Here is a 56,450-nt window from a genome sequence, read left to right on the forward strand (position 1 = left end):
GGCGCCGCAGCGCTGCGCGATAGCGCGGCAGCCGATCCGATTGCCGCATCGCTGGCATCGGCCAGCGCAGTCCGAGCCAGTGCAGATCGTCATAGATATGCGCTTCCCATTCCGGTCGCGACCGGCTCTGGTCAATATCCTCGATCCTGAGCAAGAATTGCCCCTCCGCCGCCCGCGCCATGTCCCAGGCCAGCAGGGCGGAATAGGCATGCCCCAGATGCAGCGGCCCGGTGGGCGAGGGGGCGAAGCGGGTGGTCAAGCTCATCGTCGGCGGATCACCAGTACCCGCGCGGTGGACCCGAGCCCGGCAACATGCGGGCCGGTCTCATCGACCTCGACGATGGCCTCCGAGCTGTTCACCGTGCGGTCGAACCATTTCATATACTCTGCATCCTCCAGCGCCAGGTTGTTGTAGCTGAAGGCCAGGCGGCCATGGGACGGCAGCGCCATCAGGATCGCGGGCAGGCAGCTTGCCGGGGCAGCACCGGGAGAGATGGCCCCCACCGCCGTGACCAGGCGATAGCGCGAGACGAGGCCCGGATCGGGATTGCCCATCGGAAGGGGCAGGAGGCGGTCATAGACCTTCTTCGCCTCCGCCTGTTGCAGCATCCCGGTCGAGACATCGGCGCCGTGGATATGCTGGAAGCCGGCATCGGCCAGCGCCAGACCTGACAGCCCGGTGCCGCAGCCGAAATCCAGAACCGGCGTCGCCAGATCGCCTTCGGTCAGGGTGGATTTCAGGGCGGCCGCGACCCGGGCGGGGGTTTTGTACTTCCCTTCCGTCAGCTCCTTGTCGTAGCTGTCGGCCCATTGATCGTAGACGTCGCGTTGCGTTTCGGCGTTCTCGACGCCGTAGATCTTCTCCAGAAATGTATGTGACATGGAGACTATCTATACCCTCGGGGCGCAAGTTCCTAGTCCTCGGGCGGGCCGATCCCGAAGGCGGTGGGACGGATCGCGCGATCCGCTCGGGTCATGCCCCCCGGGTTGTGTTCCGCGGCGTGCTCCGTCTCAGTCGGTGGTTGCCAGCCAGGCCTGCCACTCTTCCTTGGCGCGGTCGGTATAGGCCTTGTAGCGGTCCTTGCGACCACGACGCCCGCCTCTCAGCCCGTCGACGGGGGGGAACAGACCGAAGTTCACATTCATCGGCTGGAAGGTTTTCGCCTCGGCTCCGCCGGTGATATGGGTGATCAATGCGCCCATGGCGGTGGTGCCTGGCGGTGGCGTCAGCGGTTGGCCCGCCAGTTCGGCCGCGGCCATCCGGCCGGCGAGCAGCCCCATGGCGGCGCTTTCAACATAGCCCTCGACCCCGGTGATCTGGCCGGCAAAGCGGATGTTCGGCCGCGATTTCAGCCGCATGTTGCCGTCGAGCAGCGTCGGAGAATTGATGAATGTGTTGCGGTGGATGCCGCCCAACCGCGCGAAACTGGCATTCTCCAGCCCCGGGATCATCCGGAACACATCGGTCTGGGCGCCGTATTTCATCTTGGTCTGGAAACCGACGATGTTGAAAAGCGTTCCCAGGGCGTTGTCGCGGCGCAGTTGCACCACCGCATAGGCCTTTTCCTCGGGCTTGTGGGCGTTGGTCAGTCCGACCGGTTTCATCGGCCCGTGGCGCAGCGTTTCGCGCCCACGCTCGGCCATCACCTCGATCGGCAGGCAGCCGTCGAAATAGCCGGCGGTTTCGCCCTCGTGAAACTCGGTCTTGTCGGCGGCGAGCAGCGCGTCGATGAAGGCCTCGTACTGCGGCTTGTCCATCGGGCAATTGAGATAGGCGGTGCGCTCTTCCTCGGTCTCGCCCTTGTCATAGCGCGACTGCATCCAGGCCACATCCATATTGACGCTTTCGGCATAGACGATAGGGGCGATGGCGTCGAAGAAGGCCAGCGCATCGGCGCCGGTTTCCGCCTGGATTGCCTGACCCAGCGCGGAAGAGGTCAAGGGGCCGGTGGCGATGATCCAATGCCCCTGATCGGGCAGTTCGGTCACCTCTTCATAAGAGACCGAGATATTGGGATGCGCCATCAGCCGCGCCGTCACGGCTTCGGAAAACGGATCGCGGTCGACCGCCAGGGCGCCGCCGGCGGGCAGGCGGTGGGCATCGGCGGTGGCCATGATCAGCCCGTTCGCCGCGCGCATTTCCCAATGCAGCAGCCCCACCGCGTTCTGTTCGCTGTCATCCGACCGGAAGGAGTTGGAACAGACCATCTCAGCCAGGTTGCCGGTGCGATGGGCAAAGGTTTCGACCTTGGGGCGCATTTCGTGGATCACCACGCGCACCCCGGCATTTGCCGCCTGCCAGGCGGCTTCGGACCCGGCCATGCCGCCGCCGACGATATGAAGTGTCTCGCTCATATCCTGCCAGATAGGCCAGGCCGGGGCGCGGCGCAACGGGGGATGATGCGACAGCATCGCCGCGACAGCCCGGAGGCGGCCCGCACCATGGCGCCGTCGGTGTCACGTGGTGTGGATGCGGCTACTGCTGCCAGCTTGGCGGCCGCTTGTCGAGAAAGGCGGCGATGCCTTCTTCGGTGTCGCGGTAGAGCATGTTTTCCACCATCACCTGACCGGCATAAGCATAGGCCTCTGTGACCGGCATCTCGATCTGGTCGTAAAAGGCGCGCTTGCCGATCCGCACCGCCGCGCTCAGCTTGGCGGCGATGGTCTGGGCCAATTCGGCGGTCTCGGCCTCCAGCGCTTCGGGGGCAACGACGCGATTGATCAGGCCGCGCGCGCGGGCCTCCTCCGCGTCGATGAAGGCACCGGTGGTCAGCATCTCGAACGCGTGCTTGCGCGCGATATTGCGGCTGAGCGCCACCATCGGCGTGGAGCAGAACAGACCGATGTTCACCCCGTTGACGCCGAACCGGGTGCCGGCGGCGGCCACGGCCAGATCGCAGCTTGCCACCAATTGGCAGCCGGCAGCAGTGGCGATGCCATGCACTTGGGCGATCACCGGCTGTGGCAGGTCGCGGATCGACAGCATCATCCGGGTGCAGCGGTCGAAGAGATCGGCGAAATAGGCCTTGCCGCCGTCTTCCGCCTGACGGCCGGCGGTCATCTGCTTCAGGTCGTGGCCGGCGCAGAACGCCTTGCCCGCGCCCGACAGGATGACGGCACGAATGGTCTGATCCTGTTTCAGCGCGTCGAATTCGAATTGCAGCGCCGCCAGCATCTCGTCCGACAGGGCATTCAACCGCTCGGGCGCGGTCATCCGCAGATGCGCCACCGCGCCGGTGTCGTGACGTTCCAGAATTGCCATCTTGTCTCTCCTCCCTCACTTCGCCTCTAGTCTAGGAGAGGAGAGACGGGAGGAAAAGCATGACATTGGCCCTGACGCGGGACGAATTGGCGGAATATCTGCACGAGGTGTTTCCGCAGATCCGCGACGATTTCGCCATCGACGATCTGAGCCCGGAACGGATCACCATGCGGCTGTTGACGGCCGAGCGGCACCTGCGGCCCGGCGGCACTGTGTCGGGGCCCTCGATGTTCGCCCTGGCGGATGTGGCGGTCTATGCCATGGTGTTGGCCCGGATCGGGAAAAAGGCGCTGGCGGTAACCACCAACTGTTCGCTCGATTTCATGCGCAAGCCCGAAGCCGGGCGCGACCTGATCGCGGAATGCCGCCTGCTCAAGCTGGGGCGGGTGCTGGCGGTGGCCGATGTGCTGATGTTCTCGGAAGGCGGAACCGATCCGGTGGCGCGCGCCAGCATGACCTATTCGATCCCGCCAGCATAGTCTGGCCCGTGCATGCGGCAGAATAGGCGGCGGGATACGGCGTGGCGTGATCATGCCAAAAAACCTGCTTATAAAATGCCGCTTTTGACTTGCATCAAAGTTGGCGGATCGGTGCTCGGGCAGGGTCGGGAAAACATATGAGGTTTTCTGAATGTCTTCCGTTGTCGATCCTGCCGCCCCTGTCGTTTCCGGGGCACAACGTCTGTCGCATTTTCCGGTCACCTTCTTTGCGGTGGCGATGGGGCTGATGGGGCTGGTGCTGGCGCTGCATGGCGCCGGTCGAACGCTCGCTTGGGCCGCTGTGCTGGGCCAGGGGGTGTTCTATGCCGCGGCGGTGGTCTTCGTGGCGATCGGGGCGGTCTATCTGCTGAAGCTCTTGCGCTATCCCGCCGCGGTGCGGGCCGAATGGAACCATCCGGTCAAGCTGGCGTTCTTTCCGGCGATGACCGTGGCGCTGTTGCTGACGGCGACCGCCTGCCTTGGCGAATACCCGTCTCTGGCGCGGGCGCTCTGGATTCTGGGGACGGTCGGGCAGGGGATTTTGACCATCGCCGTGATCTCTGGCTGGATCAGTCATCGGTCGTTCGAGGTTGCGCATCTGACCCCGGCCTGGTTCATTCCGGCGGTGGGGAATGTGATTGTACCGATCGCTGGGGCACAGATGGGGTACAATGAGATCTCGTGGTTGTTCTTCTCGGGCGGCATTGTGTTCTGGATCGTGTTGCTGACGCTGGTGATGAACCGGCTGGTGTTCCACAATCCGATCCCGGCACGGTTGTTTCCGACGCTGGCGATCCTGATCGCTCCGCCGGCAGTGGCCTTTGTCGCCTATTATCAGCTTGTCGGGCAGGTCGATCCGTTCGCCCGTATCCTGCTGAATACGGCCTATGTCTTTGCCGTTCTGATGTTGGTGCAGGTCCCGAAGCTGTTGGCGCTGCCCTTCGCCCTGAGCTGGTGGGCGCTGTCCTTCCCGGTCGCGGGGCTGACCATCGCTTCGTTGCTCTATGCCAGGGTGGCGCAGTCGTCGGCGCATCTGCTGGTGGGCTATGGGGCGCTGGCAGTGCTCTGCACGGTGATCGCAGGCCTGATCTGGCGTACCCTTGTGGCCATTGCGCGCAAGCAGATTTGCCAACCTGAATAGAGCAATGAACCTGTCGTCCGGGGCGGTGGACCGGCCCGGGCAGGCGCTGTGCACGAAAAAAACGCCGGGGCAAAGCCCCGGCGAGGAAGAGGTCCGATAAACCGGACGGGGATGGTTGCGAGCGGCTCAGCCTTTCCAGAAGGGACGAGAGGCTTCCTTATGAGCCTGCGCATGGGTGACGCCGATGTCATCCAGCATAAAATCGTCCAGCTCGCTCAGATGCTTGCGGGTGCGCCGTCGCATCGCCCACAGACCGAATACGGTGGTCAGACGCTTGAGAACCGAAACGGTCGGTCGCTGGCGCCGAGCTGCGCCATAGACAGAAGAGGACCCGGTTTGCGTCATGCGAGACATTGTAGCACCTATCTAAATTGTATTGACACGCTTTCATCTTGTTCGGTAGATATTTGGTACAATGACTTTTGCGATAAGGTCAAAAGAAAGATTGTTATGGATACAATTTGGTCTGATACCTTCGATGGCTCTTCCGGGCCGAAATATCGCGCCGTGGTCGAGCGGATCCGCCGTGCGGTACGCGGCAAGGAGTTGAAGGCAGGGGAAAAATTGCCGCCGGTGCGTGAGCTGGCCTATCAGCTTTCGATCACCCCGGGCACGGTGGCGCGGGCCTATAAGATCCTGACCGACGAAGGGGTGCTGCAGGCCGAGGTGGGGCGCGGCACCTTTGTTGCGCCGCCGGTAAGTGCCGGACAGGACGAACAGGGATTCGGGGAATCCGAACTCGTGCTGGACGTGGCGCCGCATAACCGTGAGGGCGGAGACGGGTATCACGTCAACCTGTTCTCGCCGCATTTGCCCAGTGTCGGGCAGGCGGGGCTGATCCGCGAGCTTCTGGGAGACATCGCCAAGGAGCCGCCCTCGGGTTTCATGCATTATCCTTCGCGTGAGGGGGCCCGTCCGGCCCGCGAGGCGGCGGCGCGATGGTTGTCTGAACGCGCGGTGGGGCGGGTGCGCGAAACCGAGGTGGTGTTCAGCAACGGCGGGCAGAACGCGCTGTGTCTGGTGTTGCAGGCCGTCCTGCGCGGCCGCCGCCCGGTGGTTCTGGTCGAGGAGCTGTCCTATCCCGGGTTCCGCCGTGCGGCAGAGCTGTTGCGCGCGGATGTGGTGCCGGTGGCGATGGATGCCGACGGGATCATTCCCGAGGCGCTGGAGATCGCGGCGCGCCAGCATGATGCGCAGATCCTCTGCACCTCGCCCGAGGCGCATAATCCGACGCTGACCCACACCCCGCTGGAGCGCCGCCGCGCCCTGGTCGAAATCGCCCGGCGGCACGATCTGCAGATCCTCGAGGACAATTGTTATCATGTGGCCGAGACCGCGGTGCCCAGTTATCGGCTGTTGGCACCGGAACGCAGTTGGTATGTCACCTCGATTTCGAAAAGCATTACCCCGGCTTTGCGGGTGGGCTTTGCGCTGGCGCCGAAGGACCGGACGGTGCATTTGCGCCGCGCCGCCGAACATGGCTTTTTCGGTCTGGCGACACCGCTGACCGATCTGATGGCGCGGCTTCTGGTCGATCCGCGGCTGGATGCGCTCAGCGTCAAGACGCATGAGGTGATCCGCGATTATGTTCAATGCGCGGTGAATGTTCTGGGCAGCTATCAATTGGTCTGGCGTCCCGACATCCCGTTTCTCTGGCTGCCCCTGCCGCTGGGCTGGCGGGCCGGGGCCTTCGTTCAGGCTGCAGAGGCCGAAGGGGTGCGGTTGCGTTCGGCCGAGGATTTCGTGATGCGCAGTTCACGGGCGCCCCATGCGGTGCGGTTGTCGATCAACGCTGGCGTCGAGGCCGATACCTTTGAAAGGGCGATGCTGCGGTTGCGTCTCCTCCTAGACAATCCTCCGGAGCTGATCGCCGTCTGAAATTTGGGGTATTATAATACCTATTTTTTATCCATTTGAAATTGCTTGATTATTTGGATTTCAACTGTGTTGACGTGACATCTGACCTTCCTTATACCCCGCCCATCGAATTGCCGCGGGCCGGACCTTGTCCCGCGCATCACGTCAAACGGGACTGATCCGATGAAAACCTTTTCTGCGACCCCTGCAGAGATCGACAAGAAATGGATCCTGATCGACGCCGAAGGCGTTGTTCTGGGTCGTCTTGCCTCGATCATCGCCATGCGCCTGCGTGGTAAACATAAAGCAACCTTCACCCCGCATATGGACATGGGCGACAACGTCATTGTCATCAATGCGGACAAGGTTCAAATGACCGGCCGGAAGCGCGAAGAGCACTTCTACTGGCACACCGGCCATCCGGGCGGCATCAAGTCGCGCACCAAACAGCAAATCCTGGAAGGCGCTCACCCCGAGCGCGTGGTCTTCCAAGCTGTCAAGCGCATGCTGCCGGGCAACCGTCTGTCGCGTCAGCAACTGACCAATCTGCGTATCTACGCCGGCGCCGCGCACCCGCATGAGGCGCAAAGCCCCGAAGTTCTGGACGTGAAGTCCATGAACAAGAAAAACACCCGGAGCTGATCATGGCCGAAGAAATCAAGACTCTCGCCGAACTGGATGTCGTCGCCGCCAATGGTGAGCTGGTGACCGCTGAAGTCGAACTCGACCTGCCGCGCGAACCCGTTCGCGACGAGCTGGGCCGCTCCTATGCAACCGGCAAGCGGAAGGACGCGGTCGCTCGCGTCTGGATCAAGCCGGGCTCGGGTAAAGTCGTCGTCAACGGCAAGGACATGGGTGTCTACTTCGCCCGTCCGGTGCTGCAGCTGATCCTGCGCCAGCCGTTTCAGGTGGCCGGTGTCGAAGGTGAATTCGATGTCATGGCAACCGTCAAGGGCGGAGGCCTGACCGGTCAGGCCGGTGCGGTCAAGCACGGCATTTCCAAAGCGCTGCAGCTTTACGATCCGTCGCTGCGCGGTGCTCTGAAAGCCGCAGGCTTCCTGACCCGCGACAGCCGCGTTGTCGAACGGAAGAAATACGGTAAGCGCAAAGCCCGCCGCTCCTTCCAGTTCTCCAAGCGTTAATCGCCGGAACGATCCAATTCGAAAGGCCGCGCAATTTGCGCGGCCTTTTTCGTTGTCTTGTGGTTCTTCTGCGTGGCGTGGGCGCTGGCCCCGGCGCCCGGAGGCGCGCGGGATCAAGGGCGATAGGGGGGCAGATCGCTGGCAAGGGGAACCGCAGCGAGACAGCCGCCCCGTGCCAGCAAAAGCCGGTCGGTGATCAGGCGCCGGGTCATTTTGCGGGTGCTGCGTCGCAACTCTTTCACCAACCGATAGGCAGCCGGCCCCTTGTCGGCCCGGGCGCGGGGGGCGGCACCGGTGCGTTCGCTGCCCGAGATGCTGGGCGGGATATCGGACCGGTCGGCCAGATCGGCGAACATGCCCTGAACCGCAACGGCGGGATCGAGCTGAAACGCGCGGTAGCCGGGGTAGCGACGGGTCAGGAAGTCGTCCAGATGATCGCAATAGCTCTGGCTCTGACGTAGCAGGAGTGCGGCCCCCGTCGGGGTCAGCAGATAGGCGGCGGCGCTGGCGATCACCCCGGTCAGCGGACGCAGAGATTGCCCGCCCATCCGGGTTGCCGGGCCGAGCCGTAGCGGGCCGCCAGGGCTGTCGAGCTTGACCATATCAAAGCGTTCGGCCGCGGTGGCGAGGGCGGCACAGACGGCGCCGGCCTGCTCTGACAGCAGAACGTCGTCCTCCATCAGCACCGCCGGCTGGCCGCTTTCTGCAACCTGCTGCCAGAGCGCGCGATGACTTTCGAAGACCGCGACCTCCGAGAGCAGCAGGCTCCAGTAGGCCCCCCACCGCCCGGGACGGTAGCGCGGGCTGAGCGGCGTCGTCGCGGCATCGACGGCTGAGAAGCGGTGCACCCTGTCAAAGCCGGCACGTGCGCATTGCTCTTGCATGAAGGCAGCGCGCTCGGGCACCCGGTCGAGGTTGATGAAATGAACCGGCAGGCTCACCCGAACAGCTTTCTCAGCTTGCGCCATTTGTACTTCGATCGTCCTTTGGCGTGATCGCTCATGAATTCTTCACCGATGTCCTCGGCCTCATGGGTGCGCAGCAAGACCGGGGCGTTCCACGGCTCGTAGGGGACCAGCCGCCGTTCGGTCAGGCAGGGTCGCACGAAGCTTTGCGCGGTTTTGTTCAGCAGGCTCGCCGCGAAGGAGAACGAGCTGTTCGAGATTGCCAGATGATCGCCAAGTGTCAGCGCTGCGAAGTCGGTGAAAAAGCCGTGCGGCAGATCGGTGGCAGGCAGGTCGGCCTCGGTCAGGACGTTGAAGTCCCTGAAGGCAGGCAGCACTGCCGCTGCATCGTCCGAGGCGATGTAAAGCGTCAGATCGGGCTGTGTCTGGCGCAGCGACTGCACCCAGTCCAGATACCAGTTTTCCGGCGCGATAAAGAAGATGCCGGTGCCGAAATCCCCCCGCCGCAGGTGCAGCGGCACCACCGGCCCGGGCTGTTTGGAGAACAGCGTGGCGATCTGGGCCGCGCGGTCTGCATAGGCGCCCTTGAAGGTGAAGTCGCGCAGGATATCGGCCTTGTAGGGTTTGAAATAGCGGCTGTGATACTGAAAGAAGCCGGTGAAATCGGTGTTCGGACGCAGCAGGGGATCGTTGGCGACATTGCTGGTTTCCAGATCGTATGTGGTTTCCTCGATCTGAAAGGGCATCTTTGGCAGCGGATCGACGCCGGGCTGAACCTCGAACATCTCATCACCGGCCCAGATCGGGGTGGCGGCGGTGAAGTCATGTTCCCGCGCATAGCTCTGGATGAACATATACTGATAGAACTGGTTGCCGAACCGGCCCATGTTGCCCACCGCCGAACAGGTCACCATCGGCCGCCGGATATAGAGCGCATCGCCCCATTCCTCGGAATAGGGGGTATTGGTCATCACCCGGATGAAACCGTGATCGCCAAGGAAAGCATCGAGGTCCGAGATCAGCGGGCAGCCCTCGTAGAGTTCCGAGTAGTTCACTTCAAGCTGCAAGGCCTTGATATGCTTGAGCGTCTCTGTGGCGCCGCGCAGCGCCATCAGTTCAGCCCCCTGGATGTCCATGGCGATGAAATCGAGCTTTGACACATCAACCCCGGCCTCGGCCAGAAGCTGATCGAGCGGCGCGGTGCGCACCTCGATCGTTTCGGTCACGCCGATCTTGGGATAGAGCTTTGCGTGATCCTTGAGCTCGAGCAGCGAGCTCGATTGATCCATCGAGGTGATCTTGAAGGTGGCTGTGCCTTCGCAGTCCGAGGCGGCGCATTCGATCACGGTAACGTCCGCGTCCTTGGCGAAGCGATCGCGCAGCCCCTGCGCCAGGCCGGGATTGGCCTCGACAAAGACCACGGGGGTGATGTCGCGAGCGCGATAGGTCTTGATTTCGTCCCCCTTGTGGGCCCCGACATGAAGCACGCCGGTGGGGCGGATGCCATAGCGGTCGAGCAGCGGGAAATCCAACTCGATCTCGCTTCCCTGCTTCAGGAAGGGACCCATCAACCGTTCGTGCAAGGCAAGGAAATTGCTGTACTTATAGGTCTCATCCTTGCCGGAGAACTGCTTGAGTTCATAGAACTTTCGGTTCTCCACCCGCAGGATACGATAGCCGTTGCGCCGCAGCAGTGACCAGATATTTCGCAGTGACACGCCGGCGTCGAAGAAGGTGCCGCCATATTCGAATTGCAGGAAATCCACCTGACCGCGCCGCAGCAACCCGTCGGCGCCGCGCAGCACATCGTATTCGGCGCCTTCGACGTCGACCTTCAGAAAGCGGATCTGGTCGCGGCGACCGGCCCAATAGCTGTCGAGAGTGGTGCCCGGCACGGTGATGGCATCGAATCCGGCCGCGAGAATCTGATCCTCGACGCTGAGCCGGCGGTGCAGCGAACTCAGCCGGGCATCGTCGCGATAGACATGAAAGGTCATGTCCTCGGTGCAGTTGGTCACTGCGTTCCAGTTCAACCTGACCTTGTCGGCGAGCGTGGCCTTCAGCACGTCATAGGCCGCGGGCGAGGCCTCGAAAGCGTGCAGTTCCACCGATTTGTCATGCAGTACCGCGTCTGACCATTTGCCGTGATGCGCGCCGACATCCAGGACGACATCGCCCTCGCGGATGCATTTTCCGATGATGAAACGTTCCTCATCGGTAATAGGGTCGGCTTGGTGGCGTTTGCGCTCCGCCCTGCGAGAAAACAATTTCATTCTATTGTCCGTATCCAGGTCACGCAGTGGCGCGAATGTCAGGTCGTGGATCGAAATAGCAAAATTTTTCGGTATATTCCGAACCATGTTTGGCAAAGTCAAATCGCCTTGTAAACCGCTGGCTTCGGCGATTGTTTTTCAAACGTAGCCTGTGACTTCGTCATCAAACCGCTTCAAGGGGGCGCAGGCCTGAACGTCACTGGTCAGCCGCGATCAGCCCCAGTCCGCGAAGATAGATGCCGATCCCTGCCTCGAGCAGATCTTCGGGCGAAAATGGCGATGTGGCAATGTTGTTGCGGGCGTAAAGCTCGACCACCCCATGGCTCAGCGCCCAGATATGGGCACTGAACATCGAGGCCGGCGGCCGACGATCGGCGGGAATATGTTCAGACAGGGTTTCGGCGGCCTGTTCCAACACGCTACGGGCCCGCGTTGTCGCCGCGGCAAGTTCGGGCGTGCGGTTGGGGGCGATGCCGCTTTCGAACATGGCAATGTAATGCCCAGGGTGCTTGCGCGCGAAGGCCAGATAGGCGCGGCCTGTCGCCTCGAAGGCGGCAAGCGCCGAGGGCAGGCCGCTGTCATAGGCATATTTCATGAGGTCGGCGAATATCTCGAAGCCCTGGCGCGCGGCTTCGGCGATCAGGTCCTCGCGGCCGGCGAAATGGCGATAGACCGCCGCCGGGGTTACCCCGGCCAGCTTGGCGGCCTCTGACAGCGTAAAGCCGGTGGGGCCTTTTTCCTCGATCAGCGTCAGCGCCGCCTCGACCAGCGCCTGCCGCAGATTGCCGTGATGATAGCCGCGTTTTCCCATCCTCGTAATGCGTCAGCTATCCCAAAGGCCGGGGCCACCGCAGACGCTTAGATCCGGTTTGCCGATGGCTTTGGTGTCTTTTTGGTCATAGTCGAGGCTCAGCAGAAGATGCCGTATCGCCTCCAGTCGGGTGCGTCGCTTGTCGTCCGACCTGATGACGGTCCAGGGGGCATAGGGGCTTTGGCTGCGGGTCAGGGTCTCGGCGATGGCCCGGGTATATTCGTCCCAGAGATTCAGCCCCTTCACGTCGATATCGCTCAGCTTCCACTGCTTCAGCGGGTCGCGTTCGCGGGCGAGAAAGCGGCGCAGCTGTTCAGCCTGACCGATGTTCAGCCAAAGTTTGAACAGATGGATGCCGTCGTCGACCAGGGACTGTTCGAAAGGGATGACCTGGTGAAAGAAGCGTTCGCGTTCTTCGTCCGAGCAGAAGTCGAACACCTTTTCGACCACGCCGCGGTTGTACCAGCTCCGGTCGTAGAAGACGATTTCACCGCAGGTCGGCAGGTGGTCGATGTAGCGCTGGAAGTACCACTGGCCGCATTCCGTGTCGGTCGGCTTGGGCAGGGCCACAAGGCGTGCGCCGCGCGGGTTCAGATATTCGCGGAACCGTTTGATCGTGCCGCCCTTGCCGGCGGCATCGCGGCCTTCGAAGACCACCACGACGCGGGCACCGCTTTTCTTGACCCAGGCCTGCATCTTGCCCAGCTCGATATGCAGCGCCAGCAACTGGCGTTCATAGACCTTGTTCTTCAGTCGCTCCGAATGCGGGTAACCCGGCGTCAGGATGTCATCCTTGTCGGCCCGCTTGATCGCCTTGCGAACATGCTCGGGGGCGTCTTTTTCGAAAAATCGGGTGATTGCGCCGTCGAAGGGAAGGTCGTCCATGGCCATGTCGTCCTGCATTGATCTCAAATCACTATATGGAATGTTAAAGTGGTTTACGCAAACCCGCACGGGCCGCGGCCCGGTCGATGGCGGCGGCGACTTCGGGGGCGGCGACATGCTGGGGCATATGGCCGATGCCGTCGAGCCAGGTGATTTCGGCGGTTTTGATCCGGTCCGCCAGGGCGCGGGAATGCAACCCGGGGTCGACGGTGATATCGGCGGTGCCGTGGATGATTTCGGTGGGCACCGCGATCTGGTCGTAAAGCGGGGCCAGTGCTTCGATTTCGGCCAGCAGGTTGGCGCGCTGGCGGGCGTTGGCCCGCAGGCTGGAGCGTCTGAGCGTCAGCCGGGGGCCGAAATGATCGCCATAGCCCTTGGGCACCGGTTGCGGCGCGAAGACCTCGCGCAGGGTGGTCTCGATCTTGCTCTGCGGCACCCATGCGGTGAGCAGAGGCACCGCCAGCCGGGCCCCCAGCCGCGAAGAGGTGATGCGATAGAACAGATCGAGCGGGACCTCCCAAGGATGAGAGGCCGCCGAGACCGGGACCAGCGCCGAGAGCGCTTCGGGGTGATGCACTGCCCAGGCCAGCGCCACCGCGCCGCCATAGCTCTGGCCGACGACGATGGGGCGATCTGCGCCCAGCCTCTGCGCGGCGCCGACCAGCAGATCGGCCTGTTCAGAAATGCCCTCGTGCCCCTTTGGCAGCGGGTCGGAATAGCCAAGGCCGGGCCGATCGAACAGGATTACCCGATAGCGGTCGGCCAGCAGCGGGGCGAGGGCAAAGCTCATGTCCCGGGTATTGCCGCTGGAGCCGTGGATCAGCACCACATCCGGGCCGCTTCCCATTACCTCGGCATGTATGCGGGTGCCGTCGACGGCGATCATCCGGCCATGGGGCGGGTGGCTGGCCTCGGCCCGTGCCTCGGCGCGTGCCGCCCGCCAGAGCGTCGCGGCCGAAATCGCCGCCACAAGGGCCATTCCAATCCCGATAGTCGGCAGGACGAGCATCGCCCGTATCATCCGGTCAGCCGCAGTTGCGCAGGTCCATGCGTTCCTGCCCGATCCTGGCCATGTCGAAAGGCGTGGTCTGATAGATCTCGCCAATCCAGTTGCCGTAGAGAAGATGCGCCTGGCTGCGCCAGCGGTTCGACGGTTTCCGGCTGGGGTCATCGTCGGGGTAGTAATTCACCGGTACCTTGATCGCGCTTCCGGCAGCGGCGTCGCGGTCATATTCCTGCTTCAGCGTATCGCTGTCATATTCGAAGTGATTAAAGACATAGAGAGCACGATGGCCCGGATCCTCGACCAGACAGGGGCCAACCTCGGCACTGCCCAGAAGCGTGTTCAGTTGCGGGATCGCATCCAGTTCAGTCTGCTTGATCTCGGTCCAGCGGCTGACCGGGACGATGAAATCATCCGAAAGCCCACGCAGATAAGGCGAGGACGGGTTCAGGTTCTGCTGCCGGAAACAGCCGAAGGCCTTATGGTCGAGGATATGCTTCTGCACCCGGTGGAAGTGATAGATCATCGCCATGCCGCCCCAGCATACGCCGAAGGTGGAGTGCACGTTGGTCTGGGTCCAGTCGAACACCTCCTGGATTTCGTCCCAATAGGTCACTTCCTCATAGGGCAGATGTTCGATCGGGGCGCCGGTGATGATCAGCCCGTCGAATTTCTCGTCCTTGACCTCCTGGAAGGGGCGATAGAATTCTTCCATATGTTCGGCGGCGGTGTTCTTGGTCTGATGTTCGGTCATCCGGATCAGCGACAGGTCGATCTGCAGTGGCGTGGCGCCGATCAGCCGGGCGAACTGGTTCTCTGTCTGGATCTTCTTCGGCATCAGGTTCAGAAGCCCGATCTTCAGCGGCCGAATGTCCTGCCGCGCCGCCTGATCTTCGGACATGACCATGACGCCCTCGCGCGAGAGCACGTCATAGGCAGGCAGGTCAGCTGGGATCTTGATGGGCATGGCGAACAGGTTCCTTGTGGTTTCCTGATAGATAGACCCGCCTGGCCACGGTGCCAAGCGGGGAGGATGCGGACAAAGCTGCGGCGGGGCCGTCGGGACCGGGGCGTTACCCGCGGGCGGCGAGGGTCTCGGCGATCAGATCGTCGAAGTCATGCGAATCCCGCATTCGGGCGATCTGGTCGGCGCTGACCGTGATACCCCAATTGTCGGCCATCGCCTGATAGCGGGGCTGGCGATGCGCCAGTGCCTGGGCATAGGTCCAGCGGATGAAGCTGTCGGGGTCGACCTCCTCTGCGGCACAATCGCGCTCGGACAGGTATTGATCCCAGATGCGGGTCAGGAACTCCGGCTGGTAGGACATCGGTTTCGGCGCACGGTCAAAGCGGCGGATCAGCTCTTCGGTATGGGCCTCGTCGCCCTTGATCCAGACCATCAGCGTGTGCTTGGTCAGCTCGCTCAGCACCTGATCGTCGGGGTTGTTCGGGTCGACCCATTCGCAGATCGACCCACCGGTGTCACAGATGAAATGCGGATAGCCATAAAGCCGTTCTGCCCGGTCGATGAAATATTCGGTATCGAGCAGCGCGTGGATCTCGGCCAGGCGGAACTGTTCCTGCCGGCGACGATATTCGGAGATCGGCAGGCCGCCCTTCATCTGATTGCCCGGCTTGCCCAGATAGGTCGAGACCGGCGCCAGATTGTCGAAACTGATGTTCGAGCCGATATAGATCGAATCCGACAGCAGCAGATCGCGCAGGAACGGCACCTTCATCGCCTCGGCCTTGGCGTTGTCGGTGATATATTCACCCATGTAACGGGTGCCGATGCGGTAATCGATGCTGTAATGGAACCAGTCGCCGGCGGCGCGCAGCATGTTGCTGACATAGGTCTTTCCCAGTCCCGACATGCCGAAGAACAACACCCGCTTGCGCGGGGCTGCGCGCCAGTTCTCTGCCGTCTGGTAAAGCATGCCCGAGCTCCGTCTCATTTCCCCGCCCGCTGTAATCCGCGGCACCGGCGCGGTCAATCAGGCGGCGCGCCGAGACGGGCGCGGACCGCGGGTTTCCGAGGTGATGTTCAGATAATTCCCGGCGAAGATGATGACGGCGCCGACCAGAACCCAGATGTCCAGAGGTTCGCCATAAAGGACCATGCCGATGACGGCGATGGCAGGCAGTCGGACGAAATCCAGTGGCACCACCACGGTGGCCGGGGCGATGGACAGCGCATTGGCAACGCAGCTGTGGGCGATCAGCCCGGCCAGGGCGATCACCAGCAGCCAGGGCAGGGTGGAGGCATCGGGCAGGGCGATATCGCCATCCGCGCCGGCGGTGATCATGCCCAGCACAAGCTGGATCGACGTCAGCCAGAACATGATGTTGGCGACACTGTGATCGCGGGTCAGCCGTTTGGTGAAGAGAGTCGTCAGGGCGAAGAACACGGCCGCAGCGGCAGCGGCGAATACGCCCAGGTTCAATGTGTCGGGGCTGGGGCGCGCCACGACCAGGATGCCGATGAACCCGATGGCCGCCGACAGCGCCCGCAGCGGTGTGAGCCGTTCGCCCAACAGCAGCGGCGCCAGGACAACCACCCACAGAGGCGAGGTGAATTCCAGCGCGAAGACCTGGGCCAGCGGGATCACGGTGATGGCGAAGAACCAAAGATTCTGGCCGATGAAATGCGCCAAGTTGCGGCTGAATTGCAGTTTCAGTCCGCGCCGGTTGATCTGGTGAAAGCCTCTGGTCACGCCGAGAAAGACCAGAATGATCAAGACCCCCAGCCCGCTGCGATACATCATGATCTCAAAGGTATCGAGCGCGAAGCTTACCGCGCGCCCGGCCACGGCCATGGCCGAAAACGAAATGATGGCGCCGGTCATCCATAATGCGGCGCGGCCTACCCGCGGGGGCGTCTGATCCTGCATGTGATGGTTCCTCCACTTGCGGGCACCGAAGCGTTTCGGTGCTGCAAGGTCAAGACGGATTGCGGCGGTATTCGCATTGCGCCGGAAAAATGGTGTGCGCCGGGATCAATCTTGTCCTGCAAGCCTTTACGGCCATGGGGGTCATTTGTAACGTTATGCTATCTGAAGTTGTTTGGAGCGTCCTAATGGCGATCTACATTGCCGGGGGGTCGAATTCCCTTTCCAAAACCGGTTGGGTTTCGAAGTTTCGGGAAGTCATGGGCCCTGAGATGGAGATACGAAACATTTCTGTCGGCGCCGCGCCTTCCCATATGGGCGCCTATCGCTGCCTCAGTACGGTGGACTTGGGGCCTGGCGATACAGTGATTTGGGAATATGGTATTAATGACGCTAATCACATTTACAAAAGGGGACTGGATGAAGCCGAGTTTGTCCGGGCCGTCGAACAGCTGATCGAGGGCTGTATGGAAAAAGGCGCTGGGTTTGTCGCTGCCATTTTCCAACCCCGGGATGTGGAACGCCTGGGTGGCATGAGCAGCTACCGAGCTTTGTTGCGCGAGCTGTTTGACCGGCATGGGATCCGTTATCTGGACCTTCCCGAAGCTTATCCTGCCGCTCATGGGCTGGACCACTTTCCCGGTGCCCTCTTTAAGAACCGGATGCACTATGATGAGGATAATCCGATCATGGATTTTATTGCCGAAGAGGTCGCAAAACTGGTGCGCGCGATGCCGGAGGCCGTTCCGCGTGCTGTGACGGGACCGAAGTTGCGTTTCTATGAGGAGTTTTCTGGCGGAACCCTAGAGAAGTTCGAGAACACAGTCTTGCAGTTGGATGTCTGGCGACCCGGGGATGATGGTCTGCACGGGCGGATGGCTGGCTCGGGGCACCTGGTTGGCATCATCCTTATCTCGAAGCAATTTGGCGGCGTCTTGGACTTTGAGCTTGCTGGCGAGAGGTTGCGGTTTTCCGCCGCTTTTCGAGAGAAAGACTTCGACAAACCAATGTTGAAATTTGTCTCCCTCTCGGCTCTGTTGGGGCGGAAAATCCAGTTTCAGGCGGGGGATGGGTTTTCGCTGAAATGGGCGGATAGCACCCAAGGGATGCTCGCGTATCCCGGTTTCAGGCAAGACATGAAACGGCGGGGTCTGATGGGGAGGGAATCTCGTGTCGTGGCGCTCATGACAGAGGAATAGCATGCCTCGATCATCGAATGCTTGGACATTCGCAAACGCCGCGCCAGATTGGCGCGGCGACGGGATTGTTCAGAACTGTTTCAGATCGTTTCGCCTCAGCTGAGACCTTGAGGCGAAACGAGCAGGGCGGGGCGCCGCACGGTCATTCCAGCTCGATGGTTCCCGGCGGCTTCGAGGTGCAATCGTAGAACACCCGGTTCACGCCCTTTACCTCGTTGATGATCCGGGTCGAGGTTTCGCCCAGGAATTCGTGGCTGAAGGGATAGTAATCCGCCGTCATGCCATCGACCGAGGTTACCGCGCGCAGCGCCAGGGCGTAATCATAGGTACGCCCGTCGCCCATCACGCCGACGGTGCGCATCGGCAGGATGGCGGCGAAGGCCTGCCAGATTTCGTCATAGAGGTCGTGCTTGCGGATCTGGTCGATATAGACCGCATCCGCCTTGCGCAGGATCTCAAGCTTTTCGCGGGTGATCTCGCCGGGGCAGCGGATCGCCAGACCCGGTCCCGGGAAGGGATGGCGACCGATGAAGCTGGCGGGCAGGCCCAGGTCGCGACCCAGTGCGCGGACCTCGTCCTTGAACAGCTCGCGCAGCGGCTCGACCAGCTTCAGCCCCATCTTTTCGGGCAGGCCGCCGACGTTGTGGTGCGACTTGATCGTCACCGAGGGGCCGCCAGAGAAGGAGACGCTTTCGATCACATCCGGATAAAGCGTGCCCTGGGCCAGGAATTCGGCGCCTTCGATCTGGTCGGCGTATTTCTGGAACACGTCGATGAAGAGGCGCCCGATGATCTTGCGCTTGGTCTCAGGGTCGGAAACGCCCTCGAGCTCACCCAGGAACAGCTCCTGCTCCTGCGCGTGGATCACGCTCAGGTTCATGTGGTCGCGGAACATGCCGACGACTTCCTCGGCCTCGTTCAGACGCAGAAGGCCATGGTCGACGAAGACGCAGGTCAGGTTCTCGCCGATCGCCTCGTGGATCAGCGCGGCGGCGACCGAACTGTCGACCCCGCCGGACAGCGCGCAGATCACCTTGGCGTCGCCCACCTGTTCGCGGATGGATTTCACCATCTCGTCGCGATAGGCCGACATCGTCCAGTCGCCGGTGAACCCCGCCAGCCGCACGAAGTTTTCATAGAGCGTGGCGCCGTTCGGCGTGTGGTGCACTTCTGGGTGGAATTGCACCGCGAAGAAATTGCGCGACAGATCGGCGGTGATCGCGAAGGGCGCGCCGGGCGAAGTGCCATAAACTTCAAAGCCCGGGGCAAGCTTGCTCACGTGGTCGCCGTGGCTCATCCAGACCTGTTCACGTTCTTCCAGGAACCAACCTGCCAGCAGGTCGATCCGCTGGTCGGCAGGGGTGACATAGGCGCGACCGAATTCTGCGGTATGGCTTTCGCCGGCCTCGACCGTTCCGCCCAGATCCTGCATCATTACCTGCTGGCCATAGCAGATGCCGAGGATCGGAACTCCGAGGTCATAGACCGCCTTCGGCGGCCGGGGAGAGCCTTCGCGAACGACCGAATCCGGCCCGCCGGAAAAGATCACGGCCTTGGGCGAGAAGGTCTTCAGAAAGGTCTCGTCGACGTTCTGATAAGGGTGGATTTCGCAATAGACATTCAACTCGCGCAAGCGACGGGCGATGAGCTGCGTCACCTGGCTGCCAAAGTCGATGATGAGGAGGCGGTCGTGCGATATCTGGGTCATGTCAGGCCCATAGAGATTGCCCGCGCCACTGGCAAGAGGGCAGTTGCATTGAATGGCTCAAACCTCTGGGAACCGGGCCAAGCAGAATGGAACGGGGCCGCATCAGAACAGGAAATCGCCCCGCCCGAGATCGTCGATATCGACCGCCACGAGCGTCAGTTCGAATCTGCCGGCGGAAATCACCACATCCGCGCCGAGCTGCTCCATATGGTTGTGCGACAGGTCGAAAAAGTTGCGGATCGCCTTGACGGCAGACAGGTCGATATCCTCGCGTCCCGAGTTGGCATTGAAATCGAGGATCACGTCCTTGCCGGATTTCGAGTTGAACTTGAACAGGTCCTTGCCACCACCACCGCTCAGGATGTCGCGACCGGCGCCGCCATCGAGGATATCGCGCCCGGCACCGCCGCTGAGCTTGTCGGCACCACCCCCGCCGTTCAGCCGGTCATTGCCATCCCCTCCGGACAGCGCATCCGCGCCGGCATTGCCGAACAGCCGGTCTGCCTGCGCGCCGCCGGCCAGCCAGTCATCGCCGCCACCGCCCATGAGCTTGTCACGGCCCAACCCACCCAGCAGGATGTCGTCGCCGGCCTGGCCGGCATAGGTGTCGTTCTGGGCGCCGAAACTGATCCGGTTGGAATGGCTGTCGCCGGGGGAGAGGGTGCTGGAATCGAAGGTGATTTCATAGCTCACGTCGGAATGGCGCGAGCTGGTGGTCAGATCCTTGAAGACCGCTCCGAGGGTGGGAAAATTCTCTTCAAGGTAATCGGCCACCCGGTCGCGCAACGCCTCGACCTTCTGCTCCATTTCCTCAAGCGTGTTGATCTCTCGCATCTCGCCATCGACGATTTCGAAATTGTCGAGCATCGGCAGGGTTTCGTCCATCAGGTCCTGATTGAAATCATGCAGTTCCTTGGCCTTGCCGGCAGTGTCGAACAGATCGGCCAGGTTGTCGTATCCGGCATCACGCACCTTGTCCTTGAGCAGTTTCATCAGGCCCGATGCGCCGCTGTCGGTCACCGCGTCATAGAAGGATTTCAACCCGGTGCCGCCGGTGTCCTCTGTGGCGGTGTCGCTGGAATTGGTCCAGTCGCTGTCCTCGTAGAGGTCGGGGATGTCCTGCCACTGGTATTGGGGGGAGGCGAAGCGCGTGGCGATCACCTCGGCGGTGCCTTCGACCGTTTCTTCGATGAAGGCCCAACCGCGCTCCAGCAGGCTGGGCTGGCGGATGACGACGGTGTCGATGTAATCCGCCACCACCTCCTTGTCGATCAGCAGATCCAATTCGTCCTTGGGCAGGCTGCCCAGATCGACCGGTGTGTCGACCGGATCGGTGCAGGTGGCGACAATCTCGGCGCCGCCGACCATCATGTCGATCTGTTCGGGCTCCAGCCACATCACCGTCCAGTCGCTGTCGACGCGGTCGAAGTAGGGGGTATTCAGATAGCCGTCGCTTTCGATCCAGGCGGTATAGGCATCGGGTTCGTCCAGATAAATCTGCTTGATCGTGGCCATGAAATAATCCTGGCCGTACCAGTCTCCATCCGGGCTGCCATTGACCCAATCCGCGGCCTCTTCGGGGTCGTTGATCGCACCGTACTTGAGGATCGAGGTATCGAAGCTGGTCTCGGGGGTATAACCGCCCAGCCGCAGGTAGTCGAAATAATTGAGGGTCGGGAAGTCCGGGCCGAGGATGCTGTCAGGCTCGACCATGTCGGGAAAGGGAGCCTCGCTGTAGGTATAGGTGACCTCGATGTAGATCGGCCGGCTCTCGTGATAATCCTCGTCGCAGAGCGATACCGTATAGCCCATGAAATAATGTTCCTTCTGAAAAAAATCCTGCTTGGGCGGACGTTAGGCAATGGGGTGCTGGCGCATCAAGGTCTTAAGGGGCGGCTGTTCGAAATTTGTGCAGGGTGGTCCCGGTTGCCACAGTCCCCTGGGCCGAAAAGCTGTGCACATGTCGCTTTTCTCTGCCACAGGCCGCAATCCTTCACTGCCATCGGCCGGTAAAAGAGATAGACAGTTGATAAGGAGAGGCCTTTGCTGAGGGAAGATGATGGCTGAAGCAGGAGTGGCGCCGCGGCGCGGACGGGGCGGTGGCGGAGCGGCCCGTAGGGCGGAACGGACTGCGATCCGCATCGAGACCGCGAAATACATCGAGCGCAATATCCCGAATTTCGAGATTCTTTCTGAAGAGGCGCTCGAGATCATCGAGACCAACGCCGAAACCGTTCTGGCCGAGATCGGGGTGAATTTCGTCAACAACCCCGGCGCTCTGGCGCTCTGGCGCGAGGCCGGCGCCGAGGTCGAGGGCGAAAGGGTGCGGATTCCCCGCGGCCTGGCGCGGCAATTGTGCCAGACCGCGCCCGAAAGTTTTACCCAGCACGCCCGCAATCCTGAAAAGAATGTGGTGATCGGGGGCAAGTCCCTGGTCTGCGCGCCGGTCTACGGGCCGCCCTTCGTGCGCGACGCCGCTGGCGGACGCCGCTATGCCACGATGGAGGATTTCCGCAATTTCGTGAAGCTCGGCTATATGTCGAAATACCTGCATCATTCCGGTGGCACGGTCTGCGAACCGACCGACGTGCCGGTGAACAAACGGCATCTGGACATGCTGCTGGCGCATATGACGCTGTCGGACAAACCCTTCATGGGCTCGGTCACCGAACCCAGCCGGGCGCAGGACAGCGTCGAGATGTGCGAAATCCTCTTTGGCAAGGATTTCGTGCAGCAAAATACCGTGATGACCTCGCTGATCAACATCAACTCGCCGATGACCTTCGACGATGTGATGATGGGGGCGCTGGAGATTTACGCGAAAAACAATCAGGCCTGTATCGTGTCACCCTTCATCGTCGGCGGCGCCATGGCGCCGGTGTCGGTGGCCGGCACGCTGACCCAGGTCCTGGCCGAGGTTCTGGCCGGCATCGCCTATTCCCAGCTTGTTCGCCCCGGCGCGCCGGTGATCTTCGGCGCCTTCGTGACCTCGATCGACATGAATTCCGGCGCGCCTACCTTCGGCACCCCGGAGGCCAGCCAGATCCTCTATGGCGCCGGTCAGCTTGCGCGGCGGATGAAATTGCCGTTCCGGTCGGGCGGTGGGCTCTGTGCATCGAAATTGCCCGATGCCCAGGCCGCTTACGAGACCGCGAACACCCTGAACGCCGCGCTTCTGGGCGGGGTGAATTTCATGTTGCACGCCTGTGGCTGGCTCGAGGGCGGGCTGGTGTCCTCTTACGAGAAATTCGTGATGGATGCCGATCAGCTCGGGGTGTTGCACAAGATGGCGGCCGGCGTGTCGGTGGATGAAAACGCCCAGGCGATGGGGGCGATTGCCGAGGTCGGTCCGGGCGGGCACTATCTGGGCTGCGCTCATACCCAGGCCAATTTCAAGGAAGCGTTCTGGCGCAGCGATCTGCTGGACTACAAGCCGTTCGAGACCTGGGAAGAAGAGGGCGCGCGGGACACGCAGGCCCTGGCCTCGGCACGGGTGGCGCATCTGCTGAACAGCTATCAGCAGCCGGCGCTCGACCCCGAGATCGCGGCCGCGCTCAACGCCTATGTCGCAGCCAAGAAGGCCTCGATGCCCGACGCTTTCATGTGATGTCCACGCGGTTGTCCTCGTCGTCCTGGCGGCGCTGACTTTCCAGCAGCGCCGCCTCGCCGACAAGGGCGATCAGCGTGTCGAGATGACGCGACAGCGAATAACCGGCGTCCTGCGCGCGGCGCCGGTCGTCATGATCCTGCTCGATCTCCAGCAGACGCAACAGCGCCGGGGCCGGAGCGGGCAGATGGCCATATCCCAGCACGCGCGGCAGATGAACCTCGCGACGATAGTCGCGGGCACCGAGCCGCGCGGCGCGCACCAGAAGACGCGGACGGCGACGGGTGGCAAGAAGACTTTGCAGGTCGATCATCGGAACCCCCTTTTCCTGAGAAAGAGGCATTCCGTTTTAAACACTTTCATCCACTGTTGCGGATCAGGCGGTTCAGCGTGCGCTGGGTTTATGATTGTTTATTAATCCGAGACAAAAGTTAACGCGCAGGTTTAATTTAAATTCTGCGTAAGTTAACCTTCTCCAGGTTGTGAATAAATCTGGGGATATTGTCTGGATAACCGGAACAGCCCTTGAGCTTTGATGACGGGAATAAGACGCATGGGGCATCTGTCCCGGCGGTGCCGACCTGGGTGCCCGACACGGCGCGGCGTTATCTGCATCATACCGTTGCCGGTCGCCCGATCCGGGAGCTGGCACGGCGGGCGGGATGTCATGCCTCGACCGTGTTGCGCCAGATCCGCCGGATCGAGATGCGGCGCGACGATCCTCTGGTCGATGCCGCGCTGGCCGCTCTGGCTGCGGTGCATTTCCCGCCACCGGCACAGCCCGAAGGCGATCCGGTCCGGACCGTTGACCGGGAGGTTGCCATTATGACTGATCATTCCTTGTTTCCCTCTGCCGCGCTTCTGGAGCGCGAGGCGCGCCGGGTGCTGGCCTGTCTGAGCGAGCCGGGGGCGGTGCTGGCTGTGGCCGAACAGATGGACAAGGCGGTGGTGGTCCGCGCAGAGGGGGTGCGGACGGCGGTGGTCGGCACCGATGTGGCCCAGGCGATGGCGCTGAAGGATTGGATCGCCTGTTCCGCGCCGGGACGGGTCAGCCGGTATCGCATCACCGGGGCCGGGCGTGCGGCCTTGCGGCGGCTTCTGGCCGAGGCGGAAAATCGTGCCCGCGCTGATAGCGATGGCGGATTTTCCGAGACCCAGGCCGCCTATGATCCGCCGGATGAGGAGGTCGGCGGCGGCTTGCGCCGCTGCCGCTATGGTCGCGCGGAAAGCCCGCTTGCGGTGTTGGCACGTCGCAAGGATCGCGACGGGCAGCCGTTTCTGGACGAGGCACTGGTGCGGGCGGGAGAGCGGCTGCGCGAGGATTTTGAACTGGCGCAGTTGGGCCCTCGAGTCGCGCAGAACTGGGATCGCTTCTTGACCGGGGGCGTGCGTGGCGGCGCGGAGGCCAACCTCGACCGCAGCGGCGGCGCGGCCCGCGACCGGGTCGCCCGGGCGCTCAGCGATCTGGGGCCAGGGCTGGGCGATGTGGCGCTGCGCTGCTGCTGCTATCTTGAGGGATTGGAACAGGCGGAACGCCGCATGGGCTGGTCGGCGCGGTCGGGTAAGATCGTGCTCAGGATCGCGCTGCAACGGCTCCGGCGGCACTACGACCGCACCGCAAGGGCCGAAGAGCTGATCGGCTGAACCACCTCTCGGCCATACCGGGGCAGGGCGCCGGGCCCCGAGGTCGATGCCCCGGGTTCATGACATTTCCGTAGATCGGCAATGACGCCGGAACCGGAAATGGGCCATTCGAGTGATATCGGCACTGCAAACGAAACGGGCCCGCAAATTGCGGACCCGTGTGATACATCCGGAAGGACCGGAGGAGATCAGGCGGCCGAGGCCTTGGAGGCTTCGACCAGATATTCCTTGACCGTTTCGGGCGAGGAGACGCCATAGGGATCGTCCGGGCAGTTGTCCATCAGGCCCGGTTCTTCGAACCAGGCTTCGACCACACCGTCGTTGATCACGGCCGCATAACGCCAGGAGCGCATGCCGAAACCCAGGTTGTCCTTGTCGACCAGCATGCCCATCTTGCGGGTGAATTCGCCCGAGCCATCGGGGATGACCTTGACGTTTTGCAGCTCTTGCGACTGGGCCCATTTGTTCATGACAAAGCTGTCGTTGACCGACATGCAATAGATTTCGTCGATGCCCAGGTCCTTGAACTCGGGGTATCCCTTTTCATAGCCCGGCAGTTGGTAGGTCGAGCAAGTGGGGGTGAAGGCGCCCGGCAGCGAGAACAGGATCACGCGCTTGCCGGCGAAATAGTCCGCGGTGGTCTTGTCTTCCCAACGGAAGGGGTTCGGCCCGCCGACGGATTCGTCGCGCACGCGGGTGTGGAAAGTGACCTCGGGCAGTTTGACTCCGACTTTCATCTCATACTCCTCTGGATCGTTAGGCGATCAGTACCAAGTTGCGGATTAAAATAATTCTAAAGCTGCTTCAACCGCAGATTTGCTGCGGATGCAGCCCCGGTTGGGATTTCGTCATTTCAACGGGATAAGGGGGATTTTCTGGGCAAATCTTCGCCGTATATTGCGGCTGCGGCAAGGCCGGCATGGAGGTCGTGCATGGCGGATATGCATGTCTGGCGGTTTCGCCTCCGTGAGGGTATGTTAGGCCAGACATAACGATCCCGAGCAAGGCACAAGTCACATGCGTGATCTCAAGATCCCCGAACAGCGCCATCCGGAAAAGGCGCATCGCCCCGACAATGCTCAGCCCAAGAAGCCCAGTTGGATCCGGGTGAAGGCGCCGGGCGGCAAGGGCTATGCCGACACCCACAAGATCATGCGCGAGAACGGGTTGGTCACCGTCTGCGAAGAGGCAGGCTGTCCCAACGTGGGCGAATGCTGGAACCAGGGTCACGCCACCATGATGATCATGGGCGAGATTTGCACCCGCGGCTGCACCTTCTGCAATATCGCCACTGGTCGCCCTCAAACGCTTGATGCTTTCGAACCGGGGCGTGTCGCCCATGCTGTCGAAAAGCTGGGGCTCAATCACGTGGTGATTACCTCGGTCGACCGCGACGATCTGGAGGACGGCGGGGCCGAGCATTTTGCCCAGACCATCCGCGCGGTGCGCCATCGCAGCCCCAGCACCACCATCGAGATCTTGACGCCCGATTTTCTGAAATGCGATCCCGCCGTGCTTGAGGTGGTGGTCGAGGCGCGTCCCGATGTCTTCAACCACAACCTTGAGACCGTCCCCGGCCTGTATACCGAGGTTCGGCCCGGTGCGCGCTATTTCCATTCGCTGCGGCTGCTGCAACGGGTGAAGGAGCTCGATCCGTCGATCTTCACCAAATCCGGCCTGATGGTGGGGCTGGGTGAGAAGGCGGTGGAGGTCAAGCAAGTGATGGACGACATGCGCGCCGCAGATGTCGATTTCCTGACCATCGGCCAGTATCTGCAGCCAACGCCCAAGCACCATGGTGTCGATCGTTTCGTGACGCCCGAGGAATTCGCGGCCTATGAAAAAGCGGCTTTCGGCAAAGGCTTCCTGATGGTTTCCGCCACGCCGTTGACGCGGTCCTCGTATCACGCCGGGGATGATTTCGCCCAATTGCGCGCCGCCCGAGAGGCGAAACTGGCGCAGCAGGGCTGATCCGACAGGCCCGAGACATATTACCGAGCGCTTCACACATCGCTTCGGATAGAGAAACGGCCCCGCCAAAACGGCAGGGGCCGTTTTTATTTATGTTCGTGAACAAGTGATTGGGGTGGGGAGTTCATGTCTTGCAATAAGTCCTGCCCCGGCGGGATTCGCGGCAGACTAGGAACTGGGCGAGATCAGTGGCCTCGACGGGCATTGACCTTGGGGTGTCGCGGGCCGGTTCGCTGGCCGACCTACCGCATCAACGGGACCCCGCGCCGCACGCCACCCGCAGGGGTCAGCGCATCGGGCCAGCCGATCCATTGTTCAACGGCATAAAGAATCAGGCAGAAGATCACCACGCAAAGCACCAGAATAACACGGCTTTTTGACGGCGGGTGTTGGGCCCACCGTTTCATTCGCAGAAGCCAGAAGAAATTCAATCGGTGAACCGCACCTTGCCGATGAACGGCAGGTTGCGGTTCCTTTGCGCGAAGTCGATGCCGTAACCCACCACAAATTCATCAGGAATTTCAAAACCGATCCAATCGGCACGAATGTCGACCTCGCGCCGGGATGGCTTGTCCAGCAATGCGATGGTCTTCAGCCGCGCCGGCTTGCGGCTTTTCAATAGGTGGATGACATGGCTGAGGGTGAAGCCTGTGTCGACGATATCCTCGACCACCAGCACATCACGACCTTCAATTGCGCCTCTCAAGTCCTTGAGAATGCGAACTTCTCGGCTACTTTCCGTGGCATCCCCGTAAGAGGAGGCCTCAAGGAAATCCACTTCGATCGGCAGGTCGAGATCGCGCACCAGATCGGCGATGAAGACGAAGGAACCGCGCAGAAGGCCCACCACCACCAGCTTGTCGGTGTCGTGAAACTCCGCCCGGATTGCATGCGCCAAGGTCTCGATCCGCGCCGCGATCGCCTTGGCCGAGATCATTTCGTCAATGACATATGGACGCTGTGTCATAGCTTCCCCTTGAACTTCCGGCCCAACCATACGACATGGGGCGCCACTGTCACCCAGGAAACCGCGCGTCAGGATGCCTACCCACTCAGAAACCCGCCAGCTGCCCTATACCGCCCAGGAGATGTACGACCTCGTGGGCGATGTGGCGAAATACCCCCAGTTCCTGCCTTGGTGCGCTGCGGCGCGGATCCGGCGCACCTTCGCTGCGGGGGCGGCCGAGGTGATGGAGGCCGATCTGGTGATCTCCTTCAAAGTCTTCCGCGAGAAATTCGGCAGCCGGGTTACGCTCTGGCCCACTGATCTGGTGATCGACACCGAATATCTGGACGGGCCGTTCAAATTCCTCAAATCCCAGTGGAAATTCACCGACCGTCCCGAAGGTGGCTGCGATGTCGCCTTCTTCGTCGATTTCGAATTCAAGAATGTGGTGCTGCAAAAGGTGATCGGCGTCGTTTTCAACGAGGCGATGCAACGGATCGTCAAGGCGTTCGAAAACCGGGCCGCCGCGCTTTACGGCACCCGGACCTAGGCGGGCAGCGCCGCCAGCAGCAGTCCCAGCGCATGATCGCGCGAGGCGGCGCGGACGTTGGCACGCCCCAGGGCGCCGAATTCCATCGTTTCTGTCATGGTTGCGCGCCCGGTCATCGCCAAGCCGAAACAGACGCGCCCCTCGGGCTTGAACTCCGATCCGCCGGGCCCGGCGATGCCGGTGATCGACACCGCGAGATCGGCGGTGGAATGGGTCAGCGCGCCCTCGGCCATTTCCCTCGCCACCTGTTCCGACACCGCGCCGAAGGCATCGAGACTGGCGCGGGTGACGCCCAGCATCTCTTCCTTGGCGCGGTTGGTATAGGTGACAAAGCCGCGCTCAACCACGTCTGAGGAACCGGGGATATCGGTCAGCGCCGCGATCACCATGCCGCCGGTGCAGCTTTCCGCCGTGGCGATATGCAGGCCGGCGCGCCGCGCACGGTCGAGCAGGGCGGTAACGTCGATCCCGCTCATCGCATCATCACGCCGTGATAGAGACCGGCCAGAAGGACAGTCACGATCCCGGCGAAGATCCCGGCCCAGAGATCATCCAGCATGACGCCGGCGGGATCGCTGCGGCGATCGGCGCGGCCGACCAGCCAGGGTTTCCAGATGTCGAACAGGCGAAACAGCAGAAAGGCCGCCACCGGCCCAGGCCAGACCATCGGAAAATCGCGCATCCAGAATCCCATGGCGGGGAACAGCAGTGCCAGCCACTGGCCGGCCACCTCGTCGATGACGATCTCGGAGGGGTCCTCTCCGGGGCGATCCTTCAGTTGCGCATGGACCGTGACAAAACCCAGTACCGTCACCGCGACGAAGGCCACCACCAGCGGGATGAAGCCCAGCCAATGTTCGATGGCCCAGCCCAGCAGAACCGCCGCCAGCGACCCCCAGGTGCCGGGCGCCGGACGCAGCAGGCCGATGAAACCGAACGTGTTGATTGCGCGGAGCATGGGCTATTCTCCGATCAATGCGACGGTAGCGAGCGCGGCGATACCTTCTTCGCGGCCGGTAAAGCCCAACCGTTCCGAGGTGGTCGCCTTGACGGAAATCCGGTCGGCCGGGATTTGCAGGATCACTGCCATCGCCTCTGCCATCGCCTCTGCATGGGGCCCGATCTTCGGGCGTTCGCAGACCAGCGTACAATCGACGTTGGAAATGCGATAGCCCATCTGCCGCGACAGATCGCCCGCGTGGCGCAGGAAGATGGCGCTGTTGGCGCCCTTCCACTGCGGATCGGAGGGGGGGAAGTGGCGGCCGATATCGCCCTGCGCCAGCGCGCCATAGATGGCATCTGTCACCGCATGCATGCCGACATCGGCGTCGGAATGGCCGACCAGCCCGTGGCCATGCGGGATGGTGACGCCGCAGAGGGTGACGTGATCCCCGGGCCCGAAGCGGTGAACGTCGTATCCGTTGCCAAGTCTGATATCCATGTGCTGCCCCAATATGCGTTCGGCCCGGGCGAAATCGCCGGGCGTGGTGATTTTCAGATTGTCCGGATCGCCCGGTACGATGGTGACCGCAAGGCCTGCGGCACGCACCACCTCGACATCGTCGGCGGCACCGCCCGTGTGGGCGGCATGGGCGGCGCGGATGGCATCGAGGTGAAAGCCCTGCGGCGTCTGCGCCGCGAAAAGGCCGTTGCGGTCCTGCACGCCAGTGACGCGGTCCTCGGCTCCGGTCCAGAGCGCATCGGTCACCGCCAGTCCGGGTGCCGCGGCAGCGCTGGTATCAAGTGCAGCGATCACGTCGCGGATCAGACGGGCAGAGACGCAGGGGCGGGCGATGTCATGGATCAGCACGGCCTCAGCGCCGCTGCCGTCCAGCGCGGCAAGCCCGTTGCGGACCGATCCGGCGCGGTCGCTGCCGCCCTCGGCCAGGATCAATCTCGAATCCTTTGCAAATTCATCCCATGCGGCCTTATCCTCGGGGGAAAGGACCAGCACGATCGGCCCGATCTCGGGCAGGGCGCGGAACTGTGCCAGGGTCCAGTCGGCGACCCGACGCCCGGCCAGGGGGCGCCATTGCTTGGGAATGCCGCCACCGGCCCGCTGACCGCGCCCGGCTGCCACCAGAAGGGCCGCTGTGATCATAACGCTCCGCTCCGAGAAACCCGCAGCTTCGGCAAAGCTGCGGCGCCTGTTTAGGCGGTGCGGTGCAGGGAGGCAATCGTCTCGGGTGAAGTGATTAATAATTGGGCATGTGGTCCAATCTTGGGCTGTGAAGCCCCGAGATTCATTGTGGTGGCGTCAACTGTCCCCTAATTACACCGCATATGCACAAGGATTGGGCAATTGACGATCTTCCTCGACAGCCAGACCGTTGCGCCGCCAGTGGCGCTGGCGCCTATGGCCGGAATCACCGACCGGCCGTTTCGCGATCTGGTGACGGGCTTCGGCGCCGGGCTGGTGGTGAGCGAGATGGTGGCGAGCCAGGAAATGGTTCAGGCCAAACCGGGCGTGCGCGAGCGGGCCGAACTGGGCATGGAGGTTGAGAACACCGCTGTCCAGCTTGCCGGGCGTGAGGCCTATTGGATGGCCGAGGCCGCGCGGCTGGTTGCCGATCAGGGGGCCGCGGTGATCGACATCAACATGGGCTGCCCGGCCAAGAAGGTGACCAGTGCCAGCGGTGCCGGGGCCAGCGGATCGGCGTTGATGAAGGATCTGGATCATGCGCTGACGCTGATCGAGGCGGTGGTTGCCGCAGTCGATCTGCCGGTGACGCTGAAGACCCGGCTTGGCTGGGATGACAAGATGCTGAACGCGGCGGACCTGGCCCGGCGGGCCGAGGCGGCGGGTATCCGGATGATCACCATCCATGGCCGCACCCGCTGCCAGTTCTACAAGGGGCAGGCCGATTGGGCCGCGATTGCGGAGGTGAAACAGGCAGTGTCGATACCGGTTCTGGCCAATGGCGATATCCAGACCACCGGGGACGCAGCCCGGGCGCTGGCGTTGTCGGGGGCCGATGGGGTGATGGTTGGACGCGGTGCCCAGGGCAAGCCCTGGCTTCTGGCCGAGATCGCCCATGAAATTTTCGGCACCCCCGCACCGGAGGTGCCCCACGGGGCGGCGCTGGTCGATCTTGTGGCTGGCCACTATCAGGCGATGCTGGCGTTCTATGGTCCCGATCTGGGGCTGCGGGTGGCCCGCAAGCATCTGGGCTGGTACATGGATCACGTCGGCACCGATGCCGGCCTGCGTCGTGCGGTGCTGACCAGCCGCGATCCCGAGGCGGTGCTGCGATTGTTGCCGCTGGCGCTGGAGCCCACGGCGATGAAAGGATGCGCGGCATGACGATTCCCGATACGACAATCTGGGCCTCGCTGCCGGTGCCGGCCTTTCTGATCGGCGCGGATGATACCATTCTTGACGTCAACTCCGCTGGCGAGGGGTTTTTGAACGCTTCGGCCAAATCTGTGATCGGGGCGCCGCTCTGGGATCAGGTCGCCATCGACGCACCGATCGAGGATGCCTTTGCCCGGGCGCGGACCAATGGCACGCCGCTTTTCGTCAATGACATAGACGTCGGTTCGGGCAACCGGGCGCCATTGCAATGCGCGCTGCAGATCGCGCCGCTGTCGGGGCACCCGGGGCAGATGATCATGCTGGTGTCCCCGCGTGAGCTGGCCGGGCGCATGACCCAGAGCCATTCTGTGAAATCGGCGGCGCAATCGGCCATCGGTATGGCCGAGATGCTGGCGCATGAGATCAAGAATCCGCTGGCTGGCATCACCGGGGCGGCGCAGCTTCTCAGTATGAACCTCGCGCCGGAAGATCTTGAATTGACTGATCTTATTGTCGCGGAAAGCCGACGGATCGTGAAGCTGCTGGAGCAGGTCGAGCAATTCGGGAACCTGAGCCCGCCGGACATGAAGCCGGTCAATATCCACGATGTCCTGGATCGGGCGCGCCGGTCGGCGCTGCTGGGTTTTGGCGCCCATATGAAGATCATCGAGGATTACGACCCCTCGCTGCCGCTGGCCTGGGGCGATCCCGATCAGCTGTTGCAGGTGATCCTGAACTTGCTGAAGAACGCATCGGAAGCCGCTGATCCCAAAGGCGGAACCATCCGGCTGCATACCTATTTCGAACATTCCTTTCGGCTGCGGCGCAGCGATGGAACCGGTCAGTCGCTGCCGCTTCAGGTCGAAATCATCGACGATGGCCCCGGTCTGCCGGAAGACATCAAGGGGGATATCTTCGATCCCTTCGTTTCGGGCCGTGAAAACGGCACCGGGCTGGGGCTGGCGCTGGTCAGCAAGATCGTTTCGGACCACGGGGGATGGATTTCCGTGACCTCGGTGCCCGGTCGTACTGTGTTTCGTTTGTCGCTGGCGCGTGTGCCGCGCGATCATGAAAGCAAGGAGAATAGCTGATGGATGGAACGGTTCTGGTTGCCGATGACGACCGCACGATCCGAACGGTCCTGACCCAGGCGCTGACGCGTGCCGGGTGCAAGGTCCATGCCACCTCGTCGCTGACCACGCTGATGCGCTGGGTCGGTGAGGGCAAGGGCGACGTGGTCATCTCCGATGTGGTCATGCCGGACGGCAACGGATTGGAAATGTTGCCGAAAATTGCACAGGATCGGCCCGGGCTGCCGGTCATCGTGATCTCGGCGCAGAACACCATCATGACCGCCATCCAGGCGGCCGAGGCCGAGGCCTATGATTATCTGCCCAAACCCTTCGATCTGCCCGACCTGATGAAGCGCACCGCCCGCGCGCTGGAGCAGAAGCGCCGCACGCCGCAGGCGCGTCAGACCGAAGAGATGCCCGAACGTCCCGACGAATTGCCGCTGGTCGGTCGTACCTCGGTGATGCAGGCACTTTACCGGCTGGTCGCCCGGGTGATGAATACGGATCTTCCGGTCTTGATCACTGGTGAAAGCGGGACGGGCAAGTCCTTGATTGCCCGCGCTATTCACGATTTCTCGGATCGCCGGACCTTGCCGTTTGTCACGGTGTCGGGGTCTGAGCTTTTGGATCTCGAAGGACCGGCACGGGTGTTGGCACGGGTCAAGGGGGGCACCCTGCTGATTGATGAAATCGGCGATCTCGACGATGAAATCCAGGCCCGCATCGTGCGGATGATGGATGCGCCGGGCGATCATCAGCCGCGGTTCATGGCCACCAGTCAGAACGATCTTTCCACCGCGATGGAGGACGGGCGGCTGCGTCAGGATCTGTATTATCGTTTGAGCGGCGCGACTATCCATGTGCCGGCACTGCGTGAACGGGTGGACGATATTCCGCTGCTGGCCGCGCATTTCCTTGCTCGCTCCGAACGCGAGGGGGCGCCGAAGCGGCATCTGGGCGAAGAGGCCGAAGCGCTGATCCGCGCCTATTCCTGGCCCGGCAACGTGCGTCAGCTCGAGAACGCGATGCGTCGTCTGGTCCTGACCGGTCGGGCCGAGGAGATTGCCCGTGCCGAGGTCGAGGGGGTGCTGGGCCGCCAGCCCGAGATGGAGCCGGTGCTCGATGGCGGCGGGTCCGAAAAGCTGTCTGCTTCGGTCGCGCGGCATTTGCGCCGCTATTTCGATCTGCATGGCGACATGTTGCCGCCGCCGGGGCTCTATGCCCGTATCCTCAAGGAGGTCGAGATCCCGCTGATCGAGATCGCACTGGAGGCGACCGGCGGAAATCAGGCCAAATGCGCCGAACTTTTGGGGATCAATCGCAATACTTTGCGCAAGAAGATCACGGATCTGGATATTCAGGTGACACGCCGCCGCAAATTGATGTAAAAACGCCACAGGAGCGTGGCGGTCATGCCCAGGTGCAACCTGCGGTGCGAATAGATCACGAGATTTGGCGGTTGGTCGCGCAAGCGACACATCTTGATGAGGATGGCGGGTGGCAAACCAGTCACAAAAGGGGCTGTTTGCGGCAGTGAACAGATGGCGGCGGACCCGGCAGGCGCGGAATGTCGCCACGCTGGGTCTGGTCGTTCTGGGGCCGATGCTGGCCTTTGCGACCTTCACCGGGCTGGGGCCGCTGAACATGGGGGCGTCGTCGCCCTCGCTGCGCTTCATCCTGCTGGCAGATTTGATCTATGTGCTGGTGGTGGCGGCGCTGGTGCTGGGCCAGCTCGGCCGGCTGATCGTCGCGCGGCGTGCCAAATCGGCCGGGTCAAGGCTGCACCTGCGGTTGATCGGCGTGTTCACCTTTCTGGCGCTGGTGCCCACCGTCATCGTGGCGGTTTTCGCGGTGCTGACCGTCAATATCGGGCTCGAGGGCTGGTTCTCGGACCGGGTGCGCAATGTGGTGGGCACCTCGATGGATGCCGCCCAGGCCTATGAGGACGAACACCGCCAAGCGCTCGAGGCCGACGCCCGCGCCCTGGCCAGGTTCCTCGATAGCAGCCGCAAGCTGGTTTTCTTTCTCAATGATGCGGAGCTGCGGCAGATGCTGGCTCAGGGCCAGGGCCAGATTCAGCGCGGCCTGCGCGAGGCCTATATCATCGACGGCACCGGGGAAATCCGCGCCCGGGGCGAGCGGTCCTATCTGTTCGATTTCGAAAAGCCGACGGCAGAGCAGATTGCCCAGGCCGGCAAGGCCGGGTTCACCATCATTCAGGATTGGGACAATAACGAATTCCGCGCGCTGGTACGGCTGAACGCCTTCGTCGACCGGTTTCTCTATGTCAGCCGCGATGTCGATGGCGATATCCTGAACCTGCTCGACGATACCAAACAGACGGTTGTGCTCTATCAGCAGCTCGAACGCGAAAGGGGCCGGGTGCTGTTCGAATTCGGGCTGCTCTACCTGGGCTTCGCGGTCATCCTGATCCTTGCCGCAGTCTGGCTGGGGCTGTGGTTCGCGGAACGGCTGTCGCGCCCGGTGGGCCGGCTGACGACGGCGGCGCAACGGGTGGGCGCGGGCGATCTTGACATGCAGGTGGTCGAGGAGGAGGGCGATGACGAAATCGCGCTTTTGGGGCGGTATTTCAACCAGATGACCCGGCAGCTCAAGGTGCAGCGCGAAACGCTTCTCGACAATACCCGCCATATCGAGGCGCGACGCCGGCTGTTCGATTCCGTTCTGTCTTCGGTTACCTCGGGTGTGGTCGGGCTGGATAACGAGGGGCGGATCACATTCGTCAACCGCTCGGCCGAGCGGTTGCTGGGCTGGACCGGGGACGAGACCGCCCTGTCACTGACCCTCGCGGTGCCGGAGTTCGGGCCGTTGTTCGACCGGCTGCGCTGCGCCTCGAACGGGATCGCCCAGGGCGAGGTCAAGGTCAGCCGGCACGGTCAGCTTGAACATCTGCTGGTGCGGATGTCGACACGGGCCAATACCGACGGCGGGCTCGAGGGCTATGTGGTGGCCTTCGACGATGTGACCGATCTGGTCAGCGCCCAGCGGATGGCGGCCTGGGGCGATGTGGCGCGACGCATCGCGCATGAGATCAAGAACCCGTTGACGCCGATCCAGCTCAGCGCCGAGCGGATCAAGCGCAAATTCTCGCCGAAACTGGCTGAGGCCGATTGCGATCAGTTGCAGTCGATGACCGATGTGATCGTGCGCCAGACCAATGATCTGCGTCGCATCGTTGACGAGTTCTCGAAATTCGCGCGCATGCCCGAACCCGAGCGGCGCGAGGATGATCTGGTCAAGATCGTGCGCGACGCGGTGTTGCTGCAGCAGACCGGGCAGCCGGGGGTCAAGGTGTCGGCCGATCTGCCTGACGCGCCGCTGTTGGCCGAGGTTGACGCCACCATGCTGTCGCAGGCGCTGACCAATCTGATCAAGAACGCCGGCGAGGCGGTCCAGAGCCTACGCGACAGGGGCGTGCCCGAGGGATACCGCCCGGAAATCCGGGTGCGCCTGACCAAGACGCAGGACGGCAGCGAGATCACGGTCGCCGACAATGGCATCGGCTTGCCGGAAGATCGCGCGCGGTTGTTCGAACCCTATGTGACGACACGTGACGAGGGCACCGGCCTCGGCCTGCCCATCGTCAAGAAGATCATCGAAGAACATGGCGGCAGCCTCGCGCTTGAGGATGCTCCGGTCTTCGATGGACAGCAGCATTTCGGCGCGATGGCGGTGATCCGTCTGCCCAGGGTGGAGGCTCCGGACCAGAACCGGGGGCTCCATCACAGCAAGAAGAATTTAATAGCAGGTCTGACATGAGTGATATTCTGATTGTGGACGATGAACGCGATATCCGGGAACTGATTTCGGATATTCTCGAGGACGAAGGCTATGTGACCCGCAAGGCGGGCAATTCCGACGACTGCATGGCCGCGATCAATGCCGAGGCGCCGGCGCTTCTGATCCTCGATATCTGGCTGAAGGACAGTCGGATGGACGGGATCGACATCCTGAAGACCGTCAAGCGCGACAATCCGGATGTGCCGGTGGTGATCATCTCAGGCCATGGCAATATCGAAATCGCCGTCGCCGCGATCAAGCAGGGCGCTTACGACTTCATCGAGAAGCCGTTCAATATCGACCAGCTCATGGTGGTGATCCGCCGCGCGATGGAGGCCTCGCGGCTGCGGCGCGAGAACAGCTCGCTCAAGCGGCGCGAGGTGGCCAGTTCCGAGATGATCGGCCAGAGCGCCGCGTTCCGCACCCTGATGGGGCAGCTTGACAAGGTGACGAAATCCAATGGCCGGGTGATGCTGACCGGCCCGGCGGGCTCGGGCAAGGAAATTGCCGCGCGTTACGTGCATGCGAATTCGAACCGGGCCAATGCGCCCTTTGTCAGCGTCAATTGCGCCAGCATCGAGCCCGAGCGGATGGAAGAGGTTCTGTTCGGCCGCGAGACCTCGGAGCGTGGGGTGGAGCCGGGCCTGCTGGAAGAGGCTCACGGCGGCGTGATCTTCTTTGACGAGGTGGCAGATATGCCGCTGGGCACCCAGTCCAAGATCTTGCGGGTGTTGGTCGATCAGCAGTTCCAGCGTGTCGGCGGTGCCGACAAGGTGCGGGTCGACCTGCGGGTGATCTCTTCGACCAATCGCGATCTTGAGACGGAGATTGCCGAGGGGCGGTTCCGCGAGGAGCTGTTTCACCGTCTGAACGTGGTGCCGATCGCGGTGCCGTCGCTGGAGGAACGGCGCGAGGATATCCCGGTGCTGGCCCAGTATTTCATCGAGGCCTGCCATGCCGGGCAGGGGCTGCCCCTGCGCGATCTGTCCGACGAGGCGGTGACGCTGATGCAGACGATGGTCTGGCCGGGCAATGTGCGTCAGCTCAAGAACCTGATCGAACGGGTGCTGATCCTGGGCGAGGGCACCGGAGCGATCGAGGCGAGCGAGCTGCCCAGTGACGAGGAGAAGACCTCGGAAGACGGTCGTGTGGTGCTGTCGGGTGCCTTGGCGACCCTGCCGCTGCGCGAGGCGCGCGAGGCCTTCGAACGCGAATACCTGCTGACGCAGATCAACCGGTTCGGTGGCAATATCAGCCGCACCGCCAGTTTCGTGGGGATGGAACGCAGCGCGTTGCATCGCAAGCTGAAGTCGCTGGGCGTGGTGACGACGACGAAATCCGGTGCCCGGGTGGCGCGGGTGGACGTTGACGAGGCCGTGGACTAACGGCGCAGGCCCGGACGCCCACCCCGAGCGGCACGGTGTCGGGCGGGCCCGTCGCAAGACGGGCGCTCCGCGGGCATAACTGGTGGTCGGTGGCTTATATCATCACGATCTGTTGACGATCTGCCACGTGCCGTCCTTGTTGCGGATCACGCAGGAATTTCCTGTCAGTTCCGGCAGTACCCGGGTCACGCCCGGCGGCGTGGCGGATTTGACCTCGGGCGGGCAGACCGGCAGTTTCACCGGGCTATAGCCTTTCTCGGCCATGCAGAGCTGTTTGACCCGGTCGCGGAGACCGGCGTTGGCATCATAGCTGTAAACCTCGCCATTCATCCAGTATCCCGGTCGGTTCCAGCAGTTTCCCTTGTTGTCGCAGACCCGCGGCCCGGGGACATAGGTGGGCGGCATCTGGCGGATCTGGGTGGCCACTGGCGCCTGTTTCAGCGCTTCGACATCGCAACGGGTGGTTTCCTGCTGCATTCGGGCGACGGAGACGCCGGGCCGGTAATACAGCGACATCGGCGCGCAGCCGGCAATCAGGGCAGCGGCACAGATCGACAGGAGGATCGGTTTCTTGCTCATGCCAGCAGAATGCCGCAGTCGGCGGGCGGAGACAATTGAATTGACCGTCCCGGGGCCTTCTGTCATTCAAAACATTCTGGCGGGCAGACGGTCGGCGGAAACGCGAGAGAGGCGATGAAGGTCATCATTTGCGGGGCAGGGCAGGTCGGGTGGCAGATCGCCCGGCATCTTTCGGGCGAACATAACGACGTGACGGTCGTTGACAACAATCCGGATCTGGTGCGCCGCGCCACCGATACGCTGGACGTGCAGGGCATTGCCGGCTTTGCCAGCTATCCCGACGTGCTGGACCGCGCCGGCGCCCGCGACGCCGATATGCTGATTGCCGCCACCCATTCGGACGAGGTGAACATGGTCACCTGCCAGGTGGCCCATTCGGTTTTCTCGATCCAGCGCAAGATCGCGCGGCTCAGATCGCAATCCTATCTGACTGCGATCTATTCCGATCTTTATCGCCGCGATCACCTGCCGATCGACGTGGTGATCAGCCCCGAGCGCGAGGTCGCCGCTGCCGCGATGCGCCGGCTGTCGGCGCCGGCGGCCTTCGATACCGAAGTGTTCATGGACGGCAAGGCGCAGCTTTTGGGGATCGCCGTCGGAGAAGGCTGTCCGATCATCAACACGCCATTGCGGCAATTGACCGATCTGTTTTCGACGTTGCGCGCCATCGTGGTCGGGGTTCGCCGCGAGGGGACGCTGTTCGCCCCCGACCCTGATGATCAGCTTTTCGTCGGTGACAGCTGCTATGTCTTCGCCCATGTCGAGGATGTCGACCGCACCATGGAGGTCTTCGGGAAGACTCAGAAGACCCAGGACCGGATCGTCATCGTCGGCGGCGGCAATGTCGGGCTTGAAGTGGCCCGCGCGCTGGAAAGCCGCAAGACCCGGACCCGGGCCAAGATGATCGAACGGAACCGCACCCAGGCCGAACGTGCCGCCGAGGCGCTGGAACGGACCATCGTTCTGAACGGCGACGGGCTGGACGCGGCGTTGCTGAAAGAGGCCGGGATCGCCCGGGCCGATGCGATGCTGGCGATCACCGACGATGACAAGACCAACCTTCTGTCGGCGGTGCGCGCCAAGGCCGAGGGCTGCCCGCTGGCGATCGCGCTGATCAATGACCCCACCCTGGTGCCGATGATGGAGCCCTTGGGCATCGACGCCTATATCAATCCGCGGGCCACCACCGTCAGTTCGATCCTGCGCCATATCCGCCACGGGCGGGTGCGCCAGGTCTATTCGATCGGCGACGCCGAGGCCGAGGTGATCGAGGCCGAGGTGCTTTCGACCTCGCCCATGGCGGGGCAGCGGCTGCGCGATGTCGATTTTCCCGAAGGGGTGCTGCTGGGCGCGGTGCTGAAGGGCGACAGGGTACTGCGGCCGGCGGGCGACCTGAGGATCGAGGAGGGGGACGTGGTGGCGATCTTTGCCATGGCCGCCGATGTCCCCGAGGTGGAGCGACTGCTCCAGGTCTCGATCGACTTCTTCTGAGATGCGGGCCGAGGCGCAATATGGGGTTCTGATGCGGCTGCCCCTGTTCCTGCAGGTCTGGGGCATTGCCTCTCTGTCGATGTGGGTGCCTGCCATCTATGCCGAGGTACGCAGCGTTCACCAGGTTTCTCAGGCCTTCTTCTTCAGTGGTATGATCGGGCTGGTCGCGGTCACGGCCATCGCGCTTGCCCGCGCCGCACATCCGCCGAAATATGGCTCTCTGGGGCAGCTTCTGGCGTTGCTGGCGACCTTCGCATTGTTGCCGGTGTTCCTGGCGCTGCCGCTTTACGACGGGTTGCAGACCACCAGCTATCTGAACGCCTATTTCGACATGGTCAGCGCGGTGACCACCACTGGTGCCAATCTGTTCGAGGATCCCTCTCGGCTGGATCCGGCGCTGCATCTGTGGCGGGCGCAGGTGGGCTGGATGGGCGGTCTGGTGATGTGGATCGCCGCCTCGGCCATTCTGGCACCGCTGTCGCTGGGCGGGTTCGAGATCACCGCCCGCGGTCAGCCCGGGCGCGCGGTCGCCTCGCCGGACCTGAGCGCGCGGGCCGATCCGCGTCGGCGGCTCAAACGGATCACCCTGACGCTGACGCCGGTCTATGTCGGGCTGACCCTGCTGGCCTGGGTGGCGCTGATGATCGCCGGAGAAGAGGGGCTGACGGCGCTCTGTCATGCCATGTCGGTGATGGCGACCTCGGGGATTTCGCCGGTAGGCGGAATGGAGGGCAGCCAGGCCGGGTTCGCCGGTGAGTTGATTCTGTTCTTCTTCATGTTCTTCGCCCTGTCGCGGCTGACTTTCTCATCGGATACCTCGGCGACGGGGCAGGATCGCTTCGACAAGGATCCGGAATTCCGCACCGGCCTTTTGATCATCGTCACGATCCCGGTACTTCTGGTATTGCGGCACTGGCTGGCCGCGCTGGAGGTGCAGCCGCTGGCAGATCCTGCCCTGGCCTTCGAGGGGCTCTGGGGCGGGCTGTTCACGGTGACCTCCTTCCTGACCACCACGGGGTTCGCCAGCGTCAACTGGGACGAGGCGCAGCAATGGTCCGGTCTGGGGGCGCCGGGGCTGATCCTGGCCGGTCTGGCGGTGATGGGGGGCGGCGTGGCGACCACGGCGGGGGGCGTCAAGCTGCTCAGGGTCTATGCGCTTTATCTCAACGGGCTGCGGGAAATGGAGCGGTTGGTCTATCCCAATTCGATCGGCGGCGGCAGCAGTGGTGGCAATCGGCGCATTCAGAAGAATGGCGCCTTTATCGCCTGGGTGTCCTTCATGATGTTCGCGCTGTCGCTGTCGCTGGTCTGCGTGATTCTGGGGGCGTTGGGGCTGAGTTTCGATCAGGCTATTGTGCTGAGTATTGCATCGCTTTCGACCACCGGGCCGCTGATTCAGGTGGCTGCCGACACGCCGATCCATCTGGCCGAACTGGGGGGGCTTGCGAAACTGGTGCTTTGCGCCACGATGGTTCTGGGCCGGCTGGAAACCTTGGCGATCATCGCATTGATCACGCCGGATCTCTGGCGGAATTAGCCGCCTTGCGGCGGACACGCGAAAGGATATGTTTTTTCGGGTGGAATATCCTTTCCCATCGCTCCATACTCGGCGCAAGGACGCGTTGGTCCGCAGCGCGTTACAAGAATAAAGCGAGATATAAGAAGAAATGGCTTCGGACAGACAGAACCTGCAGGACGCGTTCCTGAATCACGTCAGAAAAACCAAGGTTCCGGTGACGATCTTTCTGATCAACGGGGTGAAATTGCAGGGTGTGATCACCTGGTTTGACAACTTTTGCGTGCTGCTCCGCCGGGACGGCCAGTCGCAGCTTGTTTACAAGCATGCGATCTCGACCATCATGCCGGCCCAGCCGATCAGCCTTTACGAGGGCGAAGACGCCTCTTGATGGAACATGGTGAGGATGTCACCCGCGCCTGGGTGCTGCATCCCGAGATAAAATCCGATGCAGACCGCCGCGATCCCGGTCCGGCGCTGGAGGAAGCCGTGGCTCTGGCCGCGGCTTTGCCGGGTCTTGAGGTCATCGGTTCGGAAATCGTTCGCCTGCCGCGGCCGCAGCCCGGCTATCTCTTCGGATCGGGCAAGATCGAAGAGCTTGGCGAACGGCTGAAGGCGAATGAGATCGAGCTTGTGCTGATCGACGGCCCGGTGACCCCGGTGCAGCAGCGCAATCTGGAAAAGGCGTGGAAGGTCAAGATCCTCGATCGCACCGGGCTGATCCTCGAGATCTTCTCGGATCGCGCGCGCACGCGAGAAGGTGTGTTGCAGGTCGAGATGGCGGCGCTGTCCTATCAGCGCACCCGACTGGTCCGGGCCTGGACCCACCTGGAGCGGCAACGCGGCGGGCTTGGCTTCGTTGGTGGACCCGGCGAGACCCAGATCGAGGCCGACCGTCGCGCCATCGACGAACAGCTTGTCCGGCTGCGCCGTCAGCTCGACAAGGTGGTCAAGACGCGCGAGCTGCACCGCAAGGCGCGGGCCAAGGTGCCTTATCCGATCGTCGCCCTCGTCGGTTATACCAACGCCGGCAAGTCGACGCTGTTCAACCGGCTGACCGGGGCCGATGTGATGGCGAAGGACATGTTGTTCGCCACGCTCGACCCGACCATGCGGCGCGTTGTGTTGCCGGATGGGCCGGAGGTGATCCTATCCGACACCGTGGGCTTCATCTCGGATCTGCCGACCGAACTGGTCGCCGCCTTCCGCGCCACGCTGGAAGAGGTGCTGGCCGCCGATCTGATCGTCCATGTCCGCGACATCTCGCATGCGGGGACCGAGGAACAGGCCCGCGATGTGGAAACCATCCTCGCCTCGCTTGGGGTCGATGACAGCCGGGCGCAGATCGAGGTCTGGAACAAGATCGACCTGCTGCCCGAAACCGACCATGACGCGATGATCGCCCGGGCAGTCCGTACCCCGGATGTCTTTGCCATCTCTGCCGTTACCGGCGAGGGGCTGGATACCTTGCTGGAGGCGATCGCCGAAAAGCTGCAGGGCGTGCGGCACGAGGCGATCTTGGTCTTGCCCTTCTCGGAGGGGCGCAAGCGCGCTTGGCTGTTCCAGCAGGACATCGTGACCGAGGAACGCCAGACCGAGGAAGGGTTCGAACTGACCGTGTTCTGGACCCCGAAACAAGAGGCACAATACGCCGCGCTCTGAGGAGCGCGGCAGATTGCCTGATTTCCCTAATCTCTCGAGTCTTCCGGGATCAGATGGGTGATCCCCACCGCCGCGGCGCGGGCCAGATTCACGTCCAACGACATCGGAATATATTCCCCCCGCCGCCAGAGCTGCGCCATGTCGTCGTAATAGCGCGACAGGAAATGCCCGGACTGGCCGGTCGAGATGATAAAGACCGAACTGTCCGGATCGGCCAGATCATAGACCCCGCGATAGCCGGCGCCATGCACGTTCAGGAAGGGATCGGGATCCTCGCCTGAGGTCCGCCCACGCTCCAGCGTGTTGTCGCCGCCGCTGGTCGATTGCCGGATATTGACGAAATAGCGCAGGATCGGCACCTCGCCCAGGGTTGGGTGATCGTGGGTTGCCTGATGGGCGTCGCCCCAGCGCAGGCTTTCCAGCGTGGTGCCGTAATGTTCTCCGATCCAGACCAGCGCATCGTCCAGCGCCAGCCGTGCCATGTCGGTGCAGGTCTCCTTCGGTGCGCTCTGGCGCACATCGCACCAGATGCCGGCGCCGTCGATGTTGCGATACACCCGTTCGATGAACACCGGATCGACATGTTTGAACTCGGCGGCGAGCGGCCCCAATTCATCCTCGATCAGTCGTTTCTGCAGCGCGCGCAGCCAGGCAGCATAGATCAGCGGTTCCGGCATGTGTTCGTTCATCTCGCCGTTCCAGTCCGCAAGCATCTCGAGCGCGATCTGGCGTTGGCGTTCTGGGGTGCCTTTCGGGGCGGCCTCGCCGGTGAACCACAGATCGGCCCCGATCAGCGGCAGCAGCGACCGGGCGGTGAAGCTGACGGTATCGAGCTGCGCCTCGATAAAGCTTTCTCGGGTATGGACCTGACGCGCCTGCATCAGCCGGTCCCAGCGGTTGATTCGCTGGGTATCGCCCCAGAGGAATGAGACATGGTTGGGGAAGGGGCGGTCGAGAATCTTGTTGTTGGTATTGCCCAGGATGCCGCCCCTGGGGCTGACGAATTCGGGGTTGGCGGCATAGGGCAGACGGCCCTGCCAGCGGTTTTCGGCGCGCCAGCCCTGCGAGGGCATCCGGCCCTGGCTCTGGTGCCGGGGATCGCGGCGGGGCATCGCGCCCAAGGTCTTCATCGCGATGGTGTCGCGGTCGATCAGCATCAGGTTTTGCGATGGTGCGATGAATTTCTCGCCGGCGGCAATCGCCTGGTGCACGTCGGTCGATCGCATCAGCCCCATGGCTGCGGTCATGGTGGTATCGGCGGGATCGAGAGCGGTCCAGTTCAGCGCTGCGACATGGCCCGGGGGGGTCACTGTCTCCAGCTTGTAATGGCTGCCGGGCAGCACCGGGCCGTTCTCGGTCCAGCGCAGCGTCAGGGTGATCGGCGGCGCGTCCTTGATCTGGATGATCGACGGGCGGCTCTTGAACCGCTTGTAACCTTCGGGGGTCAGATATTCCTCGGGGTCGGCGGGATTGAGCTTTTCGATCGAGACGTCCTGATCATCGAGATAGGAGGAGGTGATCCCCCAGCCCAATTGCCGGCTGCGCCCCGACAGTACGGCGGGAATGCCCGGGATGGTGGCGCCGATGACGCCGCCCGATTGCAATTCGATCCGGGCCAGATACCAGACCGAAGGCGCCGTAAAGCCCAGATGTGGATCATTGGCCAGGAGCGTCCCGCCCGAGGCGGATCGCGCCGGCGCCGCCGCCCAGGCGTTCGAGGCGCCGGCCATGTCATGCTTGGGGAAGGGAGATAGCGGATCGTCCGACATCGGTGTGCCCGCGGCATAGCGGGGCAGATCGGGGAAGAGAGAGGCATATTCCGGCAGCGCGGCAATACCGCTGCCGGGCGCATCGGGCATGATGTCCTTCAGCCGGTCGTCATTGTTCAGCATCAGAGAGGTGCGGGCGCGCAGCACCTCGTTTTCCAGATGGCCGCTCAGTTGCAGCGCCAGAAGCTTGATCAGTGCGATGGAATCCGCCGGCTGCCATGGCGCGACAGGGGTGTTGAACAGGAACATCTCGGGCGCGCCGCGCCCCAGTGCCTTGTCGTTGATCTCGGCCAGCCGCGCGTTGACGCCGGCGGCATAGGCCCTGAGCGCGGCCTTGGTATAATCGTCCTGTGCCTCGAAGGAGATCTGCGCCAGACGATAGAGGTCAAGCCGTCTGAGCAGCCGGTCGATCCTGAGCGTGCGGGCGCCGAAGACCTCGGACAGGCGGCCCTGAACGGTGCGCCGCAGGGTGGTCATCTGCCACAGCCGGTCCTGCGCGTGGGCATAGCCCAGGCCGAAGAAGACATCCGGATCATCAGGGGCGAAGATATGCGGAACGTTGGCGTTGTCGCGGATGATCTCGACCGGGGCGGTCAGGCCTGCGACCTTTTCGGTCTGATTGTAATCCGGCAGGGATTGGCTGGCCAGGAAATAGACCAGTCCGATGCCAAGAACCACCAATACGACCAGCCCTGCCGCGATCCGCAACAGCCAGCGAAAAACCTGTCCCATCAATGTCCCCGCGTCCTGCCCCTGTGCCGACACGCGGCTGGCCCCGTGTCCCGTTTTGCGCTGCCCCGCGCGGATGTCAGATTAGGCGATCCGTCGCCGCAGGGAAAGCCGCCCGCTCCATGGCGGGCGCCGGGTCAGGGGATGATCCGGGTGTATTTCATGCCTTTGAGCGTCGCACCGACCAGCAGCCCGGCCTGTCCGAAGACTGCGGCCAGGATTGGCGAGCGCAGGGTATTGGTATCGGTCGAGACCGAGTCGCCCTCGTCGCGGAAGACATAGGCCATGTCGGCGCCGGCGGCCCAGCCCGAGGAGCGGCGGAATTCGGCCAGCGCATCCTCGGTCATGAAAAACAGAACATGGGCATATTGCTGCGCCCCGATCTGCAGACCGGCGGTGCCCTTGACCGCGGAATAGTAATCCACCGTCACCCCGTTCACCCTGAGTGCGCCACGGCCATAGCCGCCGCCCAGAACGAAACCGCCCTCGGTCATCAGCGGCATGACCAGCATGCCGGTCGATTTCTCGGCCAGGGTGACGGTATTGGGATAGAGGGTGTACATCTTGTTCAGCGTGGCATCGACGCGGGCGTCAATCTTGGCAGCCCTGTTGGACCCGACGCCATTGCCGCAAGCGGCTGTCGCGCCCATGGCGGCGAGCGCGGTCAGGGTGAAACCACGCCGGGTGAGGCGGGGGGAAGCTGTATTGTCCATTATGTGCCTGTCTCTGTCGCTTGTTTGTTGCCGCTCGTCACGGCTCAACCCGGTTTTCCGGTATTGCTCAATGTTATAAGGCGAATGGCCGGCTGTGTCACCCGCGATGCGCCCCCCGGTGGCGGGTTCTTGCCCCCGGCAGCCGGGGCACGACCGCTCAGAACAGGAAATCGTCGGTTGTCAGCGTTGCGACATCGCGTAGCAACAGGCTGAAATCTGCGGTTCCGTTGCCATCGACATCCGCCAGAACCCGTAAGTCGCCCCCCGTCAACGCGCGGACGGCGATGGCTGCGCCCTCGCCGGGCAGCGCCCCGTCGAGATGGAGCTCCACCGGGCCAGTGAACAGATCGCGCAGGTCGATCCTGTCTTCGCCGGCGGCGAAGTCGCGGATCACATCGGCCTTGCCGCCGCGGGCGCTGTCGCCGCTGGCGGTGAACCGGAACACATCGTTGCCGGCCCCACCCCAGAGCACATCACGCCCGCCGTTGCCGATGATCACATCGTTGCCGGCGCCGCCTTTCAGCAGATCCTGCCCCAAACCGCCCTGCAACCGGTCCCTGCCGGCGCCGCCCAGCAGCCTGTCGGTGCCGGATTGTCCCAATAACGTGTCACGTCCGGCGCCGCCGAGCAGATCGTCCTGGCCGGCGCCGCCCAGCAGCCGGTCGTGCCCGGCGCCGCCCTCCAACCGATTGTCGGCCCGGTTCCCGGTGATCCGGTCGTCGCCGCTGCCGCCCAGCGCGTTTTCGATCAGCGAGCGCGGGTCATCTTCGAAGAGAAGCGCGTTGAAGATATTGCCGCGCGCCGCATGCCCGTCTCCCAGCCCGGCGAGCTGGGCCCGGCTGAACACCGAATGGCCGCCGGGGCTGAGGTCGATCTCCAGACCGATGACATATGCGCTCAGGTCATATGTATCCAGGCCGCCGCCGTCCCAGAGGGTGGCAAAGATCCGATTGTCGCCGGGCGCGATGGCCACCGCGCCGTCGATCAGCGTGTCGCCGCTGTCGGGGGTCCAGCTATAGGTGGTGTCGCCGCTATTGGTGCTGTAATCGGCGCCATAGAGATGTTGCAGCGCCGCGATATCCAGCATCATCCAGCTTTGTGCATAGCCGTAGGTTTCGTTGTAATACCCGGCGGTGGACGAGGCGCCGACATAGGCGCGATAGGTCATCACCGAAAACTCCATCGTGTCCCAGTCGTAGGGCAGCGCATCGAAGGCTCCGCTGGCCTCATGGCCGTGGGACAGGCCCAGGCCGTGACCGATCTCGTGAATGACGGTGAGCCAGGCGTAATTTCCCGCCTCGGGACTGGTGTAATCGCCAGCCCCGCCGATCGAGAACCAGACATCGCCGCCGGTCGCGTCGGGGTAGGGATAATAGCTCCAGGCGGTGCCATAGTTGAACGGGTCGGCGGTGGTCTGCGCCAGCCGGATCGTGGCCTGCGCATCGGTCGTGGGCGTGACTGACAGGGCGGTGAAACCTGCCAGCGAAAACCCGTCCGCGGCCGTGCCATCGGCGGCCAGTGCAAAGGCCGCTGCAGTTGCCATCGCCTCGGTCACGGGCTGAAAGCCGGCCGGCTCTCCCGCGCCGCCATCATAATCGCCATAGTCCAAGGCGCTCGATGGCAGGCTGAAGGTGATTTCGTCGTCCCCCCAGACGGTTTCCTGCAACAGGCCGTCAATCCGGCGATCACCCGATGACCGAGTGGTGGTGAGAGAGGTGGTCAGACCGCTCATTCAAGGGCTCCTCGTGACATGGAAGCGCGGCGACCCCGACCGGGGCGCCACCTCTGCCGGCAATGTCTCAGTCGTTCAGCAGCCGGGCGACGGCGGGAGCGAAATAGGTCAGCACCCCATCGCAGCCGGCACGTTTGAAGCACAGCAGGCTTTCCAGCATGATCTTTTCGCCGTCGATCCAGCCGTTCTGCGCCGCGGCCTGGATCATCGCGTATTCGCCTGACACCTGATAGGCGAAGGTCGGGACACCGAACATGTCCTTGGCGCGACGACAGATGTCCAGATAGGGCTGGCCGGGCTTGATCATCACCATGTCGGCGCCCTCGTTCAGGTCGCGCTGGATCAGCCGCATCGCCTCGTCCGAATTGCCCGGATCCATCTGATAGGTCTTCTTGTCCCCGGTCAGCGCGCCCGAGGCGCCGACCGCGTCGCGGAACGGGCCGTAATAGGAACTGGCGTATTTCGCCGAATAGGACAGGATCATCACCTTCTGATGGCCTTCGGCTTCGAGCGCGTCGCGCATCGCCTTGATGCGCCCGTCCATCATGTCGGACGGGCCGATGATATCGGCACCGGCCTCGGCCTGGGCCAGGGTCATCTTTACCAGCGCCTCGACCGTGCGGTCGTTCACGATCTCACCATTCTCGACGAAACCGTCGTGGCCGTTGATGTTATAGGGATCGAGCGCCACATCGGTCATCACCGCCATCTCGGGCGCTGCCTCCTTGATCGCGCGAATGGCGCGATTGCACAGGTTGTCGGGGTTCCAGGCCTCGGCGCAATCCTCGGTCTTCAGGCTCGGGTCGGTATAGGGGAAAAGGCAGATGGCGGGCACGCCGAGCTCCCAAGCCTCTTTCGCAGCCTTGGCGATCAGATCGACGCTGCGCCGCATCACCCCGGGCATCGAGGGCACCGGCTCTTCGATATTGACGCCGTCGCGCACGAAGACCGGCCAGATCAGATCGTCGGGCGTCAGGGTGTTCTCGCGAACCAGCGCGCGGATCGCGGGGGTCTGCCGGACGCGGCGGGGCCGGGCGGCGGGAAAGGGGGCGATGGTCGGTTTCATGGCGCGGACTCCTTGAACAATCGTCCATTGGGTGGCATGGAAAACCACCATTCATCAAGAGTATCTGTTACCGCACCCATTCGGGCAATGCGGTCACAAGTGGAAAAGGGCGCGGCGAGTGGACTTGTACACCACGGTTTTCGAGATGATCGACATGCGGTCTTTCTCGAACCTCTGGTACTGGATCGCCTTGGCGGTGGCCTGGTCCTCGGCCAGCCATTGGGTGCTGGGCGTGCCCTATGACATGGTGTTGCGGGCGCGGCGCCTGGGCGGGCAGGCCGAACGCGATCTTGAGGATATGGTCCGGATCAATGTGAACCGTCTGCTCTATATCGTGCGGGTGTCCGGCGCCTGGGGGATGGGGATCGCCTGTTTCCTGTTGACCGTTCTGGCGCTGAGCGGTTTCGTTTATCGGCTGGAATTCGCCCAATCTCTGTTCCTTCTGGGCTTTCCGATGTCGTTGGTGGGGCTGCTCAACAGCGCGACCGCCCATCAGATCGAGCGGGAACGCCCCTCCGGAGAGCTGTTGCGCAAGCGACTGATGCGCTGCCGGACCTATACCCAGATGATCGGCATGGCCTCGATTTTCGTCACCGCACTCTGGGGCATGTATCAAAACCTGTCGCTGGGCGTCCTGGGCTGAGCAACGGGCGAAAGGTAGAATAGATGACCGAAGCCAGCCATATCACCGTCGGCGGTGCCCCCGAAGGGTTTGACGCCCAGCTGATCCTGAACGAGATCGCGAAGACCGGCGCGCCGGTGCTGCATATCGCCCGCGACGACAAGCGGATGGAGGCGATGCGCGCGGCGCTCGCCTTCCTGGCCCCCGACATGCCGGTGATCACCTTCCCGGGCTGGGATTGCCTGCCCTATGACCGGGTGTCGCCCAATGCCAACATCTCGGCGGCGCGGATGGCGACCTTGGCGGCGCTGGTGCATCAGATGCCGGCCCAATTCGTGCTGTTGACCACGCTGAACGCCGCGACCCAACGCATCCCCGCGCGCGATGTACTGCGCGAGGCGGCCTTTTCGGCTCGGGTCGGTCAGCGGGTGGACGAGGTGCAGCTGCGCAATTTCCTGGTTCGCATGGGGTTCGTACAAAGCCCCACGGTGATGGAGCCGGGCGATTATGCGGTGCGTGGTGGTATCATCGACATCTATCCGCCGGGGGATGCGGGACCAGTGCGATTGGATTTCTTCGGCGATGTGCTCGATGGCGCGCGCGGCTTCGATCCGGCGACGCAGCGAACCACCGAAAAGCTCGATCTGGTGGAGCTGGCCCCGGTCTCCGAGGTGATCCTGGACGAACCGGCGGTCACCCGGTTCCGCCAGAACTATAGGTTGGAATTCGGCGCTGCCGGCACCGACGATCCGCTCTATGAGGCGGTGAGCGCCGGGCGCAAGTATCAGGGGATCGAACATTGGTTGCCGTTCTTCCACGATCGGCTGGAAACGCTGTTCGACTATCTGCCGGGCGCCACTATCACGCTGGACGATCAGGTCACCCCGGCGCGACTGTCGCGCTGGGACAGTATCGCCGATCAATATGAGACGCGACGGCTGGCAATGGCATCGAAATCGCGGATCGACACTGTCTATAAGCCGGTGCCGCCGGGGCTGTTGTTCCTTGACGATGCCATGTGGGAGGCGGAAATCTCCGGTCGCAGGGTGTTGCAGTTCCATCCGCTGCCGCAGCCGACAGGCCCCGGGGTGATTGATGCGGGCGGTCGCATCGGGCGTAATTTTGCCCCTGAAAGACAGCAGGAAAACCTAAGTCTTTTCGGTGTATTAGCCTCTCATATCAAGGCAAAGCTTCAGAAGGGGCCAGTGCTGGTGGCCTCTTATTCCGAGGGCGCGCGCGAACGGCTTTCCGGGCTGATCGAGGACGAGGGCCTGGCTGAGACCATCGCCATTCCCAACGGGACCCGGATCGGCAAACATGGGCTCTATCTTGCGGTCTGGGCTCTGGAGGCCGGCTTCGAGACCGGTGCTCTTACCGTCATCGCCGAGCAGGATGTTCTGGGCGACCGGTTGATCCGGGCCCCCAAGAAACGCCGCAAGGCCGAAAATTTCCTGACCGAGGCGCAATCGCTCAGCCCGGGCGACCTGGTGGTGCATGTCGATCACGGCATTGGCCGCTATCACGGGCTCGAGGTGATCACCGCCGCCGGCGCCGCACATGAATGCCTTCTGCTGGAATATGCAGAAGGATCAAGGCTGTACCTGCCGGTCGAGAATATAGAACTGCTATCGCGCTATGGCCATGAAGCGGGGCTTTTGGACAAGCTCGGCGGTGGCGCCTGGCAGGCCAAGAAGGCCAAGCTCAAGGAACGTATCCGCGAGATGGCCGACCGGCTGATCCGGGTCGCTGCCGAACGGGCGCTGCGCAAGGCGCCGGTGCTGGAGCCAGAGCATCACGCCTGGGAGGCCTTCTGCGCCCGGTTCCCCTATCAGGAGACCGACGATCAGCTGCATGCGATTTCCGATGTGCTGGGCGATCTCGACAGTGGCCAGCCGATGGACCGGCTGATCTGCGGCGACGTCGGCTTCGGCAAGACCGAAGTGGCGATGCGTGCCGCCTTCGTCGCCGCCATGTCTGGGGTGCAGGTGGCGGTCATTGCCCCGACCACCCTATTGGCGCGCCAGCATTTTGCCAGTTTTTCCGAAAGGTTCCGTGGATTTCCTGTTGCAGTGCATCAACTGTCACGCTTCGTGTCCAGCGCTGAGGCGGCGAAAACCCGCGATGGGCTGGCCAAGGGGACGGTGGATATCGTTGTTGGCACCCATGCGCTTTTGGCCAAGGGCATCCGGTTCAATAACCTCGGCCTGTTGATCATTGACGAAGAACAACATTTCGGCGTTTCGCATAAGGAGCGGCTGAAACAGCTCCGCTCCGACATCCACGTGCTGACGCTGACTGCCACGCCGATCCCGCGCACGCTGCAATTGTCACTGTCGGGCGTGCGGGATCTGTCGATCATCGGCACGCCCCCAGTCGACCGTCTGGCGATCCGCACCTATGTGTCGGAATTCGATGCCGTCACCATCCGCGAGGCGCTGCTGCGTGAACATTATCGTGGCGGTCAGAGCTTTTATGTGGTGCCGCGGCTCTCCGATCTGGCCGAGGTCGAGGCCTTCCTGCGCGATCAGGTGCCCGAGGTGACCTATATCACCGCCCATGGCCAGATGGCTGCCGGAGAGCTCGACGAGCGGATGAACGCCTTTTACGATGGCAAATACGATGTGCTGCTGGCCACCACCATCGTGGAAAGCGGGCTCGACATCCCCACCGCCAACACGATGATCGTTCATCGCGCCGACATGTTCGGCCTGGCGCAGCTCTATCAGATCCGCGGTCGGGTCGGGCGGTCAAAGACCCGTGCCTATGCTTATCTAACGACGAAACCACGCACTAGACTGACCGCCACGGCGGAAAAACGGCTGCGCGTGCTGGGCAGCCTCGATACATTGGGCGCAGGCTTCACCCTGGCCAGTCAGGATCTCGATATCCGCGGCGCCGGCAATCTCTTGGGCGAGGAGCAATCGGGCCAGATGCGCGACGTGGGCTACGAGCTTTACCAGCAGATGCTGGAGGAGGCGATCGCCAAGATCCGCGCCGGCGAGATGGAGGGATTGTCCGAGGCCGACGATCAATGGGCGCCGCAGATCAACCTGGGCGTCCCGGTGCTGATCCCCGAGGATTATGTCCCCGATCTCGACGTGCGTCTGGGGCTCTATCGCCGTCTCAGCAATCTCACCACCAAGGTGGAGCTGGAGGGCTTCGCCGCCGAGCTGATCGACCGCTTCGGCAAGCTGCCGAAAGAGGTCAACACGCTGCTGCTTGTGGTGCGCATCAAGGCGATGTGCAAACGCGCCGGCATCGCCAAGCTTGATGGCGGGCCGAAGGGGGCGACGATCCAGTTCCATAACGACAAGTTCGCCTCGCCCGCCGGGCTGGTGGAATTCGTCCAGGCGCAGAACGGGCTGGCCAAGATCAAGGACAACAAGATCGTGGTCCGGCGCGACTGGCGAGGGGATGCCGACAAGATCAAGGGCGCGTTCGCCATTGCCCGCGATCTGGCCGAAAAGGTGGTTGCCGAAAAGAAGAAGGCCGGCACCAAGGGCTGAACGGCAAAGGGCTTGGCCCTGCCAGCCCTCTGTCGCTGGCGGGCCAGACCGTCGCGCCGAGATCAGCCCTCGGAGGCGATCCGGCGGAAGACCCCCTGGGCGCGGCTGCAGACATCGGCTTCGGCGTCTCTCAGTTCGGCCTCCAGGAATACGGTCTTGCCGCCACCGCCGACCTGGCGCGCCTCGATCACGGCGCGGCCGGGGCTCAGTGCCTTGAGAAACTGGGTATTCATCGACAGCGTCACACAGCGCCGGCGCGGCTCGCCCGCGGGGGTATAGCAGGCCGCCATGCCCATGGCGAAATCCAGCCCGGTCATCGCCGATCCGCCATGCGCGATGCCCAATCCGTTCATATGCTTGTCCTCGACGTCGAAGACCACGCGCGACAGTCCGGGTCCCCAGGCGTCAAGTTCGACCCCCACCAGCCGGTTGAAGGCGCCGAGATCCATGTTCGGCATATCCTGGTCCCACATCTGATCGCGCATCTGATGTCCCTATCGCTGTTTCGCGCCTTCTATAGGACGGCGGGCACGGCGGGGGGAACCCGGAATGCCTACAGGAAGCCCCTTTTTTTGGCTGCAAATATCCTGGGGTGAGGGCCGCATGGCCCGAGGGGCAAAGCCCCTCAAAATCTTACCTCTGGGGGCAAAGCCCCTCAAAATCTTACCTCTGGGGGCAAAGCCCCCGAAAACCTGACGAGCAGGAAAACCTTTCATCCGGGCCAGCGGTCGCCGGGCTTTACCCTTGTGTTTCCGGCACCCGGATCTCGGTCATTGCCGCGATCACCAGCGGATCGAGGCCGGCACCGCCCGCCGTTACATACGCGGCCAGCGCCGCCCGCATGCGCGGCTCCCAGAAATCGTTGATATGGCCGGCGATCAGCTTGGCCTGATCCGCGCCGGGTTGGGATTTGAAGAAGGTGGCGATCTGGTTCGCCATCATCACCAGTTTATCAGGCGACATCTGCGGCTCCGGTCTTGATGCGGTGGGGGTGGGCGTAAAGGTCAAAGCCGCTGCCGCGGGCGAAGGCGGCGAGCGTGAGGCCGGCCTGTTCCGCCAGCTCTACCGCCAATGCGGTGGGGGCGGAGACGGCGATCAGAATCGGGCAGCCGGCCATCACGGTCTTCTGCACCATCTCGACCGACACGCGGGAGGTGATGACAAAGGCGCAGGCTCCGGCATCCTCGCCATCCCGCGCCAGAGCGCCGATCAGCTTGTCGAGCGCATTGTGGCGGCCGACATCCTCGCGCGCGCGGGCAATCGAACCATCGGCGCGCAATTGCCCGGCGGCATGGACCGCGCGGGTGCGGTCGTGCAGCGGCTGCCACTGGCGCAGCGCCTCGGTGGCGCGGGCGACATGGGCGGCGTCAAATCGCAGATCCGAGGCGAGGCTGGGCAAGGGCCGGATCGCCTGGTCTATTGAGTCGATGCCGCAGAGACCGCATCCCACGGGGCCCGCCATGCTGCGACGGCGCGCGGCCAGCACCGCGCCATGGCCGTGGTTCAGCCAGAACCGTGCCTCGATCCCCTTAGGATGGTGTGCGATCTCAAGCTCCTCCACCTGATCGGGGCTGTCGATGAAGCCTTCGGTCAGGGCGAAGCCGATGGCGAAATCCTCCAGATCGTCGGGGCTCGCCATCATCACCGCCTGAGTGCTGCCGTCGAAGACCATGGCCACCGGCACCTCGGCGGGCAGCGCACGGGTGATGGTGCGGGCACCATCGCGCTGGACCGAGAGGCCGGGGGTGGACAGGGCTGTCGGGCGGCGCATCGGGATTACTCCGCCGCCGGCAGGATGCGGCGCGAGCGTTCGGCCTGGGCGCTATAGGCCTCCTGCCAGTCGCTCGGCCCGTTCGACGGGCTGACCTGCACCGCCGTTACCTTGAATTCCGGGCAGTTGGTGGCCCAGTCGGAGTAATCCGTGGTGATCACATTCGCCTGGGTGTCCGGGTGGTGGAAGGTGGTATAGACCACGCCGGGGCTGACCCGGTCGGTGATCTGCGCCCTCAGCGTGGTCTCGCCCGAGCGCGAGGCCAGGCGGATCCAGTCGCCATCCCGGATGCCGCGCCCCTCGGCATCATGGGGGTGGATCTCCAGCACATCCTGATCGTGCCAGGTCACATTCTCGGTCCGCCGGGTCTGGGCGCCGACGTTATACTGGCTGAGGATGCGTCCCGTGGTCAGCAGCAGCGGGAAGCGCGGGCCGGTCTTCTCGTCGGTCGCCACATATTCGGTGATCATGAACCGACCCTTACCGCGCACGAAGCCGTCGACATGCATCAGCGGCGTGCCCTCTGGGTGTGCCTCGTTACAGGGCCATTGCACCGATCCCTTTTCATCCAGCAGATCATAGGTGACACCGGCAAAACTGGGGGTGGTGGCCGCGATCTCGGCCATGATCTGGGCCGGGTGGGTATACTGCCAGTCCGCGCCCATGGCATTCGCCAGCATCTGCGTCGCTTCCCAATCGGCATAGCCGGCCTTGGGCGCCATTACCCGGCGCACCCGATTGATGCGGCGTTCCGCATTGGTGAAGGTGCCATCCTTCTCAAGGAAGGAGGAGCCCGGCAGGAAGACATGGGCGTAATTCGCCGTCTCGTTCAGGAAGAGGTCATGAACGATGACGCATTCCATCGCGGCCAGGCCGGCGGCCACATGTTTGGTGTCCGGATCCGATTGCAGGATGTCCTCACCCTGACAATAGAGGCCCTTGAAGCTGCCATCGACGGCGGCATCGAGCATGTTGTTGATCCTGAGGCCCGGCTCCGGGTCGATCTCCACGCCCCAAGCCTCTTCGAAGACGGCGCGCACCTCGGGCAGTTTGACATGGCGATAGCCCGGCAGTTCGTGCGGAAAGCTGCCCATGTCGCAGGAGCCTTGCACGTTGTTCTGGCCCCTGAGCGGGTTCACCCCCACACCGGGCCGGCCCATGTTGCCGGTCAGCATGGCGAGGTTGGCAATGGCCATCACGGTGGTGGAGCCTTGCGAATGCTCCGTCACCCCCAGCCCGTAATAGATCGCCCCATTGCCGCCCTTGGCATAGAGACGCGCCGCCGCGCGCAGTTCCGCCGCCGGCACGCCGGTCAGCATCTCGGTCGCCTCGGGGCTGTGGCGCGGGTCGGAGGCGAATTCCATGTAAAGCTGGAATTCGTCCCAGTCGCAGCGTTCGCGAATGAAGGCCTCGTCATAAAGCCCTTCGGTCACGATCACATGGGCGAGTGCGGTGACCACGGCGACATT

At 63.0% G+C, this 56,450-nt stretch carries 51 protein-coding genes (2 of these 51 cut by a window edge); 21 read left to right on the plus strand and 30 right to left on the minus strand.

The genetic code is table 11. From position 1 onward, the window contains the following. The 4 genes from gluQRS to G455_RS0102125 all read right to left on the minus strand — a co-directional run. Window positions 1–265, minus strand: partial view of a tRNA glutamyl-Q(34) synthetase GluQRS gene (gene gluQRS / locus G455_RS0102110; protein WP_028092156.1) — the start only. Its footprint begins 587 nt before the window's first position; only the first 265 of its 852 coding nucleotides appear in the window; its start codon is at window positions 263–265; its stop codon lies off the left edge, out of view. Further along, entirely contained in the window at window positions 262–882 is a 621-nt protein-coding gene (locus G455_RS0102115; protein WP_028092157.1) for a class I SAM-dependent DNA methyltransferase, read from the minus strand. The genes gluQRS and G455_RS0102115 overlap by 4 nt, the downstream gene beginning before the upstream one ends. Before the next feature lie 129 nt (window positions 883–1,011). Then, a complete protein-coding gene (trmFO, locus tag G455_RS0102120) occupies window positions 1,012–2,355 on the minus strand; it encodes a methylenetetrahydrofolate--tRNA-(uracil(54)-C(5))-methyltransferase (FADH(2)-oxidizing) TrmFO (protein ID WP_028092158.1) in 1,344 nt (447 codons plus the stop codon). A 121-nt stretch (window positions 2,356–2,476) separates the two neighbouring features. Continuing rightward, entirely contained in the window at window positions 2,477–3,262 is a 786-nt protein-coding gene (locus G455_RS0102125) for an enoyl-CoA hydratase (RefSeq protein ID WP_028092159.1), read from the minus strand. A 59-nt stretch (window positions 3,263–3,321) separates the two neighbouring features. Between G455_RS0102125 and G455_RS0102130 the strand changes: the two genes are divergently transcribed. Both G455_RS0102130 and G455_RS0102135 read left to right on the plus strand, forming a co-directional pair. Next, on the plus strand, window positions 3,322–3,741 hold the full coding sequence (locus tag G455_RS0102130; RefSeq protein WP_028092160.1) for a PaaI family thioesterase: 420 nt from the start codon (window positions 3,322–3,324) through the stop codon (window positions 3,739–3,741). A 151-nt stretch (window positions 3,742–3,892) separates the two neighbouring features. Beyond that, a complete protein-coding gene (locus G455_RS0102135; protein ID WP_028092161.1) occupies window positions 3,893–4,882 on the plus strand; it encodes an SLAC1 anion channel family protein in 990 nt (329 codons plus the stop codon). Between the two features lie 126 nt (window positions 4,883–5,008). Here the strand turns inward: G455_RS0102135 and G455_RS26765 are convergent, their stop codons facing one another. Beyond that, complete coding sequence (locus tag G455_RS26765; protein ID WP_051312103.1) at window positions 5,009–5,236, minus strand: DUF1127 domain-containing protein; 228 nt, start codon at window positions 5,234–5,236, stop codon at window positions 5,009–5,011. A gap of 96 nt (window positions 5,237–5,332) precedes the next feature. On the opposite strand from G455_RS26765, the gene G455_RS0102145 reads away from it, so the two are divergent. From G455_RS0102145 to rpsI, 3 genes are all read left to right on the plus strand, one after another. Then, the gene (locus G455_RS0102145) at window positions 5,333–6,760 is read left to right on the plus strand and encodes an aminotransferase-like domain-containing protein (protein WP_028092163.1); all 1,428 of its coding nucleotides are present in this window, start codon (window positions 5,333–5,335) and stop codon (window positions 6,758–6,760) included. Window positions 6,761–6,922: 162 nt separating this feature from the next. After that, window positions 6,923–7,381 carry a 50S ribosomal protein L13 gene (rplM, locus tag G455_RS0102150; RefSeq protein WP_028092164.1) on the plus strand — a complete coding sequence of 153 codons (459 nt, stop codon included), beginning with the start codon at window positions 6,923–6,925 and terminating at the stop codon, window positions 7,379–7,381. Window positions 7,382–7,383: 2 nt separating this feature from the next. Next, the gene (gene rpsI, locus G455_RS23150) at window positions 7,384–7,881 is read left to right on the plus strand and encodes a 30S ribosomal protein S9 (RefSeq protein ID WP_035365912.1); all 498 of its coding nucleotides are present in this window, start codon (window positions 7,384–7,386) and stop codon (window positions 7,879–7,881) included. Window positions 7,882–7,994: 113 nt separating this feature from the next. On the opposite strand, the gene G455_RS0102160 is transcribed toward rpsI, so the two are convergent. The 8 genes from G455_RS0102160 to G455_RS0102195 form a co-directional block, all read right to left on the minus strand. Further along, on the minus strand, window positions 7,995–8,822 hold the full coding sequence (locus tag G455_RS0102160) for a glycosyltransferase family 25 protein (protein WP_161629382.1): 828 nt from the start codon (window positions 8,820–8,822) through the stop codon (window positions 7,995–7,997). Further along, window positions 8,819–11,059 (minus strand): FkbM family methyltransferase, encoded by a 2,241-nt coding sequence (locus G455_RS25460; RefSeq protein WP_051312104.1) that lies wholly within the window; start codon window positions 11,057–11,059, stop codon window positions 8,819–8,821. Before G455_RS25460 ends, G455_RS0102160 begins: the two co-directional genes overlap by 4 nt. 196 nt (window positions 11,060–11,255) lie before the next feature. Continuing rightward, a complete protein-coding gene (locus G455_RS0102170) occupies window positions 11,256–11,870 on the minus strand; it encodes a TetR/AcrR family transcriptional regulator (protein ID WP_028092167.1) in 615 nt (204 codons plus the stop codon). A 12-nt stretch (window positions 11,871–11,882) separates the two neighbouring features. Next, a complete protein-coding gene (ppk2, locus tag G455_RS0102175; protein ID WP_035365994.1) occupies window positions 11,883–12,755 on the minus strand; it encodes a polyphosphate kinase 2 in 873 nt (290 codons plus the stop codon). 43 nt (window positions 12,756–12,798) lie between these two features. Then, on the minus strand, window positions 12,799–13,764 hold the full coding sequence (locus tag G455_RS0102180) for an alpha/beta fold hydrolase (protein WP_035365995.1): 966 nt from the start codon (window positions 13,762–13,764) through the stop codon (window positions 12,799–12,801). A 16-nt stretch (window positions 13,765–13,780) separates the two neighbouring features. Beyond that, complete coding sequence (gene metA / locus G455_RS0102185) at window positions 13,781–14,725, minus strand: homoserine O-acetyltransferase MetA (RefSeq protein WP_028092170.1); 945 nt, start codon at window positions 14,723–14,725, stop codon at window positions 13,781–13,783. A 106-nt stretch (window positions 14,726–14,831) separates the two neighbouring features. After that, complete coding sequence (locus tag G455_RS0102190) at window positions 14,832–15,695, minus strand: ATPase (RefSeq protein WP_028092171.1); 864 nt, start codon at window positions 15,693–15,695, stop codon at window positions 14,832–14,834. Window positions 15,696–15,752: 57 nt separating this feature from the next. After that, window positions 15,753–16,649, minus strand: a complete 897-nt coding sequence (locus tag G455_RS0102195) for a DMT family transporter (protein WP_028092172.1) — start codon at window positions 16,647–16,649, stop codon at window positions 15,753–15,755. Between the two features lie 185 nt (window positions 16,650–16,834). Here G455_RS0102195 and G455_RS0102200 point away from each other — a divergent pair, with 185 nt between their 5' ends. Beyond that, window positions 16,835–17,845, plus strand: coding sequence for an SGNH/GDSL hydrolase family protein (locus tag G455_RS0102200; protein ID WP_154664320.1), 1,011 nt, complete (start codon window positions 16,835–16,837; stop codon window positions 17,843–17,845). 142 nt (window positions 17,846–17,987) lie between these two features. On the opposite strand, the gene guaA is transcribed toward G455_RS0102200, so the two are convergent. Next, complete coding sequence (gene guaA, locus G455_RS0102205) at window positions 17,988–19,553, minus strand: glutamine-hydrolyzing GMP synthase (RefSeq protein ID WP_028092174.1); 1,566 nt, start codon at window positions 19,551–19,553, stop codon at window positions 17,988–17,990. 102 nt (window positions 19,554–19,655) lie between these two features. Then, window positions 19,656–21,365 carry a calcium-binding protein gene (locus tag G455_RS26855; RefSeq protein WP_051312105.1) on the minus strand — a complete coding sequence of 570 codons (1,710 nt, stop codon included), beginning with the start codon at window positions 21,363–21,365 and terminating at the stop codon, window positions 19,656–19,658. A gap of 247 nt (window positions 21,366–21,612) precedes the next feature. On the opposite strand from G455_RS26855, the gene G455_RS0102215 reads away from it, so the two are divergent. Next, a complete protein-coding gene (locus G455_RS0102215) occupies window positions 21,613–23,160 on the plus strand; it encodes a trimethylamine methyltransferase family protein (RefSeq protein ID WP_028092175.1) in 1,548 nt (515 codons plus the stop codon). Here G455_RS0102215 and G455_RS0102220 read toward each other — a convergent pair. Beyond that, window positions 23,153–23,473, minus strand: coding sequence for a DUF6477 family protein (locus tag G455_RS0102220; RefSeq protein ID WP_028092176.1), 321 nt, complete (start codon window positions 23,471–23,473; stop codon window positions 23,153–23,155). The two genes, G455_RS0102215 and G455_RS0102220, sit on opposite strands and share 8 nt — an antisense overlap. A 212-nt stretch (window positions 23,474–23,685) precedes the next feature. Here G455_RS0102220 and G455_RS0102225 point away from each other — a divergent pair, with 212 nt between their 5' ends. Next, on the plus strand, window positions 23,686–24,804 hold the full coding sequence (locus tag G455_RS0102225) for a DUF6456 domain-containing protein (RefSeq protein ID WP_229861705.1): 1,119 nt from the start codon (window positions 23,686–23,688) through the stop codon (window positions 24,802–24,804). Between the two features lie 188 nt (window positions 24,805–24,992). On the opposite strand, the gene G455_RS0102230 is transcribed toward G455_RS0102225, so the two are convergent. After that, window positions 24,993–25,541, minus strand: coding sequence for a peroxiredoxin (locus G455_RS0102230; protein ID WP_028092178.1), 549 nt, complete (start codon window positions 25,539–25,541; stop codon window positions 24,993–24,995). A 280-nt stretch (window positions 25,542–25,821) separates the two neighbouring features. On the opposite strand from G455_RS0102230, the gene lipA reads away from it, so the two are divergent. After that, window positions 25,822–26,775, plus strand: coding sequence for a lipoyl synthase (lipA, locus tag G455_RS0102235; RefSeq protein ID WP_028092179.1), 954 nt, complete (start codon window positions 25,822–25,824; stop codon window positions 26,773–26,775). A 427-nt stretch (window positions 26,776–27,202) separates the two neighbouring features. Here lipA and hpt read toward each other — a convergent pair whose 3' ends face one another. Continuing rightward, window positions 27,203–27,742 carry a hypoxanthine phosphoribosyltransferase gene (hpt, locus tag G455_RS0102245; RefSeq protein WP_028092181.1) on the minus strand — a complete coding sequence of 180 codons (540 nt, stop codon included), beginning with the start codon at window positions 27,740–27,742 and terminating at the stop codon, window positions 27,203–27,205. 73 nt (window positions 27,743–27,815) lie between these two features. Here hpt and G455_RS0102250 point away from each other — a divergent pair, with 73 nt between their 5' ends. Further along, window positions 27,816–28,271, plus strand: coding sequence for a type II toxin-antitoxin system RatA family toxin (locus G455_RS0102250; protein WP_028092182.1), 456 nt, complete (start codon window positions 27,816–27,818; stop codon window positions 28,269–28,271). Here G455_RS0102250 and G455_RS0102255 read toward each other — a convergent pair. From G455_RS0102255 to G455_RS0102265, 3 genes are read right to left on the minus strand one after another with little or no spacing between them, the layout of a single operon-like run. Next, the gene (locus G455_RS0102255) at window positions 28,268–28,747 is read right to left on the minus strand and encodes a CinA family protein (RefSeq protein WP_028092183.1); all 480 of its coding nucleotides are present in this window, start codon (window positions 28,745–28,747) and stop codon (window positions 28,268–28,270) included. The two genes, G455_RS0102250 and G455_RS0102255, sit on opposite strands and share 4 nt — an antisense overlap. Then, on the minus strand, window positions 28,744–29,229 hold the full coding sequence (locus G455_RS0102260; protein WP_028092184.1) for a phosphatidylglycerophosphatase A family protein: 486 nt from the start codon (window positions 29,227–29,229) through the stop codon (window positions 28,744–28,746). The genes G455_RS0102255 and G455_RS0102260 overlap by 4 nt, the downstream gene beginning before the upstream one ends. Before the next feature lie 3 nt (window positions 29,230–29,232). Further along, window positions 29,233–30,372 (minus strand): bifunctional 2-C-methyl-D-erythritol 4-phosphate cytidylyltransferase/2-C-methyl-D-erythritol 2,4-cyclodiphosphate synthase, encoded by a 1,140-nt coding sequence (locus G455_RS0102265; protein ID WP_028092185.1) that lies wholly within the window; start codon window positions 30,370–30,372, stop codon window positions 29,233–29,235. 255 nt (window positions 30,373–30,627) lie between these two features. Here G455_RS0102265 and dusB point away from each other — a divergent pair, with 255 nt between their 5' ends. From dusB to ntrX, 5 genes are all read left to right on the plus strand, one after another. Then, complete coding sequence (dusB, locus tag G455_RS0102270; protein WP_407636231.1) at window positions 30,628–31,575, plus strand: tRNA dihydrouridine synthase DusB; 948 nt, start codon at window positions 30,628–30,630, stop codon at window positions 31,573–31,575. Beyond that, window positions 31,572–32,657, plus strand: coding sequence for a two-component system sensor histidine kinase NtrB (locus G455_RS0102275; protein ID WP_028092187.1), 1,086 nt, complete (start codon window positions 31,572–31,574; stop codon window positions 32,655–32,657). Before dusB ends, G455_RS0102275 begins: the two co-directional genes overlap by 4 nt. Beyond that, complete coding sequence (locus tag G455_RS0102280; RefSeq protein WP_028092188.1) at window positions 32,657–34,027, plus strand: response regulator; 1,371 nt, start codon at window positions 32,657–32,659, stop codon at window positions 34,025–34,027. The genes G455_RS0102275 and G455_RS0102280 overlap by 1 nt, the downstream gene beginning before the upstream one ends. Before the next feature lie 109 nt (window positions 34,028–34,136). After that, window positions 34,137–36,419: a sensor histidine kinase NtrY-like gene (locus G455_RS0102285; RefSeq protein ID WP_028092189.1), complete on the plus strand. Its 2,283-nt coding sequence runs from the start codon at window positions 34,137–34,139 to the stop codon at window positions 36,417–36,419. Further along, window positions 36,416–37,825, plus strand: a complete 1,410-nt coding sequence (gene ntrX, locus G455_RS0102290; protein WP_028092190.1) for a nitrogen assimilation response regulator NtrX — start codon at window positions 36,416–36,418, stop codon at window positions 37,823–37,825. The genes G455_RS0102285 and ntrX overlap by 4 nt, the downstream gene beginning before the upstream one ends. A gap of 102 nt (window positions 37,826–37,927) precedes the next feature. Here the strand turns inward: ntrX and G455_RS0102295 are convergent, their stop codons facing one another. Next, a complete protein-coding gene (locus G455_RS0102295) occupies window positions 37,928–38,404 on the minus strand; it encodes a hypothetical protein (RefSeq protein WP_051312117.1) in 477 nt (158 codons plus the stop codon). 39 nt (window positions 38,405–38,443) lie between these two features. Between G455_RS0102295 and trkA the strand changes: the two genes are divergently transcribed. From trkA to hflX, 4 genes are all read left to right on the plus strand, one after another. Beyond that, a complete protein-coding gene (trkA, locus tag G455_RS0102300) occupies window positions 38,444–39,895 on the plus strand; it encodes a Trk system potassium transporter TrkA (protein WP_407636232.1) in 1,452 nt (483 codons plus the stop codon). 31 nt (window positions 39,896–39,926) lie between these two features. Continuing rightward, window positions 39,927–41,432 carry a TrkH family potassium uptake protein gene (locus G455_RS0102305; protein WP_229861706.1) on the plus strand — a complete coding sequence of 502 codons (1,506 nt, stop codon included), beginning with the start codon at window positions 39,927–39,929 and terminating at the stop codon, window positions 41,430–41,432. A 130-nt stretch (window positions 41,433–41,562) separates the two neighbouring features. Further along, window positions 41,563–41,802 carry an RNA chaperone Hfq gene (gene hfq, locus G455_RS0102310; RefSeq protein WP_008204623.1) on the plus strand — a complete coding sequence of 80 codons (240 nt, stop codon included), beginning with the start codon at window positions 41,563–41,565 and terminating at the stop codon, window positions 41,800–41,802. Further along, complete coding sequence (gene hflX, locus G455_RS0102315; protein WP_028092194.1) at window positions 41,802–43,073, plus strand: GTPase HflX; 1,272 nt, start codon at window positions 41,802–41,804, stop codon at window positions 43,071–43,073. The genes hfq and hflX overlap by 1 nt, the downstream gene beginning before the upstream one ends. A 26-nt stretch (window positions 43,074–43,099) precedes the next feature. Here hflX and G455_RS0102320 read toward each other — a convergent pair whose 3' ends face one another. The 4 genes from G455_RS0102320 to hemB form a co-directional block, all read right to left on the minus strand. Further along, window positions 43,100–45,574 carry a penicillin acylase family protein gene (locus G455_RS0102320; protein ID WP_028092195.1) on the minus strand — a complete coding sequence of 825 codons (2,475 nt, stop codon included), beginning with the start codon at window positions 45,572–45,574 and terminating at the stop codon, window positions 43,100–43,102. A gap of 134 nt (window positions 45,575–45,708) precedes the next feature. Next, window positions 45,709–46,284: a lipid-binding SYLF domain-containing protein gene (locus tag G455_RS0102325; RefSeq protein ID WP_028092196.1), complete on the minus strand. Its 576-nt coding sequence runs from the start codon at window positions 46,282–46,284 to the stop codon at window positions 45,709–45,711. Window positions 46,285–46,441: 157 nt separating this feature from the next. Continuing rightward, window positions 46,442–48,016 (minus strand): M10 family metallopeptidase, encoded by a 1,575-nt coding sequence (locus tag G455_RS0102330; protein ID WP_028092197.1) that lies wholly within the window; start codon window positions 48,014–48,016, stop codon window positions 46,442–46,444. Window positions 48,017–48,083: 67 nt separating this feature from the next. Then, window positions 48,084–49,082, minus strand: coding sequence for a porphobilinogen synthase (gene hemB, locus G455_RS0102335; RefSeq protein WP_028092198.1), 999 nt, complete (start codon window positions 49,080–49,082; stop codon window positions 48,084–48,086). A gap of 118 nt (window positions 49,083–49,200) precedes the next feature. Here hemB and G455_RS0102340 point away from each other — a divergent pair, with 118 nt between their 5' ends. Then, window positions 49,201–49,725: a hypothetical protein gene (locus tag G455_RS0102340; RefSeq protein WP_028092199.1), complete on the plus strand. Its 525-nt coding sequence runs from the start codon at window positions 49,201–49,203 to the stop codon at window positions 49,723–49,725. Between the two features lie 23 nt (window positions 49,726–49,748). Then, window positions 49,749–53,210 (plus strand): transcription-repair coupling factor, encoded by a 3,462-nt coding sequence (mfd, locus tag G455_RS0102345; RefSeq protein ID WP_028092200.1) that lies wholly within the window; start codon window positions 49,749–49,751, stop codon window positions 53,208–53,210. Window positions 53,211–53,272: 62 nt separating this feature from the next. Here mfd and G455_RS25470 read toward each other — a convergent pair whose 3' ends face one another. From G455_RS25470 to fdhF, 4 genes are all read right to left on the minus strand, one after another. Then, window positions 53,273–53,695: a PaaI family thioesterase gene (locus G455_RS25470; protein ID WP_051312106.1), complete on the minus strand. Its 423-nt coding sequence runs from the start codon at window positions 53,693–53,695 to the stop codon at window positions 53,273–53,275. Window positions 53,696–53,948: 253 nt separating this feature from the next. Next, window positions 53,949–54,173, minus strand: coding sequence for a formate dehydrogenase subunit delta (locus G455_RS0102355; protein ID WP_028092201.1), 225 nt, complete (start codon window positions 54,171–54,173; stop codon window positions 53,949–53,951). Further along, complete coding sequence (fdhD, locus tag G455_RS0102360) at window positions 54,163–54,981, minus strand: formate dehydrogenase accessory sulfurtransferase FdhD (RefSeq protein WP_028092202.1); 819 nt, start codon at window positions 54,979–54,981, stop codon at window positions 54,163–54,165. Before fdhD ends, G455_RS0102355 begins: the two co-directional genes overlap by 11 nt. A 5-nt stretch (window positions 54,982–54,986) precedes the next feature. Beyond that, on the minus strand, window positions 54,987–56,450 hold the 3' portion of the coding sequence (gene fdhF, locus G455_RS0102365) for a formate dehydrogenase subunit alpha (RefSeq protein WP_028092203.1). The gene runs 1,431 nt beyond the window's last position; 1,464 of the gene's 2,895 nt are visible here — the last part of the coding sequence; its start codon lies off the right edge, out of view; the stop codon is at window positions 54,987–54,989.

This window comes from Pseudodonghicola xiamenensis DSM 18339, from assembly GCF_000429365.1.
GTDB lineage: Bacteria > Pseudomonadota > Alphaproteobacteria > Rhodobacterales > Rhodobacteraceae > Pseudodonghicola > Pseudodonghicola xiamenensis.

What these genes read in the sequence shown, in the direction of transcription:
- G455_RS0102170 (WP_028092167.1), bottom strand. Translation starts at nt 11,870, where the DNA reads ATGGGAAAACGCGGCTATCATCACGGCAATCTGCGGCAGGCGCTGGTC.
- G455_RS26855 (WP_051312105.1), bottom strand. Translation starts at nt 21,365, where the DNA reads ATGGGCTATACGGTATCGCTCTGCGACGAGGATTATCACGAGAGCCGG.
- fdhD (WP_028092202.1), bottom strand. Translation starts at nt 54,981, where the DNA reads ATGCGCCGCCCGACAGCCCTGTCCACCCCCGGCCTCTCGGTCCAGCGC.
- G455_RS0102325 (WP_028092196.1), bottom strand. Translation starts at nt 46,284, where the DNA reads ATGGACAATACAGCTTCCCCCCGCCTCACCCGGCGTGGTTTCACCCTG.
- G455_RS0102305 (WP_229861706.1), top strand. Translation starts at nt 39,927, where the DNA reads ATGCGGCTGCCCCTGTTCCTGCAGGTCTGGGGCATTGCCTCTCTGTCG.
- guaA (WP_028092174.1), bottom strand. Translation starts at nt 19,553, where the DNA reads ATGACCCAGATATCGCACGACCGCCTCCTCATCATCGACTTTGGCAGC.
- G455_RS26765 (WP_051312103.1), bottom strand. Translation starts at nt 5,236, where the DNA reads ATGTCTCGCATGACGCAAACCGGGTCCTCTTCTGTCTATGGCGCAGCT.
- metA (WP_028092170.1), bottom strand. Translation starts at nt 14,725, where the DNA reads ATGCCCATCAAGATCCCAGCTGACCTGCCTGCCTATGACGTGCTCTCG.
- G455_RS0102265 (WP_028092185.1), bottom strand. Translation starts at nt 30,372, where the DNA reads ATGATCACAGCGGCCCTTCTGGTGGCAGCCGGGCGCGGTCAGCGGGCC.
- hfq (WP_008204623.1), top strand. Translation starts at nt 41,563, where the DNA reads ATGGCTTCGGACAGACAGAACCTGCAGGACGCGTTCCTGAATCACGTC.
- G455_RS0102130 (WP_028092160.1), top strand. Translation starts at nt 3,322, where the DNA reads ATGACATTGGCCCTGACGCGGGACGAATTGGCGGAATATCTGCACGAG.
- G455_RS25460 (WP_051312104.1), bottom strand. Translation starts at nt 11,059, where the DNA reads ATGAAATTGTTTTCTCGCAGGGCGGAGCGCAAACGCCACCAAGCCGAC.
- G455_RS0102145 (WP_028092163.1), top strand. Translation starts at nt 5,333, where the DNA reads ATGGATACAATTTGGTCTGATACCTTCGATGGCTCTTCCGGGCCGAAA.
- G455_RS0102125 (WP_028092159.1), bottom strand. Translation starts at nt 3,262, where the DNA reads ATGGCAATTCTGGAACGTCACGACACCGGCGCGGTGGCGCATCTGCGG.
- G455_RS0102190 (WP_028092171.1), bottom strand. Translation starts at nt 15,695, where the DNA reads ATGCTTTACCAGACGGCAGAGAACTGGCGCGCAGCCCCGCGCAAGCGG.
- G455_RS0102280 (WP_028092188.1), top strand. Translation starts at nt 32,657, where the DNA reads ATGGATGGAACGGTTCTGGTTGCCGATGACGACCGCACGATCCGAACG.
- rpsI (WP_035365912.1), top strand. Translation starts at nt 7,384, where the DNA reads ATGGCCGAAGAAATCAAGACTCTCGCCGAACTGGATGTCGTCGCCGCC.
- G455_RS0102330 (WP_028092197.1), bottom strand. Translation starts at nt 48,016, where the DNA reads ATGAGCGGTCTGACCACCTCTCTCACCACCACTCGGTCATCGGGTGAT.
- G455_RS0102200 (WP_154664320.1), top strand. Translation starts at nt 16,835, where the DNA reads ATGGCGATCTACATTGCCGGGGGGTCGAATTCCCTTTCCAAAACCGGT.
- mfd (WP_028092200.1), top strand. Translation starts at nt 49,749, where the DNA reads ATGACCGAAGCCAGCCATATCACCGTCGGCGGTGCCCCCGAAGGGTTT.
- G455_RS0102255 (WP_028092183.1), bottom strand. Translation starts at nt 28,747, where the DNA reads ATGAGCGGGATCGACGTTACCGCCCTGCTCGACCGTGCGCGGCGCGCC.
- G455_RS0102275 (WP_028092187.1), top strand. Translation starts at nt 31,572, where the DNA reads ATGACGATTCCCGATACGACAATCTGGGCCTCGCTGCCGGTGCCGGCC.
- rplM (WP_028092164.1), top strand. Translation starts at nt 6,923, where the DNA reads ATGAAAACCTTTTCTGCGACCCCTGCAGAGATCGACAAGAAATGGATC.
- G455_RS0102215 (WP_028092175.1), top strand. Translation starts at nt 21,613, where the DNA reads ATGGCTGAAGCAGGAGTGGCGCCGCGGCGCGGACGGGGCGGTGGCGGA.
- G455_RS0102220 (WP_028092176.1), bottom strand. Translation starts at nt 23,473, where the DNA reads ATGATCGACCTGCAAAGTCTTCTTGCCACCCGTCGCCGTCCGCGTCTT.
- hpt (WP_028092181.1), bottom strand. Translation starts at nt 27,742, where the DNA reads ATGACACAGCGTCCATATGTCATTGACGAAATGATCTCGGCCAAGGCG.
- lipA (WP_028092179.1), top strand. Translation starts at nt 25,822, where the DNA reads ATGCGTGATCTCAAGATCCCCGAACAGCGCCATCCGGAAAAGGCGCAT.
- G455_RS0102180 (WP_035365995.1), bottom strand. Translation starts at nt 13,764, where the DNA reads ATGCTCGTCCTGCCGACTATCGGGATTGGAATGGCCCTTGTGGCGGCG.
- G455_RS0102260 (WP_028092184.1), bottom strand. Translation starts at nt 29,229, where the DNA reads ATGCTCCGCGCAATCAACACGTTCGGTTTCATCGGCCTGCTGCGTCCG.
- G455_RS0102355 (WP_028092201.1), bottom strand. Translation starts at nt 54,173, where the DNA reads ATGTCGCCTGATAAACTGGTGATGATGGCGAACCAGATCGCCACCTTC.
- G455_RS0102250 (WP_028092182.1), top strand. Translation starts at nt 27,816, where the DNA reads ATGCCTACCCACTCAGAAACCCGCCAGCTGCCCTATACCGCCCAGGAG.
- G455_RS25470 (WP_051312106.1), bottom strand. Translation starts at nt 53,695, where the DNA reads ATGCGCGATCAGATGTGGGACCAGGATATGCCGAACATGGATCTCGGC.
- hemB (WP_028092198.1), bottom strand. Translation starts at nt 49,082, where the DNA reads ATGAAACCGACCATCGCCCCCTTTCCCGCCGCCCGGCCCCGCCGCGTC.
- ntrX (WP_028092190.1), top strand. Translation starts at nt 36,416, where the DNA reads ATGAGTGATATTCTGATTGTGGACGATGAACGCGATATCCGGGAACTG.
- hflX (WP_028092194.1), top strand. Translation starts at nt 41,802, where the DNA reads ATGGAACATGGTGAGGATGTCACCCGCGCCTGGGTGCTGCATCCCGAG.
- G455_RS0102135 (WP_028092161.1), top strand. Translation starts at nt 3,893, where the DNA reads ATGTCTTCCGTTGTCGATCCTGCCGCCCCTGTCGTTTCCGGGGCACAA.
- G455_RS0102320 (WP_028092195.1), bottom strand. Translation starts at nt 45,574, where the DNA reads ATGGGACAGGTTTTTCGCTGGCTGTTGCGGATCGCGGCAGGGCTGGTC.
- G455_RS0102195 (WP_028092172.1), bottom strand. Translation starts at nt 16,649, where the DNA reads ATGCAGGATCAGACGCCCCCGCGGGTAGGCCGCGCCGCATTATGGATG.
- ppk2 (WP_035365994.1), bottom strand. Translation starts at nt 12,755, where the DNA reads ATGGACGACCTTCCCTTCGACGGCGCAATCACCCGATTTTTCGAAAAA.
- G455_RS0102295 (WP_051312117.1), bottom strand. Translation starts at nt 38,404, where the DNA reads ATGAGCAAGAAACCGATCCTCCTGTCGATCTGTGCCGCTGCCCTGATT.
- dusB (WP_407636231.1), top strand. Translation starts at nt 30,628, where the DNA reads ATGGCCGGAATCACCGACCGGCCGTTTCGCGATCTGGTGACGGGCTTC.
- G455_RS0102115 (WP_028092157.1), bottom strand. Translation starts at nt 882, where the DNA reads ATGTCACATACATTTCTGGAGAAGATCTACGGCGTCGAGAACGCCGAA.
- G455_RS0102230 (WP_028092178.1), bottom strand. Translation starts at nt 25,541, where the DNA reads ATGAAAGTCGGAGTCAAACTGCCCGAGGTCACTTTCCACACCCGCGTG.
- trmFO (WP_028092158.1), bottom strand. Translation starts at nt 2,355, where the DNA reads ATGAGCGAGACACTTCATATCGTCGGCGGCGGCATGGCCGGGTCCGAA.